The following is a 44,240-nucleotide window of genomic DNA, read 5'->3' as shown; positions in this document are numbered from 1 at the left end:
AGGCCCCCCTTTTTCCAGGCGCCGGTCGCCAAACCCGCCCAGCCCGTATTCCATACCGCTCATCGACCTCTCCGCCTGCTACCCTCCAGACAGAGAATCGAGCTTCACAACACCCCGCAACAAAGATGTGTGAATGCGACAGCCATTCAGCTGGGGAGGTGTCGGCGTCTTACGCCGACGGAGGGGTCATAGGCCCCACCGAGCGCGTGGCTCCTGACCCCTCCGTCGCGGATAGGGCACTTTCGCGCTTCGCACGAAAGTGCCGACGCGCCCACCCCCCATATGAAGGGGGAGGATTGCCATTCTAAGATGCAGAGCGATGACCAAGGACACGTCCCTCGGCCCCGTGCCGACCATGTCGCTGTTGGCCTTCACCTCGGGCTTCGTCGATTCGCTGAGCTTCATCGCGCTGTTCGGCCTGTTCGCCGCGCACGTCACCGGCAACATGATCCAGGTGATCGTCGACATGGTCGACATCGTGCAGGGCCACGGTCCTCTCGAGGCCAAGCGCGCCCGTCTGAAGCGGCTGGGGCCGATGCTGCTCGCCTTCATCGCCGGAACGCTGATGGGTGCCGTGGGCTACATCGCCGTCGGCTTCTACAGCCTGCTCGTCCCGATCGTCGCCGTTGTCGGCTTGGCGATGCGCGTCCGGCCGCATACCGTGCCTGCCTGATGACAACCCTTCTCCTCACCCACCCCGCCTGCCTCGGCCACGAGCCCGGTCCGCACCATCCGGAGCGGCCCGAGCGCCTCGCCGCGATCCTGGCGGCGCTGCAGGACGAGGAGTTCGCGGGCCTCGCCCGCGCCGAGGCGCCGCTCGCCACGTCTGAGCAGCTGACCCGCGTGCATCCCGCGAACTACGTGCAGGCGATGCTGGGCGCCCGACCCCAGCCCGGCGAATACGCCATGATCGACGGCGACACGATCCTGAGCCACGGCAGCATCGAGGCGGCGCTGCGCGCGGCCGGCGCCGTCGTCGCCGGCGTCGATGCGGTGATGGGCGGCACGGCGGACACCGCCTTCGCCGCGGTGCGCCCGCCCGGCCATCACGCCACGCCCGACATCCCCGGGGGCTTCTGCATCTTCAACAACGTGGCGATCGGCGCGCGCCACGCCCAGGCGCGGCACGGCGTCGGCCGGGTCGCGATCCTCGACTTCGACGTCCACCACGGCCAGGGCACCCAGGCGGTTGTCGAGACCGACCCGTCGCTGTTCTACGGCTCGACCCACCAGTATCCGCTCTATCCCGGCACCGGCCATTCCAACGAGCGCGGCATCGACCGGAACGTCGCCAACGTGCCGCTCAGACCCAACAGCGGCGGCGCGCAGTTCCGCCATGCCTGGGGCGAGATCATCCTGCCGCAGCTCGACCGCTTCGCGCCCGAGCTGGTGATCGTCTCGGCCGGCTTCGACGCCCACAAGGCCGACCCGCTGGCCCAGCTCAGCCTCGACACCGCCGACTTCGAATGGATCAGCGAGGAATTGCTGGCGATCGCCGACCGCCATGCCGAGGGCCGTTTGGTGTCGGCCCTGGAAGGCGGCTACGACCTCGATGCTCTGGCCGACGCGACCGCAGCGCATGTGCGGGTGCTCATGAGATAGTGCAACACCACTGTCTCATTCGTTCGGCATGAATGACTTCTTGCTGCGCCTCGCCACGGTCCGCTGCTAGCGGGGGCGGTAGTCGCCGGCAGCCTGTTGCTACTCGGGGGCGGTAATTCCGGCCCTTACCCGACCCGGCGGTCCCGGAGGGCCATCCCCGGTCGCTGAACTCGGTGGCGGCGGGCTGAGCGACGGAAGGCCCGACGCGCTGAACGGCAGGCCGCCCTGGAACGAGTAGCCGCCCTTGACGCCCGAGTCGAAGCTCGACGACGCCCCGCGATTGCCGCTGGTGGCGCTGTTGACGTCGATGCCAGAGGACGAGCCCGTGTCGGCCTTGCCCTGGGCCAGGGCCGAGCCCGCGACGGCACTGGCGATCAGTCCGGCCAGCAACAGATGATGTGTACGCATGATGATGCTCCTCCGCCCAACAGGAACATTAATGACGGGCAGGCAAATCCGTTGCCCGGTCGCGAAATGGTCATTTCTCAAGCTCGTGCGCAAGCGGAACCGCGCGGGCCCTGCGGTTCGGCCTGCGGCCGACCGGCGCGACGGGGCGCGCCTACCGCTACGGGCCCGCCGGCGCGACGCGAAGCGTCGCGCCTATTCCATCCCCAGGTATATGCGCTGTACGTCCGGATTGTCCGCCATCTGCTTGGCCGGACCCTCGAGCACCGTGCGGCCAACCTGCAGGACATAGGCATGATCGGCAGCCTCGAGAGCGAGGTCGACCGACTGCTCGGCGAGCAGGATGGTCAGCCCCTCCTTGTGGAGCGCGGCGAAGGAATCGTACATCGTGTCGACGATCGCCGGCGCCAGCCCGAGGCTCGGCTCGTCGAGCATCAGCAGTTGCGGCTCGCTCATCAGCGCGCGGCCGACCGCCAGCATCTGGCGCTCGCCGCCCGACATGGTGCCGGCACGCTGGTGCCGCCGCTCGGCGAGCCGCGGGAACACCGCATAGACCCGCTCGAGCAGGCGCGGGATGCGGGTACGATCGGGCAAAGGCGTGGCGCCCAGCAGCAGGTTGTTCTCGACGCTCTGCTGGGTGAACAGCCGCCAGCCCTCGGGCGACAGCGCCAGCCCCTTGCGCACGATGGCGTAGGCCGGCTGGCCGCCGATGTTGCTGCCGTCGAACACGACGCTGCCCTTCGAGACCGGCACGATGCCGGCGATGGCGTTGAGCGTCGTGGTCTTGCCGGCGCCGTTGGAGCCGAGCAGCGCCACCACCGAGCCCTTGGGCACCTCGAGCGAGACGTCGGCGACGCCGATCAGGTCGCCGTACTTGACCTCGAGATGCTCGATCTTGAGCAGCGCGGGCATCAGTGACGCACCTTGCGGCGGCCGAGATAGGCCTCGATCACCCTGGCATCGCTGGTGACCTCGCGCGGCGTGCCGCGCGCGATCTCGCGGCCCTGGTGGAACACCACGACGCGGCGCGTGAGCTGGGTTATCACCTCCATGATGTGCTCGACGATCACGATGGTGATGCCGCTCTCGTGGATGCGGCGCACCAGCGCGATCGCGTCCTGGATTTCGGTCGGCGTCAGGCCGGCCATCGCCTCGTCGAGCAGCAGCACTTTGGGCTCGGACGCGAGCGCCCGGGCGATCTCCAGCCGCTTACGGCCGGGCGTGCCGAGGCTGCGCGCCGGGGCGTCGATGACATGGCCCAGGCCGACACGCTGCAGCACATCGCGCGCCCTGGCCCGCGCCTCGCGCGCATTGTGGTGGCGCAGCAGCGCGCCGATGGTGGCGTTGTCGAGCACCGACATCGATTCGAAGGTCAGCGGCACCTGGAAGGTGCGCGCGAGCCCGAGTCGCGCCCGCTCCTCCGGCGGCTCCCTGGTGACGTCCCGCCCGGCAAAGGCGACCGTGCCGGCGGTCACCGGCAGATCGCCGGTCAGGCAGTTGAAGAAGGTCGACTTGCCCGCGCCGTTGGGGCCGATCAAGCCGAGGATGTCGCCCTGCTCGACCGACACCGACGCATCGTCGACCGCCTTGAAGGCGCCGAACGCCTTGGTGACGTTGCGCGCCTCAATCAGCACGGGTCACCTTGCGGCGTTCGAGCAGCGACAAGAGCCCGCTCGGCAGGAAGCGGGCGATGATCACGATGATCGCGCCGTAGACGACGAAGGTGAGGCCCGCGCCCTGGCCGCCGAGCAGGCTGTTCGACAGCTCCTCGAGCGGCACCAGGATCAGCGCGCCGACCAGCGGGCCGAAGAGCTGGCCGGCGCCGCCCAGCGCCGCCATCACCACTATCTTGACGGAGATCAGGATGCCGAAGCCCGATTCGGGGTCGACGAAGCCGAACATGCAGAGATAGAGCGAGCCCGCCAGCGAGGCGAAGGCGCCGCTCAGCATGTAGGCGTAGAGCTTGTACTGACCCGCCGAGACGCCGAGCGAGCGGGCGGCCCGCTCGCTGTCCTTGATGGCGCGCAGGTAGAAGCCCATGCGGCTGCGCTCGATCCACCAGGTCAGCCCGAGCAGCAGCGTCAGCACGGCGAGGAAGATGTAATAGAACGGCGCCGCCGAGATGAACGACAGGTCGAACACGCTGCGCGGCATCGCCGGGCCGCCGAGGCCCTGCGCCCCGCCCAGGAAGTCGCTGGTCGAGGACAGCACCCGCACCAGCTCGCCGACCGCGATCGTCGCCATGCTGAAGTAATGCCCGGCGAGCCGCAGAGTCGGCACGCCGATCGCCGCGGCGACCAGCATCGACAGGATCATGCCGATCGGCGCGCCGGCGATCGGCGGCCACTGCAAGTGCGTGTAGACCACGACCGCCGAATAGGCGCCGAAGCCGAAGAACACGGCATGGCCGACCGAGACCTGGCCGGCATAGCCGCCGACGATGTTCCAGGCCGAGGCGCCGATCGCCGCCAGCAGCACCAGCGCGCCCAGCCGCTGCCAGACGGCCGAGCCCTCGGTCAGCAGCGGGTAGGCGAGCACCAGCGCGCCCAGCACGCCCCAGAGGAGCCAGCGCTTCATGCCTTGCCCATCATGTCTTGCCCATGAGGCCCTGCGGCCGGAACCACAGCACCAGCACGAACAGGACGTAGACGACCACGTCCTTGTAGACCGGGCCGATGTAGAAGGCCGACAGCGATTCGACCACGCCGATGATCAGGCCGGCGACCAGCGCGCCCAGGACGCTGCCGAAGCCGCCGAACGACACGGTGACGAAGGCGATGATGGCGAGCGTCTCGCCGACCGTCGGCGAGGTGTAGAAGAAATTGGCGATCAGGGCGCCGGCGATGCCGGTCGAGGCTCCCGCCATCGCCCAGGCCAGCGCCTGCATGCGCTGCGGCCGGATGCCCATGAGCTGCGCCGCCGTCGCATCCTCCGACACCGCCAGCATGCGGCTGCCGATCGCGGTGCGGGTCAGGACGACGTGCAGCAGCAGCGTGATCGCGAGCCCCATGACGCCGGCCAGCACGCGCGCGCCCTCGAAGCGGATGCCGAGCAGGCTGAAGGAGCCGCCGACCAGCGTATCGGGCAGCGTCTTGAAGTTGGCGCCGAAGTACCAGAAGGCAGCGTAGCGCAGGAACAGCGCCAGGCCGAAGGTGCCGAGGATCTGCGCCAGCATCGGCCCGCGCATGATGTGGCGCACCAGCAGGAAGTAGGACGCGACGCCGAGCGTCGCGATCGCCATCGCCGCGATCGGGGCGGCAGCGAACGGGCCGAGGCCCAGCGCCGTCCAGACCATGACGGCCGAGTACATGCCGAGCATGACGAACTCGCCGTGTGCGAAGTTCACCACGTTCATCATGCCCCAGATCAGGGTCAGGCCGGACGAGAACAGGGCATAGACCGCGCCGAGCAACAGTCCCGACACGATCACCTGCACCAGCGTGAGCGACACCCCGTCGGCTCCGCGCTACTTGCGAGAAACGCTTGCCAGCCCCAAGTCACCAGCCCTTGTAGGGCAGGATCACCTCGGCGGTGGCGCGCTCCTTGGGCGCGATGGTGACGTACTTGCCGCCGCGCATCTGGGTGACGACGCTGGCGGCCTTCACGTTCTGGCCCTTGTCGTCGAACTTCACGCCGTCGTAGCCGGCGACCATCTGCGACGCCGGCAGGTCGGTGGCCTTGAGCGCCGCCTGGATCTTGGCGGGCTCGGTCGAGCCGGCGCGGTTCAGCGCATCGGCCAGCACCATGAAGGCCTGCAGGCCGCGCACCGAGACGTCGTCGAGCTCGTCGCCGCCGGTCTTCTTCGTATAGATCTTGTTGAACAGGTCGGGGACGCTGCCTGCCTTGCCGGCCGAGAAGGCCGAGCGGTTGATCAGGCCCTCGACCTGGGAGCCGAGGCTCTTCACGAAGGCCGGGTCGTTGAAGCCCGCATTGTCGGCGATCATGATGCCGGGCTTCCAGTTCAGCTCCTTCATCGTCTTGGTGTAGAGGATCGCGTCCGACGTGTAGGAGATGAAGATCAGCACGTCGGGGTTCTTCTCCTTGAGCTGCAGCACCTGCGGCTGCACGTCCGAGGAGTTGGCCGAGTAGGCGATCTTGGTGCCGACGGCGAAGCCGTCCTTCTTGAACTGGTCGACGATGACGCTGCCGACCGAGTTGCCGTACTCGGTGTTCTCGTGCACCAGCGCGATGTTGTCGGTCTTGCGGCCCGCCGCCTTCTGCACCTTGAGGAAGTCCGAGTAGGCGCGCGCGAAATCGAGCGCCACCGGGGTCACGCGGAAGAACCACTTGAAGCCGCGCTCGGTCAGGTTGGCCGCCACCGACTCGCCGTTGACGAACGGGATGCCGTGGCGCTCGGCGATCGCCGAGGCGGTCAGGGTGACGCCCGACTGGTAGGCACCGATCAGGGCCGCGACCTTCTCCTCGGTGATCAGCCGCAGCGCCTGGTTCTGGCCGGCCGCCGGCGTGCCCTGGTTGTCGGCGAAGACGAGCTGGATCTTGGCGTTCTTCAGGCCCGGCAGGCCGCCGCCCTTGGCCAGCGGGATCAGCTTGGCGAGATCGGCGTTGCCGTTGTTGACCACGTCGGCGCCGACCTCGAGGGCCATCTTGGAGTAGTTGCCGGCGGTCGCGGAATTGCCGCTCAGCGGATAGATGACGCCGATCTTGACCGCGCCGTCCTGCGCCATGGCCGGACGGATCAGGCCCGCCGCCAAGGCGGCAGCACCGGTCATCGTCATACGACGCGTTGTCTTGGCCATCCGTGGTTCCCCCTTCAACACCCGTGTTTTCGGCTCGTCGCGAAAGATTGGCACGGGGCCGCGGCGTTTAGCAAACCCGATAGCGGTCGACCGCCGCCGGATCGAGCTCGATGCCGAGCCCCGGCCCCTCGGGCAGCAGGATGTGGCCGGCTTCGAGGGTGAGCGGCCGCTTCAGCAACTGCGTGCGCAGCGCGTTGTCGCTCATGTCGTACTCGAGCATCTGCGGCCACGGCGGATGGGCGGTGTGCGGGCCGGGCGGCAGTGCCGCGATCAAATGACACGCCGTCGCCAGCCCGACCGCGCCGCCCCAGACATGCGGCGCGATCCGCAGGTTGGCCGCCTGGGCGAGCGTGGCGATGCGCCTGGCCTCGGTCAGGCCGCCGACGCCCGGCACCGACGGCTGCACGATGTCGACGCAGCGGCCGTCGATCAGGGCGCGGAAGTCCCGCACCGTGTGATGCGCCTCGCCGGCGGCGATCGGGATCGGCGAGCGGGCGCGCAGCTCGGCGTAGCCGCGCAGGTCGCCCGGCGGCAATGGCTCCTCGATCCAGTGGATGCCGAACGGCTCGATCGCGCGGGCGCAGTCGAGCGCCACGTCGGGCGTGTAGGCGCCGTTGATGTCGACCAGCAGCAGCTTGTCCGGCCCTAGCGCCTCGCGGCTCTGGCGCACCCGCTCGACGTCGCTCCTGAGGCCGCGGCCGATCTTGATCTTGGCGCCGGCATAAGGATGCGCCGCCGCCTCGGCCAGCATGTGGGCGAACGAGCGGTCGGGATCGTCTGTGAAGAATCCCGTCGAGGCGTAGGCCGGGATGCGGGTGGTGCCGCAGCCGCCGATCAGATCGCAGACCCGCACGCCGAAGCCGCGAGCGATCGCGTCGAACAGCGCGACGTTGATCGCGGCCAGGCACGCGGTGAGCTGGTTGCCGACGCCGAGGTGATACATCGAATTGCGGATGCGGGCCTCGATATGCTCGAAGTCGAACACGCTCTTGCCGACGAACATCGGCTCGATCATGCGGAAGTATTCCCGCGTGACGAACGGATTGCCGAACGCCTCGCCGATGCCGGTCACGCCCTGGTCGGTCTCGACCTCGACCAGGCCGCCGTTGCGGCGATTGCCGCCGCCACGCGACATGCCATAGGCCTTGTCGGCTGCGAACACGTACTCGAGGCCGATGAAGCTCAAACGACGGATGCTGGGCATGGCGGCATCTTGAAGTAGGATGCACGCAGGGGGAAGGTCGATGATCCCGATCGCCGACGAGCGCGCTTCGCTCAGGACGACGGAGGCAGTCTCGCGCTATGGTCCTCCAAAGAGAACCGGAGCGGATGTCCATGTCCACGATCCCCAAATCCTATCGCCGCGTCGTGCTGGTCCGCCGCCCGCCCGGTGAGCCGGCCGAATCGGACTTCCGCGTCGAGGAAGTACCGATGCCCGAGCCGAAGCACGGCGAGGTGCTGGTCAAGGTGGCGTATCTGTCGCTCGATCCCTACCAGCGCGGCCGCATGCGCGACGCCGCCTCCTACGCCGCGCCGGTCGGGCTGGGCGAGGTGATGACCGGCGGCGGCGTCGGCGAGGTCGTGAAGTCCAACGGCGCGCGCTTCGCGGTCGGCGATAGCGTCGAGGATCGTCTCGGCTGGCAGGAGTACGCGATCGGCGGCGCGGCGACGATGCGCAAGGTCGATCCCTCGCTGGCGCCGATCTCGACCGCCAACGGCGTGCTCGGCATGCCGGGCATGACCGCCTATTTCGGCCTGCTCGAGGTCGGCCAGCCCAAGCCGGGCGAGACCGTCGTCGTGTCGGCCGCCTCCGGCGCGGTCGGCCAGGTGGTGGGCCAGATCGGCAAGATCATGGGCTGCCGTGTGGTCGGCATCGCGGGCGGTGCTGCGAAGTGCGCCTTCGTGACGGGCGAGCTCGGCTTCGATGCCTGCGTCGACTACAAGGCCGGCAACGACCTCGACGCGGCGCTGCGCGCGGTCTGCCCCAGCGGCATCGACGTCTATTTCGACAATGTCGGCGGCGAGGTCTCCGACGCCGTGCTGCGCAACATCAACTTCTTCGGCCGGGTCGCGCTGTGCGGCTCGATCTCGCAGTACAACGCCACCACGCCGCCGATCGGCCCGCGCCTGCTCGGCACCTTCGTCGGCAAGCGGGTGCGGGCACAGGGCTTCATCGTCACCGACTTCGCCGGCAAGTACGAGCCGGCGCTGCGCCAGATGGGCGAGTGGATCAAGAGCGGCAAGCTCAAGTACCGCGAGGACGTGGTGCAGGGCATCGACAAGGCGCCGCGCGCCTTCATCGGCATGCTGCGCGGCGAGAACTTCGGCAAGATGCTGGTGAAGATGTAAGGTGATGACGTGAGCTACGACGCGCCCTTTGCCGGGCTGAAGGTCGTCGACCTCAGCCAGGGAATCGCCGGGCCTTATTGCGCCATGCTGCTCGCCCAGCACGGCGCCGACGTGATCAAGGTCGAGGGCCTGGGCGACGGCGACTGGGCGCGCACGCTCGGCGTGCGCTACGCCAGCCATTCGGCTTTCTCGATCATCGGCAATCTCGGCAAGCGCAGCCTCGCCGTCGACCTCAAGACCGAGGCCGGCAAGGAGATCGTGTGGCGGCTGCTGAAGGGCGCCGATGTGTTCCTCGAAGGCTTCCGGCCCCAGGTCATCCATCGCCTCGGCTTCGACTACGAAAAGGTCGCGGCGCGCGAGCCGCGCCTGCTCTATGTCGCGATCTCGGGCTTCGGCCAGAGCGGGCCGCTCGCCGAGCGGCCGGCGATGGATCCGGTGCTGCAGGCCTATACCGGGCTGATGGCGGAGAACCGCGGCGCCGACGGCATCCCGCACCGCGTGCCGGTGATCGTGGTCGACATGTCGACCGCGCTCTATGCCTTCCAGGCGCTGTCGGCGGCGCTCTACGCGCGGCGCGACGAGACGCGCGGCCGCTACATCGACATCAGCCTGATGCAATCGGCCACCGCGCTGCAGTCGATCCGGCTGATGGCGACCCATCTCGAGGGCGGCCCGATGAAGCCCGGCGGCCAACCGGCCGGCGTGTTCCAGACCGCCGACGGCTGGATGACGGTGCTCGCCATCAACGACCGCGACTGGAAGGCGCTGTGCGCGGCGATGGAGCTGCCGGTGTTGGCCGACGATCCGCGCTTTGCGACGGCGCAGCTGCGGCTCGCCAACGACGTGCCGCTCTACGCCGTCATGCGGCCGGCGCTCGCGGCGCGGCCGTCGGACGAATGGGGCCGGCGCTTCACCGCGGCCAAGCTGATGCACGAGCGGCTCAACAGCTACGCCGATTTCCTCGAGCAGCCGCAGGTGAAGGAGAGCGGCCTGATCCAGTGGCTGGCCCAGGCCGGCCTCAACCGGCCGGTCCCGGTCCCCGCCCTGCCCGGCATGCAGCCGCAGCGCGACGGCACGCCGCGCGGCACCGCGCCGGTCACAGGCCAGCACACCGACGAGATCCTGCAGCAGCACGGCTACAGCCGCGCCGAGATCGAGTCGCTCGTCACCAAGGGCGTCGTCGCCTCGGCATGATCACGCTGCTCGATCCCGCCGGCTACCGCCGCACGCCGTGGAAGAACGGCGGCGGCATCACCATCGACATCGCCGAGCAGGACGCCTGGCGCTTCGGCCGCACGCCGATCACGACGCCCGGTCCCTTCTCCGACTACACGGGCTTCGACCGCGTGCAGGTCCTGGTCTCCGGCCGCGGCCTGGTGCTGCAGACGCCCGACGGCGAGATCGACGTGCGCACGCCGTTCAAGCCGGTGGCCTTCGCCGGCGAGACGCCGATCGCGAGCCGCCTCGAAGCGGGCGCCGTCGAGGTCGTGAACCTGATCGGCGACCGCACCCGCGTGCGGATCGACCTGCAGGTGCTGCACGCCGGCGCCACGCTCGGCCGCAGCGCCGGCACGCACCTCGTCTATGCCGTCGACCGACCGGCCTCGTTGCAAATCGATGGCGATCCGCAGCGGCTTGCGGCGGATCACACCTTGCGTGTCGACGTGGCCAGCCCGACCATGGTCGCCTGCACGGAAGGCCTTGTTCTGGTGGGGAGCATCCTATGCGTATAGCGGTGGTGGGAGCCGGCGGTGTCGGCGGCGCCTTCGGCGCGGCCCTGGCGAAAGCGGGCGCCGACGTGACCTTCATCGCCCGCGGCGCGCATCTCGCGGCGATGAGGAGCAAGGGCCTGCGCATCGAAGGCGGCCGCGGCGAGACGCACCTCATGCCGACCCAGGCGACCGACGATCCCCGGACCGTCGGCCCGGTCGACTACGTGCTGTTCTGCGTCAAGCTGTGGGACGTCGAGAGCGCCGGCGAGCACATCAAGCCGCTGGTCGGGCCGAACACCGCGGTGATCCCGCTGCAGAACGGCATCGACGCGCCGGAGCGGCTGCTGCCGGTTCTCGGGTCGACGGCAGTGATGGGCGGCGTGGCGCAGATTAGCGCCTCGATCGTCGAGCCCGGCGTGGTCCGCCAGGTCGGCACCTTCATGCGCATGCTGTTCGGCGAGCTCGACGGCGCCAGGAGCGCGCGCGGCGAGGCGCTGTTCGGGATGTGCAAGAAGGCCGGCTTCGACGTCGTGCTCAGCGACCAGATCGTCACCGAGCTGTGGCTGAAGTTCATCCTGCTCGCCACCAACGCCAGCGTCATGGCCCTGGTCCGCCAGCCGATCGGCAAACTGCGCGACGATCCCGACATGCGGCCGCAATTCGTCGCCGCCTACGAGGAGGTGATCGCCGTCGGCAAGGCGCGCGGCGTCAAGCTGCCGGCCGACACGCTCGACCGCATGCTCGCCTTCAACGCCGGCGCGCCGCCGACCATGAAGCCGTCGATGGCGCTCGACCTCGAGCGCGGCAACCGCATCGAGCTGCCATGGCTCGGCGGCAAGGTCGTCGAGCTCGGCCGCCAGCTCGGCGTGCCGACGCCAACCCACACATTCATGTATGCCGCGCTGAAACCCTACGTGATGGGAACGCCGACATGATCCGCCTGCTGCTGATCCCATTGCTGCTCGCCGCCTTCCCGGCCGCGGCCGACACGATCAAGGTGCTGACCGGCGGCGCCTTCAAGCCGGTGGTGATGGACATGCTGGCCGACTTCGAGCAGCAGACCGGCCACAAGGTCGCCGTCCAGAACGACACCGCCGGCGCGCTCAGCCAGCGGGTGCGCAGCGGCGAGGCGTTCGACGTCGTGATCCTGCCGACCGCCAACCTCGATGCGCTGGCGGCCGAGGGCAAGGTGGCCGACGATTCGATCACGCCGTTCGGCAAGGTCGGCGTCGGCGTCGCCGTGGCGCTGTCGGCGCCGCAGCCCAACATCGCCAGCACCGAGGGCCTGCGCCGCACCCTGCTCGACGCGCGCTCGGTCGCCTACATCGATCCGGTCTCGGGCGGCACCAGCGGCATCTATGTCGCCAGGCTGTTCCAGCAGCTCGGCATCGCCTCGCAGATGCAAGCCAAGAGTGTGCTGGTCCGCGGCGGCCTCGCCGCCGAGCGCGTGGCGCGCGGCGAGGCCGAGATGGCCCTGCAGCAGGCGAGCGAGCTGCGCCTGGTGCCGTCGGTCAAGTTCGCCGGCATGCTGCCGGCGGCGGTGCAGAACTACACGGTCTATGCCGGTGCGCTCAGCCCCGCCTCGCGCACCAAGGACGCCGCGCTGACCCTGATGTCGGTGCTGAGCGATCCCGGACTCGAGCCGATTTTGAAGAGACGCGGGCTCGAGACCCCTTAGGCCTGCAGCAGCCCGACCTTTTTCGGCGTGAAGCGCGGGAAAGCCGCGGCCACCGCGCCGGGCGTGGCGAGCGGCCCGGTCATCAGCTCGGCCAGGATGCTGCGGATGTCGGTCGTCAGCGCAAGGTCGACCGCATTGTCGAGCTTCGCCGAGGCGAGCCCCGGCCAGTCGCCATGGATGCGGCCGCCGGACAGCCGCGGAGCGGAGACAAAGGTCAGCCCGGCATGCCCGTGGTCGGTGCCGTTGCTCTTGTTCGAGCGCAGGCGGCGGCCGAACTCGCTCATGCCCACCAGCACGATGTGGTCGAGCCTGTCGTGCAGGTCGGTGTGGAACGCCGCGAGGGCGCGCGCCAACTGGCCGGCGAGGTTGGCGAGCCGCGGCGGCTGGTTCTCGTGGGTGTCCCAGCCGCCCATGTCGACGGCGAAGGCGCGGATGCCGAGCTCCATGCGGATCACGCGCGCGACCGAAGCGAGGCCGCGGCCGATCTCGGTGTCCTCGTAGCTCGCGCCGCCGGCCGGCCGATAGGGCACGACCTTGCCGTCGGGCTGGCGCAGCGGCGCATCGATCAGGGCGATGCCCTGCAAGGTGCGCCGCGCCGCGACATCGACCGCGCCGTTGCTGCCGTAGAGATGCTTCAGCACCGCCTCCGCCTGCTTGCCACCCGGCAAATTCATGCCGCCGCGCAGGTCGGCGGCGCAGATCGTGTCGGCATGCTCGGCCAGCTCTTCCGGCACGCCAGGGACGGCGGCGAAGGCCGGCGTCTTGGCGCCGCCGGTCGCCGCCAGCCAGCGCGTCATCCAGCCGCCACGCACTTGGGTGATCTCGTCGGGATTGGCGAGGCCGCGTTCGATCAGCTCCTGCGCGCCGAAATGGCTGCGCGTGCCGTTGGCCAGGCCCGAGGCGTGGATCAGCGCGAGCCGCTTGTCGGCGTAGAGGTCGAGCAGCGGCTTCATCTCCGGATGCAGGCGGAAGTCGTGGCCGGCCGGGCCGCCGTCGAGCCGCAGCGCCGGCTTGTCGCCATCGGCCAGCAGCCGCAGCTCCGACGGGCGATCGGCGACGTAATCGGGATCGTCGACTGGCGCCACGATGCCGAGCGAATCCATGCCGCCGCGCAGGAACAGGCTGACCAGGATCGGTCCACCGGCTCTGCGGTCATCGGGCATGGCGAAGGCGCGCGCGCCGTGCTCCAGCGGCAGCGCGGCAGAGGCGGCAAGCAGGTGGCGACGGGTCAGCATGGCGATCACCGGGTCTGGAAGTCTGACGTCATGGCGCAATAGGCGAGCATCCGGCGCGCCAGCGGCAGCGCGTCTTTGCGCGTGTCGAAGGCGGTGCCGGGCTTGAGGCCGAGGCCGGCGACGATCGCCAGCGCGGTCTTCGCCGGCGCCTCGGCGCCGAGCAGCCGGCGATGCGCGGCATTGACTGCGGCTTCCGGCGTGGCAGCCTGTGCGACCGCGAGCGCCGCGGAAGGCGAGCCTGCCTTCCAGGCGTCGTCGGCGAGGCCCAGCAGCAGCGACCAGCGGCGGCGCATCATGTTGGAGCTCAGCCAGTAGTCGTTCTCGTCGGGATGGCCGGTCGGCGGCCCCCAGCCGAACAGGCGCTGACCGCTGCCATCGAGCTCGCCGAGCAGGCCGGGCGTAGGCGCGACCGAAATCTCCGCAGCGCGCGCGAACGAGGCGTAGAGCTCGAGCGGCCGCTTGACCTTGGCGCCGGACGAACGGCGGAAGGCATCGGAGCGCACGATCGCCTCGACCGTATGCGCGATCTGGTCGGGCTGGCGCCGTGCCTCGCTCCAGGCCTTGACCGCGGCGGCGACCAGCGCCGCATCCGGGGTGTCGGACACCAGGCGGCGGCAGAGCTTCCCGCAGACATACTTGGCGGTCGCCGGATGGTCGGCGACGAGATCGAGCACGCGGCGGCCGTCGGCAAGCGGCGACTGATAGGGATCGAACTCGGTCGCCAGCACGCGCTTCTGATAGTTGTCGTGCCAGCCTTCGACATAAGTGAACTTGCCGGTGAGCGGCAGCTTGCGGCCGGCGCCGATACCCGTGCCGTCCTCGATCGTCCAGCCGGTGAAGGCGCGCGCGGCCTCGTAGACATCCTGGTCGATGTAGCCCGCCGGCCGGCCGTCGATCGCGCCGGGCACGTCGCGCCAGCGATTGTAGAGCGCGTTGAGATAGGCCGGGCGGCCGAGCGTATGCAGCTCGAACAGCTCGCGAGCATAGTTCTCGTTGGCCGCGCCGCCGCGCGAAGAGCGGTTGTTGAGGTAGACCTGCATCGCCGCGCTAGTCGCCACCGCCTCGAGCAGCTCGCGGAAATTTCCGAGCGCGTGGCGGCGGATCACGTCGCGGTCGTAAGTCGGCAGCGCCACCGCGACCAGCGGCTCGCCGACGGCGTTGACATTGAAATGGTTGTGCCAGAAGTCGGCCATGACCTCGCGCAACTGCCAGCGGCTGTGCACGGCGCGGACCAGCGTCGCGGCGGTGACGGCGGTACGCAGGAAGGCGCGCTCCTGGTTCGGCACGCTCTTGTCGACGGTCTGCCAGTGCTGCTCGAGCGGCTCGGCGAGCACGGCGAGCGCACGGTCCTCGTCGACCGTGGCCTCGGGAACCTTGCTGACGTACTTGAGATGCAGATGCGCCGCGGCAACGCGCCCGGCGCAATCGTCTTCGGCCGACGGCTTGAGCTGATGGGCGAGCCAGCTGTCGGCGCCGCCCTTGGCGATGTCGCGCAACTCGACGGCGCTCGGCCCGAAAGCCAGCTTGTTCAGCAGCACGCGCGGATCGACGTCGAGGGTCATGCGAATCCTACGAGGGTTCACGCAGTATCGTTCCCACGTTTGTCGACAATAGGGCTTACAACTCCCTGACATACGATGGATGCGCACGCGTCCCGGCGCGTAGCTTGGATTAGCATCGACCGCTTCGGTCGATGCCTTCGATACGATCGAGGAGAAACCCCCATGCTCATCCTTCGCAAGAGCGCCCTGCTCGCGCTGAGCAGCCTGCTCATCGTCGGCGCGGCCGCGCCCGCCTTCGCCGAGAGCGTCTGGGATCGCCATCACCCGCGACGCGACCAGGTCAACGACCGCATCGCCTACCAGGAGCGCCGCATCACCCAGGAGCGCCGCGAGGGCGAGCTCTCGCGCGGTCAGGCGCGGGCGATGCGCGAGCAACTGCGCGGCGTGCGCACCGAGGAGCGTGCCGATGCCCGCCTGCATGGCGGCCACATCACCCGCCTCCAGCAGGCCCAGCTCAACCGCGACCTGAATGCGACGAGCTGGGAGATCGGCCGCTAGAGCACATTCCGTCCGGCTGGAATCAGCCGGACGGAATGTGCCTCCTGCAACGACCATCACCCGTGCGCGCATTTCCGGTTAGATGGAACCGCGCGCGGTTCCATCTAACCGGAAATCGCTCTAGGCGACGAGACCCTGGATCAGGCCGTGAGCAGCTTCACGGCCTCGGTCCAGGCGCCGATCGTGTGGTCGATGTCGGCGCGGTCGTGGGCGAGGCTGACGTAGTACTTGCTCTCGCCCTTCATGAGGCCGCGCTCGCGCAAGAGCTTGTTGAACTTCGCAGCGATCGCCTTGTCGCCCTTCAGCGTGTCGCGATAGTCCTTCACCGGCTGGTCGGTGAAGAGGACGTCGAACAGCGGCGGCTCGCCGATCACCCGCGCCGGGATGCCGGCCTTCTTCAGGAGGCCATCGAGCGCCGCTATCAGCTCGCGGCCGGTGGCGAAGACCTGCTCGTAGGCGCCGGGCCGCTTCAGCACCTCGAGGGTGGCGAGGCCCGCGATCGAGGCGATCGGATTGCCCGACAGCGTGCCGACCTGGAACAGGAAATCCTCGTCGGCCATCGCCAGCCGATCGAAGTGCGCCATGATGTCGGCACGACCGGCGATCGCGGCCAGCGCATAGCCGCCGCCGACGATCTTGCCCAGGGTGCAGAGATCGGGCGTGACGCCGTAGTACTCCTGCGCCCCGCCATAGGCGAAGCGGAAGCCGGTCACGACCTCGTCGAAGATCAGCGGGATGCCGTGCTCCTGGGTGACCTTCCGCAGGCCCTGCAGGAAGCCGGGCTGCGGCGGCAGCAGGCGCTGGAACGGCTCGACGATCACGCCGGCGAGCTCGCCCTTGTGCTCCCTGATCAGACTTTCGGCCATCTCGAGGTCGTTGAACGCCGCGATCAGCATCTCGTCCTGAACGCTCTTGGGGATGCCAGCCGAATCGGGAATCGCCCGCGGGAAGTTGCCCGGGTTCTTGGGCGCCATCGACATCAGCGCATAGTCGCTCATGCCGTGATAGCCGCCCTCGAACTTCAGGATCTTGTCGCGCCGGCGGAAGGCGCGCGCCGCCCGCATCGCATAGAGATCGGCCTCGGTGCCGGTGCAGACGAAGCGCACTTGCTCGGCGCAGGGCACGGCGTCGACGATCGCCTTGGCGAGCGCGATGCCGTGTCGGTTGTTGCCGAAGTAGGTCGAGCCGTGCGGCAGCTGGCTCTGCACCGCGGCCGTCACCTCGGGATGGCCGTGGCCGATGAACATCGGGCCGGAGCCGAGCAGGAAGTCGACATACTCCTTGCCGTGCTCGTCCCAGATGCGGCCGCCCTTGCCGGCGCGCAGCACCACCTCGGCCGGCATGTTGCCGAAGCTGCCGCCGGGCAGCACCCGCCTGGCTTCGTCGATCAGGTCGGCGACGGGATCTAACGCGGTCTGGACGGCCATGGTTTACTCCTTACTCGATGGCTCTATTCAATGGGGACGAAGATCGAACGGCGCATCTTGCCTTCGACCGCCTTGGAGAAATGGCCCTTGCCGTGGGTGTCCTCGACCAGGAACACCTCGCCCGGGCCGATGATGCGCTTCTCGCCGTCGCTGGCAGTGATCTCGACGGCGCCGTCGAGGTTGATGATGTATTGCCGCCGCGGCGCCGGATGCCACGAGTAGTCGTAGCTGCCGGGCGTCTCGCGGAAGATGATGCCGGTCGCGGCGAACGTCGCCGACGTCTTGCCGCCCGGCCCCTCGTTCTTCCATTCGACCTCGATGTCACGAAAATGAGTTTCGCCCTTGTCGTCGACATATAAGTTATGGATGCGCATGATTTTTTCTCCCGCTGTTCGTTTCTGTCCGCGAGCTTAGAACGAAACCATGTTCGAGGAACCCGTTGAGGCCGTCATTTTCGACATGGACGGCACGCTGATCGACAGCGAGACCGTCTACATCGCCGGCATGCAGGAAGCGGCTCAGACGCTGGGCCTGGCGCTGCCGCTCGATCTTTGCCACGCCATGGTCGGCGTGCCGCGCGACGGCTGCAACGTTCTGCTGCTGGAGCACTACGGACAGGACTTCGACCTCACGGTCTTCCGGGGCCACTATTCGAACAGCGTGGAGCGCCAGATGAGCGAGCGCGTGCCGGTGAAGCCGGGCGTCGTCGAGCTGCTGGACTTCCTCCGCGACCAGGACCTGCCGCTGGCCGTCGCCACCTCGGCCTTGCGCGCCACCGCCGAGCGCAATCTCGGCCGCGCCGGCCTGCTCGACCGGTTCAAGGCCCTGACGGCGCGCGACGACGTCCAGCACCCCAAGCCCGCCCCCGACCTCTATCTCGAAGCCGCGCGCCGGCTTGGCGTGGCGCCGGGCGCTTGCGTCGCCTTCGAGGATTCGAGCATCGGCGTCGTCGCCGCCCACGCCGCCGGCATGCGGACGGTCATGGTGATCGACATCCTGCCGCCGACCGACGAGGCGCGTGCCAAGTCCTTTCACATCGCCCAGGACCTGCACGAGGTGCTGCGACTGCTGCGTCATTAGCGCGTCGCCAGCCCGGCATTCAGCGCGTTGCGCCCGTCGACCGGCTTGCACGCCCCGCTTTCGCAGAGCTCGGCCCTGCCGTTGTAGAAGTACATCATCCACTTGTTGGACGGCAGGCGGATCCATTGCTCCATCAGCGCCTTGTCGACGTTGGGCGCGTAGTGCGGGATCCAGGTCCGCAGCCTCTGCCCGGCATCGGCCGCGATGCCGCCGCCGTCGTTGTAGTTGCCGTGCAGGCCGACGCGGGAGCTCGGGCCGTCCAGCGTCCGCTCGACGCCGCCCAGCCACATGCGCGAGCACGAGGACGCGCAGCGGCCGCGGATCGTCGTCGGCAAGCCGCGCTCGCGGATCAGCGCGCCGATGCAATAGCCGGAATAGGCATTGCCGCCGCCCGAATTGGTGAGCACGACGAGCCCGGCGGACGTCTTGCCCAGCAGGTCGGTCAGCACCTCGCAGTCGGCTTTCACGACCTGTCCCGACAGGATCACCGACTGGCCGTCGACATGCATATCCATCGCCCTCGCCGGGAACGCGGCGAGCGCGAGCAGCGCGATCAGAAGTTTTCGACCCACGGCCGCACCTCGATCTCCCAGCTCCAGGCGCTGCGATGCTGCTGCAGCACCGCCCAGTAGGTCTCGGCGATGGCATCGGGATCGAGCAGGCTGTCGGGGTTGTTGTCCGGCACCGGTCGGCCGGCGCTGCGGATGCCGCCGTCGATGACGAAATGGGCGACGTGGATGCCCTTGGGGCTGAGCTCGCGCGCCATCGATTGGGCGAGGCCGCGCAGGGCGAACTTGCCCATGGCGAAGGACGAGGAGAGCGCAAAGCCCTTCACGCCGGCGGTCGCGCCGGTCAGGAAGATCGCACCGTGGCTGTTCGGCAGCATGCGCCGCGCCGCCTGCTGCGACACCAGGAAGGCGCCGAAGGCCGAGACCTCGATCGCCTTGCGCACATCCTCCGGCGGCAGATCGATCAACGGCCCCCGCACGCGGCCGCTGGCGTTGTAGACCACGACATCGGGCGTGCCGCCCTTCGCCGCGACCGTTTCGAACAGCGCGGCAACGTCGTTCGGATCGGCGGCGTTGCATTTGTGAACGGCCGCACCCGTCTCCTTCGCGAGTGCAGCAAGCTTGTCGGTCTGACGCGCGGCGACCGCAACCGCGAGGCCATTCTTCGCGAACAGCCGCGCGAGCGAGGCGCTGAGCCCCGGACCGGTACCGACAATCAGCGCAGAGCGATATTTGGGCGTGTTCATGGGGCTCATCTTGTTGCTCGGTATATGCGGTGGGTATAGGCTAACCCGCATAAGTAAAAAGGACTATGGCCATGGCCACCGTTGCTGCCGCCGGACGCGTCGATGTCATCTCGGATGTCATCTGCCCGTGGTGCTACATCGGTAAACGCCATCTCGAGCGGGCGCTCGAGATCCTGGAGAACGACCACAAGCTCCGCTTCACCGTCGCCTGGCATCCCTTCCAGCTCAACCCCGACATGCCGGTCGAAGGCGCCGACCGCGCCCAGTACCGGCTGGCCAAGTTCGGCAGCGCCGAGCGCAGCCGGCAGATGGACGAGCGCATCACCGAAGTCGCCGCCGGTGTCGGCATCCAGTTCCATCTCGACAAGCTCACCCGCACGCCCAACACCTTGAAGGCGCACCGCCTGATCCGCCTCGCCGGCCAGAAGGGCGTGCAGGACGGCGTCGTCGAGGCGCTGTTCGACGGCTACTTCTGCAACGGCGCCGATCTCGGCGACGACAAGGTGCTGGCCGACATCGGCCATCGTGGCGGCCTCGACTACGACGCCGCGCTCACGCTGCTGCAAAGCGACGAGGGCCAGCGCGAGGTGTTCACGGCCGACCAGATGGCGCGCAACTGCGGCATCCAGGGCGTGCCGAGCTTCGCCCTGCAGGGCCACGTGCTGTTCTCCGGCGCCGTGCCGGCCGAGGAGATGGTCGCGAGCTTCCGCCACGCCTGGGATCTGCTGAAGGACAAGGCGGCCTAGGCGTTTTCGCACCGTTCCCGATCGTGTTCGCCGCTTTTGCGCAGACTCGCCTTTCTGCCGGTCACCCCAGCACGAAACGCCGGCGCGCGACGGGTTGAACTCCGTCAGTCGGGCCGACCTGCGCGCCCGGGACAGCGGGAGTCCACAAGAGGCCACTCGGGCGTGGACTGGTTCGATGCCGATGGCATCGGCATTTCCGGCCCGGAGTCCACGAATCCACCGACACCGGGGGGCCCGGAAAAAACACTCAGTTCGCAGTCCCGGAAGGACCGGACGCAGGCAGCGGGCGATCCCTTCGAGAATGATCGTAACGTGGCGCATCATCACGCGGGCCACTCTGCCTCAGGGCTCGCTCGAACACCTATTATGGGCAATGGACTGAGCGAATCCTTAAGTAAACGCAGGCGAATCGGCCGTTCCATTGCCCATAAAGGCCAACGCGAAACGGAGTTATCCCCACCTACTGGTAGCTGTCGTCCTGAGCCGAAGGCGAAGGATCTAGCGGTTCGACCAACGACTCTGCTGAAGCGCTAGATCCTTCGCTACGCTCAGGATGACAGAATGCGCCACCGGAGTGGACATCAACTGCCGAGCTCGTAGCGCCGCACCAGGCGATAGAGCAGCGCGACGGGGATCAAGGTGACCACGATCAGCGTCGAGGCTGCGGCCGTGGCGATGCCGGCGCCGCCGCCTTCGAGCGCCTGGAACATCACCACGGTCATGGTCCGCCACGGGCCGCTGTAGAGCACGACGGTGGCGCTAAGCTCCGACGCCACGGTGACCCAGGTCAGCACCACGCCGCTCACGATGCCGCCCAGCATCAGCGGCACGACGATCCGGAGGAAGGTCTGCAGCGGCGAGCGGCCGAGGCTGATCGAGGCCTCCTCCAGCGACGGGTCGATCTGGTGCACGATGGCGCCGGCCGAGCGCACGGCGAACGGGATCTTCCGGACGGTGTAGGCGAGCACCAGGATCAGCGGCCCGCCGGTCAGGATGACGGGCCCCGCATTGAACGACACCACGAAGCCGATCGCGAGCACCGTGCCGGCGACCGCGAACGGCAGGGTCGCCACCACGTCGAGCAGCGTGGCGACGCCGGTGCGCCAGCGGGTCACCACGTAGCCGATCGGCACGCCGATCAGGCCGGTGCACAGCGCCGCCGCCGAGGCGAACATCAGGGTGTTGGCGAGCGGACGCATGTCGCGCGCGAACAGGGTCGCGAAGTTGTCGAGGCTGAATCGGCCGTGCAGCACGGGCCCGCGGAACTCGAGGAAGGACAGCACGACGATGGCGAAGAACGGCACCAGGGCGAGCAGCACGATCGTCCAGCAGTAGACCGTCGCGACGATGCGCACGCCAGGGCCGACCTTGAGGATCGGCGGCGTCTGGCGGGCGTTGGTGGCGAAGCGCCGGCTCGACAGGAAATGGCGCTGGATCAGCAGCACCAGCACGGTGGTCAGGATCAGCAGCGTCGCCAGCACGCCGGCCGAGGCGGGGTTGGGCGCGGTCTCGCCGATGAACAGCTTGAAGGCCTCGACGGCGAAGATCGGCAGGTCCTCGGCGAGCACGAACGGCACGCCGAAATTCTCCAGCGTCTCGATGAAAACCAGGAGCGCGCCGGCCAATATGGCCGGCAGCACGATCGGCAGGATCACCGTACGCACGGTGCGGGCGGGCGACGAGCCGAGGTTTTGCGCCGCCTCCTCCATCGACACGTCGACCGCCTTGAAGGCCGCGACCGTCGGCAGCAGCACATAGGGATAGAGCGTCAGCGTGTAGACCAGCACGATGCCGCTGGCGCCGTAGATCGAGCCGATGTCGAGGCCGATGCCCTTGAGCCACACCGTGAGTAAGCCCGAGTTGCCGAGCAGCAGCACGATCGCGTAGGCGCTGACGAAGGACGGCAGCACCAGCGGCATGGCGGCCAGCGCCAGGATCGCGGCCTTGCCCGGGATCGGCAGGCGGGCGAGCGAAAAGGCCAGCGGCACGGCGAGCACGGTGGTGATCACCGTCGCCGCCGCGCCGATGCCGAGCGTGTTGACGATGGCGGCGCGATAGAACGGCCGGCCCAACATCTTGACGTAGTTGGCGAGGGTGAAGGACTGGCCTTCCGAATCGAGCACCGAGGCGCCGAACACATTGACCAGCGGCCAGACCAGGAACACGCCGAGGAACAACAGGCCCAGCGCCGCGATGGTGAGCGGCAGGCGTTGCTGATGCCCGATCACGGCACGACCGTCAGGCGGGCGTGCTCGTAGGCCAGGGTGACCGCGTCGCCGACCGCGACGGCGCGATGCGGCGCATCGAGGGTGGCCATCCGGATGACGGTGCCGCTGCCGAGCGTGACATCGATGCGAGTCAAAGGCCCGAGTAGCTCGACGCGAGCGACGATCCCCTGAAGCCGCGGCCAATCTGCCGGCGCTTCGTCGGCGAAGCGCAGGGCTTCCGGCCGCAGCGACACCCAGACCGGCGCGGCGAGGCCGAGCTGGCGGGCCTCGAGCAGGTTGGTCGTGCCCATGAACTCGGCAGCGAAGCGCGAGGCCGGCTTGCGGTAGATGTCGGCCGGCACGCCGACCTGCTCGAGCTTGCCGGCGTTCATCAGCGCGATGCGGTCGGAGACCGACATCGCCTCCTCCTGGTCGTGGGTGACGTAGATCGCGGTGATGCCGAGCGACTTCTGCAGGGCGCGGATCTCACCGCGCATGCTGACCCGCAGCCGCGCATCGAGGTTGCTGAGCGGCTCGTCGAACAGCAGCACCTGCGGGCGGATCACCAGCGCGCGGGCGATCGCCACGCGCTGGAGCTGGCCGCCGGAGAGCTGGTGCGGCTTGCGCTCGCCGAAGCCCGAAAGCTGGACCAACGCCAGCGCCTCCTCGACCCGGCGCGCCGATTCGTCGGCCGGCACGCGGCGTGCCATCAGGCCATAGGCGACGTTGCCCGCGACGGTGAGGTTGGGGAACACCGCATAGTTCTGGAACACCATGCCGATGTTGCGGACGTGCGCCGACAGCCGGTCGATGCGCGTGTCGCCGAACAGGATCTCGCCGCTGTCGAGCTCGCAGAAGCCTGCGATCATGCGCAACAGGGTGGTCTTGCCGCAGCCCGACGGCCCGAGCAGGGTGAAGAACTCGCCCCCCTCGACCGTGAGGTCGACATGATCGACCGCCTGGACCGAGCCGAACCGCCGGCTCGCGTCCTTGATGACGATGCCACTCATGTCCTGTTCCTCCCCAGCTTCGCTGGGGAGGTGCCCCCGTAAACGGGGGCGGAGGGGTCAGAGGCAACACGACGGGTGCTCATGACCCCTCCGCCCGCGAAGACGCGGGCACCTCCCCTTCGCGGCCTCCGCGAAGGGGAGGAATCACTGATCGCCTTCATCGACTACCGGCTGTCCTGGATCGCGTCCTTGATCTGCTCCATCGTCTTGGTGCGCTTCTCGGTCCAGCCCTCCTCGTCGTACTTGATGAGCTTGACCTCGGACAGCGGCGGCATGTTGCCGGGGAGCTTGGTGAGATCGACATCGGCGCGGGTCGGGCGACGGAAGGTCGCCTTGAGGATCGTCTCGCGCACGTCCTTGCGGTTGATGTAGTCGACGAAGGCCTTGGCCTGGTCGGTGTTCGACCCGCCCTTGACGATGCCGACGCCCTCCATCGAGAAGGTCGTGCCGTCGGACGGATAGACCACCTTCACCGGCGCGCCGCCCGCCGCCCATAGCGGGCCGGCATATTCCAGCGAGATGCCGAGCGGGTATTCGCCGTTGCCGACGCCCTGGAAAACCAGCGACGAGCGATTCAGCACCTTGAGGTTCTTGAACAGCGCGCCGACCTTCTTCCAGCCGGCATCGCCGCCGCCCCACAGATCGACCAGCATGGTGACGGTGGCGTAGGCCGAGCCCGAGTTGGCCGGATCGGTGAAGGCGATTTTGCCCTTCCACTTGGGATCGAGTAGGTCGGCCCAGCTCTTCGGCCCCCGGTCGGCCGGCACCAGCTTGGTGTTCTGCAGGATCACCAGAAGATGCAGGTTGTTGCCGATCCAGAGGTCGTCGGGATCGCGGTACTCGGCCGGCGTCGCGTCCTTGTTCTTGGAGACATAGGGCTCGAACAGCGCCTTGTTGGTCTGCAGCAGCGAGCGGCTGACGCCCCAGATGATGTCGCCCAGCGGCCGCGCCTTCTCGGCCTGCAGGCGGCGCACCAGCACGCCGGAGCCCGCGGCCACCGGCTCGACCTCGATGCCGGTCTCCTTCTTGAAGGCGCTGAACACCAGGTCGTTCAGGGTGCTCTCGTTGGCGGTGTAGACGACCAGCTTCTTCTGCGCCCAGGCATTGCCGGCGCCCAGAACCAGCAGTGACGCGACCGTCACCAGCCAGCGGACCGTCGACCCTCTCATTTTTCGGACTCCCCGTTTGCGATGCGGACGCGATTTGAGCCTGTCGGGCCCCGACGAGCAATGTACAATGTCGCCGCAACGACGTCGCGACACCGCTCGGCGGGAGACACGCGACGCGTCTGGGAAGGAAAACAGTATGCGTCCAATCGTTTTGGGGGGCGTCGTCGCGGCGTTCCTCGTCGGCTTCAGCGGTCTTGCGTTCGCCCAGAAGAGCGGCGGCATCCTCAAGATGTACCACCGCGACAATCCGCCGACCCTGTCGATCCACGAATCGTCGACCAACTCGACCGTCATCCCGATGATGCCGTTGTTCAACAACCTGATCGTCTACGACCAGACGAAGGCGCAGAACAGCCCGCAATCGATCGTGCCCGACCTCGCCAAGTCGTGGAGCTGGAGCGCCGACAACAAGGCGCTGACCTTCAAGCTTCAGGAAGGCGTGAAGTGGCACGACGGCAAGCCCTTCACCGCCAAGGACGTCGTCTGCACCTTCGATCTGCTCACGGGCAAGGCGGGAGACGACAACAAGCTGCGCACCAACCCGCGCAAGACCTGGTACAGCAACCTCGAGAGCGTCACCGCCAACGGCGACTACGAGGCGACGATCCACCTCAAGCATCCGCAGCCGTCGCTGCCGTCGCTGCTCGCCTCGGGCTACTCGCCGATGTATCCCTGCCACGTGCCGGCGGCGCAGATGCGCACCAAGCCGGTCGGCACCGGCCCGTTCAGGTTCGTCTCGTTCAAGCAGAACGAGGGCATCAAGATCGAGCGCAATCCCGACTACTGGAAGAAGGGCAAGCCTTATCTCGACGGCATCGAGTTCACCATCGTGCCCAACCGCGGCACCGCGATGCTGAGCTTCGTGTCGGGCCGGTTCGACATCGTCTTCCCGTGGGAGGTGACGATCCCGATCTTGAAGGACATCAAGACCCAGCTGCCGGCGGCGCAGTGCCAGGTCACGTCGATGAACAACAGCACCAACCTGATCCTGAACCGCGACGCGCCGCCGTTCGACAATCCGGACCTGCGCCAGGCCGTCAACCTCGGCATGGACCGCAAGGCGTTCGTCGACATCCTGAACCAGGGCGACGCGGAGCTCGGCGGCGTCATGCAGCCGCCGAGCGACGGCGTCTGGGGCATGCCCAAGGCGATGTTCGAGGCGGTGCCCGGCTACGGCCCCGACGTCGCCAAGAACCGCGAGCAGGCGCGCGAGCTGATGAAGAAGGCGGGCTACGGTCCCGACAAGCATCTGCAGCTCAAGGTCCAGACGCGCGGCATCTCGCTCTACAAGGACCCGGCGGTGATCCTGGCCGGCCAGCTCAAGGATATCTGGATCGACGCCGAGGTCGAGATCGTCGAGACCGCGCAGTGGTTCACCCGGGTCGGCCGCAAGCAGTACCAGGTCGGGCTCAACACCACCGGCAACGGCGTCGACGACCCCGACCAGAACTACTTCGAGAACTTCTCCTGCAAGTCGGAGCGCAACTACACCGGCTACTGCAATCCCGAGATCGAGAAGCTGATGGAGAAGCAGTCGCAGATGACCGACGTCGAGGCGCGCAAGAAGCTCGTCTGGGAGATCGACAGGAAGCTGCTCGAGGACAATGCGCGGCCGATCGTGATGTGGAACCGCGCCGCGATCTGCATGCAGCCCTACGTGAAGGGCTACGTGGCCAACGTGAACAGCGTCTACAACGGGTTCCGCTACGAGGACATCTGGCTGGATCGTTAGCGCCGCTAACGATCGGCGGGCGGCAGCGTTTGTAGTCAAGCGCGAGAGCCCGCGCGGTGCAGAATCGACAAGAACGTCGGAACCTGCGGCTCATGATCCCTTGTGTATTCGGCTTGTGAGATGATGAGCGAACGGGCGGCTGTCGCCGCTGCCGCCCGGCGCGCGAAGGGCGCGATGAGCCGGATCGGCTTGGTCGGCCAGGCCTGCGCCCAGGCCGGGAGCGCAAGCGCACACAACGCGACGGCGAACGCCACCGCTCTCATCATCTCGCCCTTCCCCCTCATCCGATCTTTTGGCGTCTGATCTTCTGGATGGCCTCGTCGAGCGCCGAGAGGAACCGCGAGCGATCGCGCGGCGCCATCGGCTTGGGCCCGCCCGTCACCTCGCCCATGGCGCGCAGGTTGGACAGCAGCTCGCGGTTGGCCATCGCCAAGCCGATCGAGGCCGTGGTGAACGGCACGCCGGTGTTGCCGATCACCGTGGCGCCGGCCTTGAGGCTGCGGTCGGCGAGCGGGATGTCGGCGGTGATCACGATGTCGCCCGGCCCGGCCCGCTCGGCGATCCAGTTGTCGGCGGCGTCGAAGCTGTCGCTCACCACGACCAGTGAGAGGCGCGGGTCGCGCGGCACGTTGAGATACGAATTGCTGACGACGAACACCTTGAGGCCGTAGCGCTCGGCCACCCGGTAGATCTCGTTCTTCACCGGGCAGGCGTCGGCATCGACGTAGATCTCGGTCAGCTCAGCACCGCGATCTTCTTGCGCTCGATCAGCTTGAAGTCGATCGCCGCACCGAGGCCCGGCGCGTTGGGCACGTGCACCATGCCGTCGCGCCCGACCACGATGTCCTTCTCCAGGCCGTACTTCTGCGCGCCGTCGGGCAGCAGCACCTCGAAGAAGGTGGTGTTGCGGATCGAGGCGATGACGTGGAGGTTGGCGACGTTGTTCAGCGAGTTGCCGCCGTGATGGACCTCGTAGCTCATGCGGAAGGCTTCGGCGAGGTGCGCGGTCTTCACCAGCGTCGTGATGCCGCCCTTGACGGCAACATCACCGCGCAAAAAATCGGTCGCCTGCAGCATGATCCACGGCTGGTAGGATTCGAAGCCGGCGATCGGGTACTCGGTGGCGAGGATCGGGATCGAGAGCTGCTGCTTCAGCTTGACGTAGTTGTAGATATCCTGGTCGTGCAGCGGATCCTCGTACCAGTAGTAGCCCATCTCCTCGACCGCGCGGCCGACCCGCACCGCTGCCGGGTAATCGTAGGACCAGGTCGAATCGAGCATGATGGTGTAGTCGCCGACCGCCCTGCGCACCGCCTCGCAGACCTTGATGTCTTCCTGCCAGCGGGTCGGCGGATGGATCTTGTAGGCGGCCCAGCCGTACTCCTTGTATTCGAGCGCCTGCTCGGCATATTCCTGCGCCGAGCCGAGCACCGCCGAGCTGGCATAGGCCGGCACCGATTCGCGGAAGGTGCCGAGCAGCCGATGGATCGGCTGGCCCATGATCTTGCCGCAGAGGTCCCACAGCGCTACGTCGGCCGCGCCGATCGCGCGTACGCCTGACGCACGCTGCTTGCGCCACAGCTCGGCGACGATGGCCTCGCGATGCAACGGGTCCTTGCCCATCAGCACCGGCTTGAGGTGCGTGATCAGCCCCTGGCCGTCGGTCGTTGCGGAATTGGATGCCGACCCGAGAAACGCGTGGCCCTCGACGCCGTCGTCGGTGCGGATGCGCAGCAAGCCGAGCGCACTGGAGCCGGAGAAGCGGCTGTGCAGGCCGTACTGGGTCGGCGGGATGTCGTCCCAGGCGAACAGGGTCAGCGAGACATCGGTGATCTTCATTCGGTCTTCCCCCCAATGGCGTCCCGTGTCATCCCGAGCGCAGCGAGGGATCCATGCTCGTGGCCCTCTAGATCCTTCGCTACGCTCGGGATGACACGGACTGCCGGAAGTATAGACTGCCAGCATGTCCGACAAAGCCCGAGCCGAGCTCGCTCCCACTGGCGTTCTGCGCGCCGGAATCAACCTCTCCAACTTCCTGCTGGTCACCGGCCGCAGCGCCAGTTCGGAGCCCGAAGGCGTGGCGCCCGACGTGGCGGCCGCGATCGCCAAGTCGCTGGGCGTGCCGATCCACTACGTCACCTTCAAGAGCCCGGGCGAGCTGGCCGACCAGGCCGGCAAGAACATCTGGGACATCGGCCTGATCGGCGCCGAGCCGCAGCGCGCGGCGGTGATGACCTTCAGCGCCGCCTACGTCGAGATCGAGGCGACCTACATGGTGCCGCCGGGCTCAGCCATCACCTCGATCGACCAGGTCGACAGGAAGGGCGTGAAGGTCGTGACCTCGGCCCGCTCGGCCTACGGCCTGTGGCTGGAGAACAACATCAAGAATGCCGAGCTGATCCAGATTGCCGGCCTCGACGGCGCCTTCAACAAGTTCAAGGACGACAAGATCGACGTCCTTGCCGGGCTGCGGCCGGGCCTGCTGAAGGACATCGAGAAGATGCCGGGCGCGACCATCCTGCCGGGCAAGTTCAGTGCAGTGCAGCAGGCGGTGGGCTGCAACAAGCCGGCGGCCGAGGGCGCCCGCTACATCGCCGAGTTCATTGAAAACGCCAAAAAGTCCGGTCTGGTGGCGAACTTGATCGAAAAGCACAAGGTCAAGGGATTGTCGGTCGCGCCATTGACCAACCGCTAGATATTCTATCCTCGATATAAATTGTATCGCCCGCGCAACCGGCTTTCGCGGCGGGCGTTGAATTCGCTTACGGGGCGGAGTGCGAGCTGGCGGGGGCAGTCCCTGGACGGCGTGCGTAAATCCTGTGGCCGTATAGTGGAAGTTTCGGGGGTTTCCAGAAATGAGCATCGACACGGTTTCGCCGGCCAAGGGTTCATCTCTCCCCCCGGCGTCGCGAGGCGGTGCCCAACAGAATGCCGATCTCCGCGACCTGCTGCGCGCCCTGGAAAGCGTCCGCGGCGGCGACTTCTCGGTCCGCCTGACCCGCGAGCGCGAAGGCCACATGGGCCGCATCGCGGTGCTGTTCAACGAGATCGTCGCGGCCAACCAGAACATGGCCCAGCAGCTCGAGCGCATCGGCAAGGCGGTCGGCGAGCAGGGCCGCACCCGCCAGCGCGTGAAGTTCGGCATCGCCGGCGGCTCGTGGGGCGAGATGGAGACCTCGGTCAACAGCCTGATCGACGACCTGGTCTGGCCGACTACCGAAGTGACCCGCGTGATCTCCGCCGTGGCGCAGGGCGACCTGCTGCAGACGGTGCGGCTCGACGTCGACGGCCGGCCGCTCAAAGGCGAGTTCCTGCGCTCGGCCAACATCGTCAACACCATGATCAAGCAGCTCTCGGTGTTCACCTCCGAGGTGACCCGCGTGGCGCGCGAGGTCGGCACCGAGGGCAAGCTTGGCGGCCAGGCCAAGGTGTCCGAGGTGACCGGCGTGTGGCGCGAGCTGACCGAGTCGGTCAACTCGATGGCCAACAACCTGACGGCGCAGGTCCGCAACATCTCCGACGTGACCATCGCGGTGGCCAACGGCGACCTGTCGCGCAAAATCACCGTCGACGTGCGCGGCGAGATCCTGCAGCTCAAGGAAGCCATCAACACCATGGTGGACCAGCTGCGCTCCTTCGCCTCGGAAGTGACGCGCGTGGCCCGCGAGGTCGGCACCGACGGCAAGCTGGGCGGCCAGGCGATCGTGCCCGGCGTCGCCGGCACCTGGAAGGATTTGACCGACTCGGTCAACGCGATGTGCGGCAACCTGACCGATCAAGTGCGCAACATCGCCGAGGTGACCACCGCCGTGGCGCGCGGCGACCTGTCGAAGAAGATCACCGTGAACGTGTCGGGCGAGATCCTGCAGCTCAAGGAAACCATCAACGTGATGGTCGACCAGCTCAACGGCTTCGCCGGCGAGGTGACCCGCGTCGCCCGCGAGGTCGGCACCGAGGGCAAGCTGGGCGGCCAGGCGCGCGTGCCCGGCGTCGCCGGCACCTGGAAGGACCTCACCGACAACGTCAACTCGATGGCGACCAACCTGACCGGTCAGGTGCGTAACATCGCCGAGGTGACGACCGCCGTGGCCAACGGCGACCTATCGAAGAAGATCACCGTCGACGTGCGCGGCGAGATCCTGCAGCTGAAAGAGACCATCAACACCATGGTGGACCAGCTCAACGGCTTCGCGGGCGAAGTGACCCGCGTGGCCCGCGAGGTCGGCACCGAAGGCAAGCTCGGCGGCCAGGCGCAGGTGCCGGGCGTCGCCGGCGTCTGGAAGGACCTGACCGACAACGTCAACCTCTTGGCCGCGAACCTGACGACCCAGGTGCGCAACATCGCCGACGTGACGACCGCGGTGGCGACCGGCGATCTGTCGAAGAAGATCACCGTCGATGCCTCGGGCGAGATCCTGCGCCTGAAGGAAACCATCAACACCATGGTGGACCAGCTCAACGGCTTCGCGGGCGAAGTGACCCGCGTGGCCCGCGAGGTCGGTACCGAAGGCAAGCTGGGCGGTCAGGCGCAGGTGCCCGGCGTCGCCGGTACCTGGAAGGATCTGACCGACAACGTGAACTTCATGGCGGCGAACCTGACCACGCAGGTCCGAAACATCGCCGAAGTCACCACCGCCGTGGCCAACGGCGACCTGTCGAAGAAGATCACCGTCGACGTGCGCGGCGAAATCCTGCAGCTCAAGGAAACCATCAACGTGATGGTCGATCAGCTGAACGGCTTCGCCGGCGAAGTGACCCGCGTGGCGCGCGAGGTCGGTACCGAGGGCAAGCTCGGCGGCCAGGCGCAGGTGCCGGGCGTCGCCGGCGTGTGGAAGGACCTGACCGACAACGTCAACCTCCTGGCCGCGAACCTGACGACCCAGGTGCGCAACATCGCCGAAGTGACGACCGCCGTGGCGACCGGCGACTTGTCGAAGAAGATCACCGTCGATGTGCGCGGCGAGATCCTTCAGTTGAAAGAGACCATCAACGTGATGGTCGATCAGCTCAACGGCTTCGCGGGCGAAGTGACGCGTATGGCGCGCGAGGTCGGCACCGAAGGCAAGCTCGGCGGCCAGGCGCAGGTGCCGGGCGTCGCGGGCGTGTGGAAGGACCTGACCGACAACGTCAACCTCTTGGCCGCGAACCTGACGACCCAGGTGCGCAACATCGCCGAAGTCACCACCGCCGTGGCGAACGGCGACTTGTCGAAGAAGATCACCGTCGACGTGCGCGGCGAGATCCTTCAGCTCAAGGAAACCATCAACACCATGGTCGATCAGCTCAACGGCTTTGCCGGCGAGGTGACCCGCATGGCGCGCGAGGTCGGCACCGAGGGCAAGCTCGGCGGCCAGGCGCAGGTGCCGGGCGTCGCCGGCACCTGGAAGGACCTGACCGGCAACGTCAACATGCTGGCGGCTAACCTGACGACCCAGGTGCGCGCCATCGCCGAGGTGGCGACCGCGGTGACCAAGGGCGACCTGACGCGATCGATCCAGGTCGATGCCTACGGCGAAGTGGCGGAGCTGAAGGACAAGCTCAACACCATGATCGACAACCTCCGCCTGACGACGGAGCGCAACACCGAGCAGGACTGGCTGAAGACCAACCTCGCCAAGTTCACCAACATGCTGCAGGGCCAGCGTGACCTCAGCACCGTCGGCCGACTGATGCTGTCGGAGCTGACGCCGCTGGTCGCCGCCCACCAGGCGGTGATCTACCGGCTGCACGGCGAGGATGACACCATCCTGCGCCTGCTCTCGGCCTATGCCGACACCGGTGGCGATGCGCATCCCGTGGAGATCCGCATCGGCGAGGGTCTGATCGGCCAGTGCGCCGCCGACAAGCGGCAGATCCTGATCAGCGACATGCCGGCCGACGCGCGGCCGATCACGTCGGGCCTGTTCAAGGCCTCGCCCAAGAACATCGTCGTCCTGCCGGTCCTGTTCGAAGGCCAGGTCAAGGCGGTGATCGAGCTCGCCTCCTTGAGCCACTTCACCGAGCTGCAGATCGCCTTCCTCGAGCAGCTCACCGCCTCGATCGGCATCGTGCTGAACTCGATCGAAGCCACCATGCAGACCGAGGACCTGCTGCAGCAGTCCCAGAAGCTCGCCGGTGAGCTGCAGAGCCAGCAGGGCGAATTGCAGCAGACCAACGAGCAGCTCGAGCAGAAGGCCCAGCAGCTCGCCGAGCGCAACACCGAGGTCGAGCGCAAGAACCAGGAGATCGAGCAGGCCCGGCGCGCGGTGGAAGAGAAGGCGACCGAGCTGGCGCTGACCTCGCGCTACAAGTCGGAGTTCCTGGCCAACATGAGCCATGAGCTGCGCACGCCGCTCAACTCGATCCTGATCCTGGGCCAGCAGCTCGCCGACAACCCCGACGGCAACCTCAGGCCCAAGCAGGTCGAGTTCGCCCGCACCATCCACGGCGCCGGCACCGACCTGTTGAACCTGATCTCCGACATCCTCGACCTCTCCAAGATCGAATCCGGCACCGTCACCGTCGATGCCGAGGAGATCTTCTTCACCAACGTGCTCGAGACCGTGGCTCGGCCGTTCCGCCATCAGGCCGAATCGCAGGGCCTCAGCTTCGACGTCCAGGTCGATCCGTCGCTGCAGCGCAGCCTTGTCACGGACTCCAAGCGCCTGCAGCAGATCCTCAAGAACCTGCTCAGCAACGCGCTGAAGTTCACCGCCCAGGGCGGCGTGCGGCTGCGCGTGGTGCCGGTGAAGGTGGGCTGGCGGCCGGACAACACCAGCCTCAACCAGGCGTCGTCGGTCGTGGCCTTCGAGGTCACCGACACCGGTGTCGGCATTCCGGTCGAGAAGCAGAAGATCGTGTTCGAGGCCTTCCAGCAGGCCGACGCCTCGACCAGCCGCAAGTACGGCGGCACGGGCCTCGGCCTCGCGATCTCCCGCGAGCTGGCACAGCTCCTGGGCGGCGAGCTGACGCTGCGCTCGACGCCGGGCATGGGCTCGACCTTCACCCTGTTCCTGCCGACCATGTACACCGGCCCGCGCACCGCAGTGCGCCAGCCGGTGCCGGGCGCCGCGCCGGTGCTGCAGGCCGCCCTGCCCGAGCATCTCGCCGACCAGTTCCCCGACGACCGCCACAACCTGCAACCCGGCGAGCCGACGCTGCTGATCGTCGAGGACGATCCAAACTACGCCGGCATCCTGGTCGATGCCGCGCACGCCGCCGGCCTCAAGGCGCTGGTCACCGCGCGCGGCGCCGAGGCGCTCGATCTCGCGCTCGAGTACCGGCCGGTCGCCATGTCGCTCGACATCTTCCTGCCCGACATGCTGGGCTGGAACGTGCTCAGCCAGTTCAAGCGCACGCTGGAGACGCGCCACATCCCGGTCCAGATCCTGTCGATGGACGAGGACCGCCAGCAGGGCCTGGCGCGCGGCGCCTTCTCCTACATGAACAAGCCGACCACGACCGAGGGGCTGAGCGCGGCCCTGAACCGGATCAGCGAATACGTGAAGCCGCGCCGCAAGCGGCTGCTGATCGCCGAGGACAACGAGGCCGAGCGCATGAGCGTGAGCGAGCTGCTGTCGCATCCCGACATCGAGATCGACATCGCCGACACCGGTCAGGGCGCGCTCGACAAGCTGCGCGAGAACCGCTTCGACTGCATGGTCCTCGACCTGCGCCTGCCCGACATGTCGGGCTTCGAGGTGCTGGAGCAGATGCAGGCCGACGAGGTGCTCGCCGACCTGCCGGTCGTGGTCTTCACCGGCCGCGACCTCAGCTCCGAAGAGGATGCGCGGCTGCACACCATGGCCCGCTCGATCGTGGTCAAGGGCGCGGCCTCGCCCGAGCGGCTGTTCGACGAGACCGCCCTCTTCCTGCACCAGGTCGCCGCCGACCTGCCGGCCGACAAGCAGAAGCTGCTGGAGCGCCTGCACGCCTCCGACGAGATGCTGGCCGGCCGCACCGTGCTGGTGGTCGACGACGACACCCGCAACATCTTCGCTCTCTCGAGCGCGCTCGAGCGGCGCAACATGAACGTGCTGACCGCCACCACCGGCCAGGAGGCGATCTCGATCCTCGAGAAGTCGCCCGAGGTCGCGATCGTGCTGATGGACATCATGATGCCCGAGATGGACGGCTACCAGACGATCGCGCTGATCCGCAGCAATTCGGCGCTGCGCCGGCTGCCGATCATCGCGCTGACCGCCAAGGCGATGAAGGGCGACCGCGAGAAGTGCCTGGAGGCCGGCGCCTCCGACTACCTCGCCAAGCCGGTCAACACCGAGCAGCTGTTCAGCGCGCTGCGGCTCTGGCTGCACCGCTAGAAGACATCAAGGACCAGCCGCACACCGCGTCATGGACAAGGTCAACATCCTCCTGGTGGACGACCAGCCAGCCAAGCTCCTGAGCTACGAGGTCATCCTCGAGGAGCTTGGCGAGAACCTGATCAAGGCCAACTCGCCGCACGAGGCGCTCGGCATCCTGCTCAAGACCGACATCGCCGTCGTGCTGATCGACGTGGTGATGCCGCAGATCGACGGCTTCCAGCTCGCGGCGATGATCCGCGAGCATCCACGCTTCCAGAAGCTCGCCATGATCTTCGTCTCGGGCGTGCAGATCGCCGAGACCGACCATCTGCGCGGCTACGAGATCGGCGCGGTCGACTACGTCACCGTGCCGGTGGTGCCCGAGGTGCTGCGCGCCAAGGTCCGGGTGTTCACCGAGCTCTACCGCAAGACCCGCCAGCTCGAGACGCTGAATGCCGAGCTCGAGCAGCGCGTCGCCGCGCGCACCGCCGAGCTCGAGGCGCAGACCGAGAAGCTGCGCCAGAGCGAGGAACGGCGCTCGATCGCGCTGTCGGCGGGCGACATGGGCTCGTGGGAGGTCGACCTCGCCACCGGCCACATCGAATGGGACGACGGCCCTTACCGCATCTTCGGCGTCGATCCGGCGGCCTTCCAGCCGACCGTCGAGCACATCGAGGCGATGATGCATCCCGAGGACCGCGAGCGAAGCTCGGTGGCGGGGCTGGTCGCCGAGGGCGGGTCGCGCTTCCAGGTCGAGTTCCGTATCGTCCGGCCGAGCGGCGAGGTGCGCTGGTGCTACGGCGCCGGCATCATCAGCCGCGAGCCCGACGGCAAGCCGCTGCGCATGACCGGCGTCACCGTCGACGTCACCGACCGCAAGCGCGCCGAGGAGCGCCAGCTGCTGCTCGCCCGCGAGGTCGACCATCGCGCCAAGAACATGCTGGCCGTGGTGCTGTCGGTCCTCAGGCTGACCAAGGCCCAGACCACGGCCGACTTCATCTCGACGGTTGAGGGCCGCATCCACGCGCTGGCTGCCACGCACAACCTCCTGTCGGCGACGCGCTGGCAGGGCGCCAACCTGCGCCAGATCGTCGACGAGGAGATGGCGCCCTATCGCGCCGACGATCGCGAGCGCGTCGCGGCCGAGGGCTCGCCGGCGATGCTGCTGCCGGCCACCGCCCAGGCCGTGGCGCTCGCCCTGCACGAGCTCGCAACCAACGCCGCGAAGTACGGCGCGCTGTCGACCGACACCGGCAAGCTCAAGGTCACCTGGTCGATCGGCTCCGATGCGCTCGAGCTCGAATGGGAGGAGACCGGCGGGCCGCCGGCCAAGCCGCCCTCGTCGCTGGGCTTCGGCCTGTCGATTGTGCGGTCGTCGATCGAGGCGCAGTTCCGCGGCGGCGTCGACTACGACTGGCGCCCCGAGGGCCTGCGCTGCCGCCTGATGATCCCGCGGGCGCAGATCGTCACGCCCGACCCGATGCCGCAGAATCCGACGACGCCGTCGAAGGCCGGGGCCCAGTCGCTGCCGCGCGGCCTGTCGGGCAAGCGCCTGCTGATGGTCGAGGACGAGTTCCTGGTCGGCATGATGGCCAAGAAGCTGCTCGAAAGCCTGGGCGCGATCGTGATCGGCCCCTACGCCCGGCTGGCCGACGGCCTGGCCGCCGCCAAGGTCGAGCGCTTCGACGGCGCGCTGCTCGACTTCAACCTGGCGGGCGAGCTGGCCGAGCCGCTGGCCGACTTCCTGACCGCGCACGGCGTGCCGTTCGTGTTTCTGACCGGCTACCAGCGCGACAGCATCGACCGGCGCTACGCCAACGTGCCGCTGCTGCAGAAGCCGATCGAGCCGGAATCGCTCGAACGCGTGCTGGTCTCGCTGCTCGACACCCCGGTGCCCTTGCGGGCCGCCGAAGCCGACTGAAAATCATCCGGACCGCGGTCCGGGTGAATTCTACGCCCTTACCCGGTCCCACCAGTCGCGGGTGCGGTACCAGGCGCCGACGAACGGCAGCACCCATTCGGGATTGCCGCTGTAGAACGGCACGGTCGGGAAGGGCTGGCCGTCGAAGGCGTTCACCGGCGCGTTCGTGCCGCCGACGATCTTGCGCGCGGTCTGGTAGCCGAGATAGCTCATCATCGCCACGCCCGAGCCGTTGCAGGCCATCAGGTAGTGCATGCCCTGCTCCATGCCCATGTGCGGCAGGAAGTCGAAGGCGAAGGCGACGTTGCCGGTCCAGGCGTGGGTGACTTTCACGCCCTTGAGCTGCGGCCAGCGTTCCAGCATGTAGCCGTGCAGCACCGGCGCGCTGACCTCGGGCGTCACCTGGGTGAAGCGCGCCCGGCCGCCGAAGATCACGCGCTTGAAGTCGGGCGACTGGCGGTAATAGCAGAGCACCCGCTTGGTATCGCTGACCACGCGATTCTTGGGGATCAGGCTGCGGACCAGGTCCTCGGGCAGTTCCTCGGTCGCGATGATGTGGCTGGCCACCGGCACCAGCTTGCGCCGGAGCGTCGGCGTCAGCTCGGTGGTGTAGCCGTTGGTCGCGATCACGACCTCTTTCGCCTCGATCGGGCCCTTGCTGGTGAGCACGCGAAAACCGCCGGACTTGCGCTCGATCTGCTCGGCATTGCACTGCGCGCACAGCTTGGCGCCGGCGCGATGCGTGGCCGCGAGCAGGCCGCCGTAATAGAGCGCCGGGTTAAGCTGGCCCGTGCGCTCCACCACCATGCCGCCGTAGTAATAGTCCGACGCGATCTCCTCGCGCTGTTTTTCACGCGGGATCATGTACGTTCCGAGCCCGGCGCTCGCATTGTAGGTGCCGACCTTGGCCGCCTGCTCCTGGAAGTGGCGCGGCGTGTAGGCGCCGCTGAAGCGGCCGTTCATGCGCCAGTGGCATTCGATGCCCTCGCGGCGGATCACCGTCTCGACCTGGCTGAGCGAATCGGCGGCGTCGGCCAGCATGCGCTGCATGATCTGCTTCCAGGCCTCGGCATCGCCGCCGACGCCCTTGCCGGAGAAGCCCTTGCCCATGGTGGTGCCGCCGCTCACCCCGCCGCCGTTGCGAGTCGAGGCGCCGACGCCGAAATCGCCGCGCTCCAGCACCGTCACGTCGACGCCGGAGCGGCCGAGCTCCAGCGCGGTCGACAGGCCGCCATAGCCCGCGCCGACCACCAGCACGTCGGTCTTGAGCGGCGGGTCTTGCGACAGGTCGTTGTTGGGATGCCACCATTCCCACCACCACGGCATCGCCTTGAAGTCCTTGTGGAACACGGTGTCAGCCATGGCTACTCCTTCTAGCGCGCGCTGCCTTGCAGCCCACGCCCGAAACGACCGATCAGGACGAGCACGATCGAGACCAGGACGATCTGCATCACCGACACGGCGGCGATGGTCGGATCGATCTCCATCAGGATGTTGTCGAACATCTTCTTGGGCAAGGTCATGTTCGGGCCGGCGAGGAACAGCGCGACCACCAGCTCGTCGAACGACGAGATGAAGGCGAGCAGGCCGGCCGAGACCAGGCTCGGCCGCAGCAACGGCAGGGTGACGCGGAACAGGGTTTGCAGGCGGCTGGCGCCCAGCCCTTCCGCCGCCTGCTCCAGCGCGCGATCGAAGTCGCGCAGGCCCGCCATCATGACCAGCACCACGAACGGCAGGGCCAGCACGGTGTGGGCCACCACCAGCCCGTACCATTCGCCGATCAGCTTCAGCTTGGCGAACAGGCCGTACAGGCCGACCGACAGGATGATGACCGGCACGATCAGGGGCGCCAGCGCCAGCCGATCGACCGCGATCCGGCCGGCGTAGCGGCCGCGCGCCAGGCTGAAGGCGAGCGGCACGCCGAGCAGCAGCGCCAGCACCGCCGTGGCGCCGCCGACATAGAGCGAGCGCACGGTGGCGTCGATCCATTGCGGATCGTCGAGATAGCGCTCGTACCACTGGGTGCTGAGGCCGGGCGGCGGGAACTGCATGTAGGGCGCGGAGCTCAGCGAGATCGGGAACACCACGACCAGCGGCAGCATCAGGAAGACGTAGATCAGCGTGCAGAGCGCGACGAGCAGGCGGCGGTTCCCGTTCGGCTTCATGGGCGCGCCTCCTGCCGGGTGAAGGCCTGGGCCAGGCTGTAGACCCCGAGGGTCAGCGCCAGCAGCACGGCCGACAGCGCCGCCGCGAACGGCCAGTTCAGGGTCTGGTGGATCTGCTGCTCGATCAGCACCGCCAGCATCATCACCTTGCCGCCGCCCAGCAGCGCCGGCGTGATGAAGAAGCCGAGCGACAGCACGAACACGATGGTCGCGCCGGCAAAGATGCCCGGCAGGGTCAGCGGCAAGTAGATGCGCCAGAAGATCGACCAGCTCGACGCGCCCAGCCCCTCGGCGGCCGCGACCAGCGCCGGATCGAGCCGCCGCACGGCGCCGTAGACCGGCAGCACCATGTAGGGCAGCAGGACATGCACCATGCCGATCAGCACGCCGGTGAAGTTGTTCAGCATCGGTATGGGATCGGCGATCACGCCTGCTTCGATCAGCCAGCGATTGAACACGCCGTTGCGGCCGAGCAGCACCATCCAGGCGTAGGTGCGGACCAGAACCGAGGTCCAGAGCGGCAGCAGCACGAAGATGAAGCCCAAGGTCGCCCAGCCCGGCGTCGTGGTGGCGATCAGGAAGCCCAGCGGATAGCCGACCAACAGGCAGATCACGGTGACGAGCAGGGCGATCTCGAAGGTGTTCCAGAAGACGCGAAGATAGAGCTCCTCGCCCAGTGCCTTGGCGTACCAGTCGAGCGATCCGTCCTCGATGCTGAAGCCCAGCATGCGCACGACCGGGAACAGGAAGAAGGCGAACAGCAGCACCAGCGCCGGCAGCGCGGGGAGTGCGGCTCGCCCCCACCCAGCCCTCCCCCGTCTGACGGGGGAGGGTAAGGGAGGGGGAAGGCCACCCGCCGTCCTAGAAGACATGGATCGACTCGGGCTCGATGCCGACGGAGATCCGGCTGCCAATCGCAGGCAGCGCGCCGGACGGCTGGCGCACGATCAGCTCCATCCCGGCGTCGCAGGCGAGCCTGAGCTTGATCGAGGAGCCGAGATAGACCGCCTCCTTGACCTCGCCGTTGAAGCTGTTGGCGCCGCGGCCGAAGCGCTCGGGCCGCATCAGCACGCCCACCCGGCTGCCGACCGACGCCGGATGGGCGATCAGCAGGCGACGGCCCGAATCGAGCGTCACCGAGCCCACCTCGGTGACGGTGCCGTGGAAGATGTTGCTCTCGCCCACGAAGTCGGCGACGAAATCGTTGGCCGGCCGCTCGTAGATCTCGGTGGTCGAGGCGACCTGCTCGATCGAGCCCTTGTTCATCACCGCGATGCGATCCGACAGGACCAGCGCCTCTTCCTGGTCGTGGGTGATGAAGATGGTCGTGAGGCCGAGCCGCCGCTGCAGCCGGCGCACCTCGAGCTGCATGGTCTCGCGCAGCTTGCGGTCGAGCGCGCCGAACGGCTCGTCGAGCAGCAGGAGCCGTGGATTGAAGACGATGGCGCGGGCGAGAGCGACCCGCTGCTGCTGGCCGCCCGAGAGCTGGCGCGGCAGGCGCCGGCCGTAGCCCTCGAGCTCGACCAGCTCCAGCGCCTCGGCGACGCGGCGCTCGATCTCGGCCTTGCCGACGTTGCGCATCTCCAGCGGGAAGGCGACGTTGCGCGCGACCGTCAGGTGCGGAAACAGCGCATAGTTCTGGAACACCATGCCGATGTCGCGCCGGGCCGGCGGCAGCGTGGTGATGTCGGTGCCATCGACCCTGACGCTGCCCGCATCCGGCGTCTCGAAGCCCGCGACGACCTTGAGTAGCGTGGTCTTGCCGGAGCCGCTGGGGCCCAGGATGGTCAGCAGCTCGCCGGAGGCGATGTCGAGGGACACACCGTCGAGCGCCACGACCTCGCCGAACCGCTTGACCAGGCCCTCGACCCTGAGGTCAGCCGAACGTGACGCCACCCGTTACGCTTTCTTCAGCTTCCAGGCGTTCCACAGCTCCAGCGCCTTGGTGCCGTTGGCGGCGTACCAGGAATCGTCGATCCAGAACTGCTTGTCGATGTACTGCGTCGGCAGGTAGGGCTTCACCTTGGCGTCGACGTAGTTCAGCGCCTCGAGATTGAGGCCGGGATAGCCGAGCTCGGTGGCATAGATCGCCTGCTGCTGCGGCACCGACATCTCGGCCAGCATCTTCTGGCCCCAGTACGCGTTCTTGGCGCCGCGCGGGATGACGAAGCTGCCCTGCTTCAGCGCGCCCTGGTTCCATTCGATCTCGACCGGCCCGCCCTTCTTGATCAGGTCGTAGAAACGGCCGTTCCAGCCGGTCGCCAGCACGACCTCCTTGTCGAGCAGGAGCTGCGCCGGCTGCTGGCCGGTCGCCCACCAGACGTTCACGTGCGGCTTGATCTGGTCGAGCTTCTTGAAGGCGCGGTCGAAGTCGATCGGGTAGATCTTGTCGGGGGTCACGCCGTCGGCGAGCAGCGCGAACTCGAGATTGTCGGTCGGATGGTCGCGCATCGAGCGCGCGCCGGGGAACTTCTTGACGTCCCACCAGTCGGCCCAGCTCTTGGGATGCGTGCCGCCTTTGAACACGTCGGTGCGGTAGCCGATGATCGTGGTGTAGACCGACGAGGCGAAGACGTACGGGCTGCGCGCCTTCTCGGGATACTTCGAGCGATCGACGATCTTGTCGTCGATCTTCTCGACCAGCTTCATCTCGGTGGCGCGGATCGCGTCCTGGCCGCCGATCTCGGTGACGTCCCATTCGACGTTGCCCGATTCGACCATGGCGCGCAGCTTGCCGAAGTCGGCGGGGCTCGTCTCGACCACGCGGATGCCGTACTTCTTCTCGAAGCCGTTGAAGAAGGCCTTGCGCATGGCGCTGCCCATCGCGCCGCCGGAATGGTTGACCACGATGCTCGCAGGCTTCGGCGGCTCCTGGGCGAGCGCACCACGGCTCGCGAGCGCGGCCGCGCTGCCGATCATCATTGCCTCGCGGCGGCCTACGATCTTCCTGGTCATGTCGCCCCCATCTGTTCGCGCAGACTGTAGGAGCGCGTCAGACCAAAGGAAAGGCCCGCCGGTTGGCGGGCCTTCCCGATAGGCGAACGACGATTGGTATTACGGCGTCGTGGTGTGCGGCGAGATCACGTGGCCGCCCGCGTCGATACGGTTGCCGCGGCGATCGTAGCGGAAGCCGTACTCGTCGCGGAACGCCTCGTCGTGCTGGCGCACGCCGCGGTAGGGGGACACCGCGGTCGCCTGCTGGTCCATCGGCTGCAGGCCCGGCGGTTGCTGTGTGTAGTCGCCCGGGCCGGGCTGCGCCGGACCGCCGACGAACGGCCGGCCATAGGGATCGCGCGCCATGTCGTAGCGCTGGTAGGTCTGAGCGTGGGCCGCGCCGGCGGCGCCGACCAGCGCCAGGATGACCAAGGTAGTGCGGATCATCTTTGCCTCCTGAGCTGTGATCTGCGGGGTAACGCAGCGTGCCCGAGAGGCGTTGCCGCAACCTTTCTCGCGCTGGCTAGCGCCAAACCGGACGGCCGAAATCGACCTGTCCGGGCGACGTCAGCACACCGGCACCGGCACCCAGCGCACCGCCCAGCAGCGCGCCGGTCAGCGGCGAGCCCGCGAGTGCGCCCCCCAGTAGACCGACGCCCGCGCCAATGCCGGCGCCGCTCAGCGCGCGGTCGCCGGTGCTCTCACCGCAGGCCGTGAGCCCGAGCAGCGGAACCGCCAGCAGAATCACCATCTGTTTCAACCAGCCCTCCATCGGATATCGTCGTGTTGGGGCTACGAAGCGGTTTGTGATGCATTGCGGCTGAACTGCGCCGATTTCAGGGAAGATGAGCCGATGATCCGCCTGTCCGAGAATTTCCGCGCGTTGTTCTACGCGCCCTTCTATGCCGCGCATGCGACCGGCGCCTTCACCGCAGCGGGCGTCGAGGTCGAGCTGGTCGCCTCGCCCAGCCCGCCGATGACGGTGAGGGCGCTGCGCGCCGGCGAGATCGACGTCATGTGGGGCGGGCCCTTGCGCGTGATGATGACCCGCGACGTCGAGCCCCGGTCGGACCTGGTCTGCTTCTGCGATGTCGTGGCGCGCGATCCGTTCTTCGTCATCGGTCGCGAGCCGCGGCCCGACTTCCGCTTCGCCGATCTCAAGGGCCGGAAGCTCGCGACGGTGTCAGAAGTGCCGACGCCGTGGATCTGCCTGGCCGACGACATCCGCCGCGCCGGCATCGATCCCGACACGCTGGACCGCATCGCCGACCGCTCGATGGCGGAGAACGAGGCCGCGCTGCGGGCCGGCACGGTCGACGCCATCCATGTCTTCCAGCCCTATGCCGAACGGCTGGTCGCCTCCGGCGCGGGCCACGTCTGGTATGAAGCGGCAACGCGCGGCCTCACCGCCTACACCACGCTGGTCACCCGCCGCAGCGTGCTGGAAAAGCGCGAGGACGATCTCCTCAAGATGACCCGCGCCGTGTACCGCACGCTCGGCTGGTTCGCGGCGACGCCGGCGGCGGAGATCGCCGGAAAACTGCAGCGCTATTTCCCCGATGTGCCGACGGACATCTTCGCCGGCGCCATCGACCGCTACCGAAACCTCAACCTGTGGGGGAGCGACCCGGTGATCCGCCGCGAGGGCTATGACCGCCTGCACGCCGCCATGCGCGCATTCGGGGCGCTTTCCAAGGACATCGCCTTCGACGATTGCGTCGATACAAGCCTCGCCAAGCGCGCCATCGCCTGACGTGCTAGGTTGCCGTCGCGCGAAGCGGGGGCTGCGATGATGCGATCTCTTCTGGCCACGATCCTGGCGTGGCTTTTCCTGTCATCGGCGACGATGGCGGAAACCGGGCTCGAGCGCTTCGAGCGCGAGATCAAGCCGCAGATCGAGCTCAAGAGCTTCACCTACAAGGGCGCCGAGGCGCTGGGCGACACCGGCTTCGTGCTGAACGAGGTGGTTGCGGTGATGCCGGCCAACGCCACCACCGGCGACAAGGACAGCACGCTCAAGATCGACAAGGTCACGGTCGAGGCGCTCGACTTCGAGCGCATGAAGAAGCTCAACGACGACGACATGCCCCGCTTCGCCAAAATCAAGCTGGAGGGCATGAGCGGCGACGAGGACATGTTCGCGCTGCTCGAGCCCTACGGCATCCCGCGGGTGCCGATGGACGTGGTGCTCGACTACCGGCTCGACGGCGTCCAGAAGGTGTTCACGCTCAACGCGCTCGAGATCGCGCTGCGCGGCCAGGGCAAGATCGCGCTGACGCTGGTGATCGACGGCGTCAGCGCGAAGTCGAGCGAGATGGCCGGCGCCAAGGACGACGGGAAGCTGCGCACCGCCTCGCTGACGCTCGACGACAAGGGCCTGATCGGCAAGCTGCTGCCGGCGATCGCCAAGGAGCAGGGCCAGTCCGCGGAGGGCTTCGTCGCCTTCGCCCTGGTGTCGATCGCGGCGTTCTGCGAGGGCCAGGGGCCGGCAACCTTGAAGGCGCTCGATGCCGT

General features: G+C 67.8%; 42 protein-coding genes (1 of these 42 only partly in view). 16 read left to right on the top strand and 26 right to left on the bottom strand.

Translation table 11 applies throughout. The features are described from left to right. The first annotated feature begins 319 nt into the window (after positions 1–319). Both J0J01_RS21540 and J0J01_RS21535 read left to right on the top strand, forming a co-directional pair. On the top strand, positions 320–673 hold the full coding sequence (locus J0J01_RS21540) for a DUF1275 family protein (protein ID WP_296384409.1): 354 nt from the start codon (positions 320–322) through the stop codon (positions 671–673). Then, on the top strand, positions 673–1,602 hold the full coding sequence (locus tag J0J01_RS21535) for a histone deacetylase family protein (protein WP_296384408.1): 930 nt from the start codon (positions 673–675) through the stop codon (positions 1,600–1,602). The genes J0J01_RS21540 and J0J01_RS21535 overlap by 1 nt, the downstream gene beginning before the upstream one ends. Positions 1,603–1,701: 99 nt before the next feature. Here J0J01_RS21535 and J0J01_RS21530 read toward each other — a convergent pair whose 3' ends face one another. The 7 genes from J0J01_RS21530 to J0J01_RS21500 form a co-directional block, all read right to left on the bottom strand. After that, positions 1,702–2,010 carry a hypothetical protein gene (locus J0J01_RS21530; protein ID WP_296384407.1) on the bottom strand — a complete coding sequence of 103 codons (309 nt, stop codon included), beginning with the start codon at positions 2,008–2,010 and terminating at the stop codon, positions 1,702–1,704. A 192-nt stretch (positions 2,011–2,202) separates the two neighbouring features. Next, entirely contained in the window at positions 2,203–2,919 is a 717-nt protein-coding gene (locus J0J01_RS21525) for an ABC transporter ATP-binding protein (RefSeq protein WP_296384406.1), read from the bottom strand. Further along, complete coding sequence (locus J0J01_RS21520; RefSeq protein ID WP_296384405.1) at positions 2,919–3,641, bottom strand: ABC transporter ATP-binding protein; 723 nt, start codon at positions 3,639–3,641, stop codon at positions 2,919–2,921. The genes J0J01_RS21525 and J0J01_RS21520 overlap by 1 nt, the downstream gene beginning before the upstream one ends. Further along, the gene (locus J0J01_RS21515; protein ID WP_296384404.1) at positions 3,631–4,584 is read right to left on the bottom strand and encodes a branched-chain amino acid ABC transporter permease; all 954 of its coding nucleotides are present in this window, start codon (positions 4,582–4,584) and stop codon (positions 3,631–3,633) included. Before J0J01_RS21515 ends, J0J01_RS21520 begins: the two co-directional genes overlap by 11 nt. Positions 4,585–4,594: 10 nt before the next feature. Further along, positions 4,595–5,458: a branched-chain amino acid ABC transporter permease gene (locus J0J01_RS21510; protein WP_296384403.1), complete on the bottom strand. Its 864-nt coding sequence runs from the start codon at positions 5,456–5,458 to the stop codon at positions 4,595–4,597. 46 nt (positions 5,459–5,504) lie between these two features. Beyond that, positions 5,505–6,764 (bottom strand): ABC transporter substrate-binding protein, encoded by a 1,260-nt coding sequence (locus tag J0J01_RS21505; protein WP_296384402.1) that lies wholly within the window; start codon positions 6,762–6,764, stop codon positions 5,505–5,507. A gap of 67 nt (positions 6,765–6,831) precedes the next feature. Then, positions 6,832–7,968 carry a mandelate racemase/muconate lactonizing enzyme family protein gene (locus tag J0J01_RS21500; RefSeq protein WP_296384401.1) on the bottom strand — a complete coding sequence of 379 codons (1,137 nt, stop codon included), beginning with the start codon at positions 7,966–7,968 and terminating at the stop codon, positions 6,832–6,834. Between the two features lie 131 nt (positions 7,969–8,099). Between J0J01_RS21500 and J0J01_RS21495 the strand changes: the two genes are divergently transcribed. From J0J01_RS21495 to J0J01_RS21475, 5 genes are read left to right on the top strand one after another with little or no spacing between them, the layout of a single operon-like run. Then, the gene (locus J0J01_RS21495) at positions 8,100–9,113 is read left to right on the top strand and encodes an NADP-dependent oxidoreductase (RefSeq protein WP_296384400.1); all 1,014 of its coding nucleotides are present in this window, start codon (positions 8,100–8,102) and stop codon (positions 9,111–9,113) included. A gap of 9 nt (positions 9,114–9,122) precedes the next feature. Beyond that, positions 9,123–10,307, top strand: coding sequence for a CoA transferase (locus J0J01_RS21490; RefSeq protein ID WP_296384398.1), 1,185 nt, complete (start codon positions 9,123–9,125; stop codon positions 10,305–10,307). Next, entirely contained in the window at positions 10,304–10,846 is a 543-nt protein-coding gene (locus J0J01_RS21485; protein WP_296384396.1) for a HutD family protein, read from the top strand. The genes J0J01_RS21490 and J0J01_RS21485 overlap by 4 nt, the downstream gene beginning before the upstream one ends. Further along, positions 10,837–11,760 (top strand): 2-dehydropantoate 2-reductase, encoded by a 924-nt coding sequence (locus J0J01_RS21480; protein WP_296384394.1) that lies wholly within the window; start codon positions 10,837–10,839, stop codon positions 11,758–11,760. Before J0J01_RS21485 ends, J0J01_RS21480 begins: the two co-directional genes overlap by 10 nt. After that, positions 11,757–12,503, top strand: coding sequence for a substrate-binding domain-containing protein (locus J0J01_RS21475; RefSeq protein WP_296384393.1), 747 nt, complete (start codon positions 11,757–11,759; stop codon positions 12,501–12,503). The genes J0J01_RS21480 and J0J01_RS21475 overlap by 4 nt, the downstream gene beginning before the upstream one ends. Here the strand turns inward: J0J01_RS21475 and J0J01_RS21470 are convergent. Both J0J01_RS21470 and J0J01_RS21465 read right to left on the bottom strand, forming a co-directional pair. Continuing rightward, positions 12,500–13,738 carry a DUF1501 domain-containing protein gene (locus tag J0J01_RS21470; protein WP_296384391.1) on the bottom strand — a complete coding sequence of 413 codons (1,239 nt, stop codon included), beginning with the start codon at positions 13,736–13,738 and terminating at the stop codon, positions 12,500–12,502. The genes J0J01_RS21475 and J0J01_RS21470 overlap by 4 nt on opposite strands. 5 nt (positions 13,739–13,743) lie before the next feature. Next, positions 13,744–15,300, bottom strand: a complete 1,557-nt coding sequence (locus J0J01_RS21465) for a DUF1800 domain-containing protein (protein WP_296384390.1) — start codon at positions 15,298–15,300, stop codon at positions 13,744–13,746. Positions 15,301–15,462: 162 nt separating this feature from the next. Here J0J01_RS21465 and J0J01_RS21460 point away from each other — a divergent pair, with 162 nt between their 5' ends. Next, positions 15,463–15,798 carry a hypothetical protein gene (locus J0J01_RS21460; RefSeq protein WP_296384387.1) on the top strand — a complete coding sequence of 112 codons (336 nt, stop codon included), beginning with the start codon at positions 15,463–15,465 and terminating at the stop codon, positions 15,796–15,798. Between the two features lie 140 nt (positions 15,799–15,938). On the opposite strand, the gene J0J01_RS21455 is transcribed toward J0J01_RS21460, so the two are convergent. After that, positions 15,939–17,225, bottom strand: coding sequence for an aminotransferase class III-fold pyridoxal phosphate-dependent enzyme (locus J0J01_RS21455; RefSeq protein WP_296384385.1), 1,287 nt, complete (start codon positions 17,223–17,225; stop codon positions 15,939–15,941). A 23-nt stretch (positions 17,226–17,248) separates the two neighbouring features. Continuing rightward, positions 17,249–17,599: a hypothetical protein gene (locus J0J01_RS21450; protein ID WP_296384384.1), complete on the bottom strand. Its 351-nt coding sequence runs from the start codon at positions 17,597–17,599 to the stop codon at positions 17,249–17,251. 49 nt (positions 17,600–17,648) lie between these two features. On the opposite strand from J0J01_RS21450, the gene J0J01_RS21445 reads away from it, so the two are divergent. Next, complete coding sequence (locus J0J01_RS21445) at positions 17,649–18,305, top strand: HAD family phosphatase (RefSeq protein WP_296384382.1); 657 nt, start codon at positions 17,649–17,651, stop codon at positions 18,303–18,305. Here J0J01_RS21445 and J0J01_RS21440 read toward each other — a convergent pair. Both J0J01_RS21440 and J0J01_RS21435 read right to left on the bottom strand, forming a co-directional pair. Next, on the bottom strand, positions 18,302–18,877 hold the full coding sequence (locus J0J01_RS21440) for a hypothetical protein (RefSeq protein ID WP_296384380.1): 576 nt from the start codon (positions 18,875–18,877) through the stop codon (positions 18,302–18,304). The genes J0J01_RS21445 and J0J01_RS21440 overlap by 4 nt on opposite strands. Next, positions 18,859–19,560, bottom strand: coding sequence for an SDR family NAD(P)-dependent oxidoreductase (locus J0J01_RS21435; RefSeq protein WP_296384378.1), 702 nt, complete (start codon positions 19,558–19,560; stop codon positions 18,859–18,861). Before J0J01_RS21435 ends, J0J01_RS21440 begins: the two co-directional genes overlap by 19 nt. 71 nt (positions 19,561–19,631) lie before the next feature. On the opposite strand from J0J01_RS21435, the gene J0J01_RS21430 reads away from it, so the two are divergent. Continuing rightward, on the top strand, positions 19,632–20,306 hold the full coding sequence (locus J0J01_RS21430) for a DsbA family oxidoreductase (RefSeq protein ID WP_296384376.1): 675 nt from the start codon (positions 19,632–19,634) through the stop codon (positions 20,304–20,306). A 581-nt stretch (positions 20,307–20,887) separates the two neighbouring features. Here the strand turns inward: J0J01_RS21430 and J0J01_RS21425 are convergent. From J0J01_RS21425 to J0J01_RS21415, 3 genes are all read right to left on the bottom strand, one after another. Further along, positions 20,888–22,534 carry an iron ABC transporter permease gene (locus tag J0J01_RS21425; RefSeq protein ID WP_296384374.1) on the bottom strand — a complete coding sequence of 549 codons (1,647 nt, stop codon included), beginning with the start codon at positions 22,532–22,534 and terminating at the stop codon, positions 20,888–20,890. Further along, a complete protein-coding gene (locus tag J0J01_RS21420) occupies positions 22,531–23,523 on the bottom strand; it encodes an ABC transporter ATP-binding protein (protein ID WP_296384372.1) in 993 nt (330 codons plus the stop codon). Before J0J01_RS21420 ends, J0J01_RS21425 begins: the two co-directional genes overlap by 4 nt. 164 nt (positions 23,524–23,687) lie before the next feature. After that, the gene (locus J0J01_RS21415) at positions 23,688–24,692 is read right to left on the bottom strand and encodes an extracellular solute-binding protein (RefSeq protein ID WP_296384370.1); all 1,005 of its coding nucleotides are present in this window, start codon (positions 24,690–24,692) and stop codon (positions 23,688–23,690) included. A gap of 136 nt (positions 24,693–24,828) precedes the next feature. Here J0J01_RS21415 and J0J01_RS21410 point away from each other — a divergent pair, with 136 nt between their 5' ends. Beyond that, positions 24,829–26,424 (top strand): ABC transporter substrate-binding protein, encoded by a 1,596-nt coding sequence (locus J0J01_RS21410; protein ID WP_296384367.1) that lies wholly within the window; start codon positions 24,829–24,831, stop codon positions 26,422–26,424. Positions 26,425–26,459: 35 nt separating this feature from the next. On the opposite strand, the gene J0J01_RS21405 is transcribed toward J0J01_RS21410, so the two are convergent. From J0J01_RS21405 to J0J01_RS21395, 3 genes are read right to left on the bottom strand one after another with little or no spacing between them, the layout of a single operon-like run. Next, positions 26,460–26,678, bottom strand: coding sequence for a hypothetical protein (locus J0J01_RS21405; RefSeq protein ID WP_296384365.1), 219 nt, complete (start codon positions 26,676–26,678; stop codon positions 26,460–26,462). A 26-nt stretch (positions 26,679–26,704) separates the two neighbouring features. Beyond that, positions 26,705–27,163, bottom strand: a complete 459-nt coding sequence (locus J0J01_RS21400) for a YaiI/YqxD family protein (RefSeq protein ID WP_296384414.1) — start codon at positions 27,161–27,163, stop codon at positions 26,705–26,707. Further along, positions 27,160–28,263: an enolase C-terminal domain-like protein gene (locus J0J01_RS21395; protein WP_296384363.1), complete on the bottom strand. Its 1,104-nt coding sequence runs from the start codon at positions 28,261–28,263 to the stop codon at positions 27,160–27,162. The genes J0J01_RS21400 and J0J01_RS21395 overlap by 4 nt, the downstream gene beginning before the upstream one ends. A gap of 124 nt (positions 28,264–28,387) precedes the next feature. Between J0J01_RS21395 and J0J01_RS21390 the strand changes: the two genes are divergently transcribed. The 3 genes from J0J01_RS21390 (at position 28,388) to J0J01_RS21380 (ending at position 36,627) form a co-directional block, all read left to right on the top strand. After that, positions 28,388–29,119 carry a transporter substrate-binding domain-containing protein gene (locus J0J01_RS21390; protein WP_296384361.1) on the top strand — a complete coding sequence of 244 codons (732 nt, stop codon included), beginning with the start codon at positions 28,388–28,390 and terminating at the stop codon, positions 29,117–29,119. A 160-nt stretch (positions 29,120–29,279) separates the two neighbouring features. Continuing rightward, complete coding sequence (locus tag J0J01_RS21385) at positions 29,280–34,724, top strand: HAMP domain-containing protein (protein ID WP_296384360.1); 5,445 nt, start codon at positions 29,280–29,282, stop codon at positions 34,722–34,724. 31 nt (positions 34,725–34,755) lie between these two features. After that, positions 34,756–36,627 (top strand): HWE histidine kinase domain-containing protein, encoded by a 1,872-nt coding sequence (locus J0J01_RS21380; protein WP_296384358.1) that lies wholly within the window; start codon positions 34,756–34,758, stop codon positions 36,625–36,627. Between the two features lie 30 nt (positions 36,628–36,657). Here the strand turns inward: J0J01_RS21380 and J0J01_RS21375 are convergent, their stop codons facing one another. The 7 genes from J0J01_RS21375 to J0J01_RS21345 all read right to left on the bottom strand — a co-directional run bounded on the left by J0J01_RS21375 (position 36,658) and on the right by J0J01_RS21345 (position 42,486). Next, positions 36,658–37,989 carry an FAD-binding oxidoreductase gene (locus tag J0J01_RS21375; protein WP_296384357.1) on the bottom strand — a complete coding sequence of 444 codons (1,332 nt, stop codon included), beginning with the start codon at positions 37,987–37,989 and terminating at the stop codon, positions 36,658–36,660. 11 nt (positions 37,990–38,000) lie between these two features. After that, positions 38,001–38,792 (bottom strand): ABC transporter permease, encoded by a 792-nt coding sequence (locus J0J01_RS21370; RefSeq protein ID WP_296384355.1) that lies wholly within the window; start codon positions 38,790–38,792, stop codon positions 38,001–38,003. Further along, positions 38,789–39,559 carry an ABC transporter permease gene (locus J0J01_RS21365; RefSeq protein ID WP_296384352.1) on the bottom strand — a complete coding sequence of 257 codons (771 nt, stop codon included), beginning with the start codon at positions 39,557–39,559 and terminating at the stop codon, positions 38,789–38,791. Before J0J01_RS21365 ends, J0J01_RS21370 begins: the two co-directional genes overlap by 4 nt. Positions 39,560–39,653: 94 nt before the next feature. Further along, positions 39,654–40,688, bottom strand: a complete 1,035-nt coding sequence (locus J0J01_RS21360) for an ABC transporter ATP-binding protein (protein ID WP_296384350.1) — start codon at positions 40,686–40,688, stop codon at positions 39,654–39,656. 3 nt (positions 40,689–40,691) lie between these two features. Beyond that, entirely contained in the window at positions 40,692–41,747 is a 1,056-nt protein-coding gene (locus tag J0J01_RS21355) for an ABC transporter substrate-binding protein (protein ID WP_296384348.1), read from the bottom strand. A 99-nt stretch (positions 41,748–41,846) separates the two neighbouring features. After that, positions 41,847–42,173, bottom strand: coding sequence for a hypothetical protein (locus J0J01_RS21350; protein ID WP_296384346.1), 327 nt, complete (start codon positions 42,171–42,173; stop codon positions 41,847–41,849). A 76-nt stretch (positions 42,174–42,249) separates the two neighbouring features. Further along, on the bottom strand, positions 42,250–42,486 hold the full coding sequence (locus J0J01_RS21345) for a hypothetical protein (protein ID WP_296384345.1): 237 nt from the start codon (positions 42,484–42,486) through the stop codon (positions 42,250–42,252). Positions 42,487–42,579: 93 nt separating this feature from the next. On the opposite strand from J0J01_RS21345, the gene J0J01_RS21340 reads away from it, so the two are divergent. Beyond that, positions 42,580–43,479, top strand: coding sequence for an ABC transporter substrate-binding protein (locus J0J01_RS21340; protein WP_296384343.1), 900 nt, complete (start codon positions 42,580–42,582; stop codon positions 43,477–43,479). A 36-nt stretch (positions 43,480–43,515) separates the two neighbouring features. Next, positions 43,516–44,240: the 5' portion of a hypothetical protein gene (locus tag J0J01_RS21335; protein WP_296384341.1), read on the top strand. Its footprint extends 193 nt past the window's final position; 725 of the gene's 918 nt are visible here — the first part of the coding sequence; the start codon lies at positions 43,516–43,518; its stop codon lies beyond the right edge, outside the window.

The organism is Reyranella sp. (assembly GCF_017305915.1).
In the GTDB taxonomy this organism is placed as follows: domain Bacteria; phylum Pseudomonadota; class Alphaproteobacteria; order Reyranellales; family Reyranellaceae; genus Reyranella.
Note: the sequence above shows the minus strand (reverse complement) of the source record. Positions and strands in the feature narration are given on the sequence as shown.

What these genes read in the sequence shown, in the direction of transcription:
- J0J01_RS21540 (WP_296384409.1), top strand. Translation starts at nt 320, where the DNA reads ATGACCAAGGACACGTCCCTCGGCCCCGTGCCGACCATGTCGCTGTTG.
- J0J01_RS21535 (WP_296384408.1), top strand. Translation starts at nt 673, where the DNA reads ATGACAACCCTTCTCCTCACCCACCCCGCCTGCCTCGGCCACGAGCCC.
- J0J01_RS21530 (WP_296384407.1), bottom strand. Translation starts at nt 2,010, where the DNA reads ATGCGTACACATCATCTGTTGCTGGCCGGACTGATCGCCAGTGCCGTC.
- J0J01_RS21525 (WP_296384406.1), bottom strand. Translation starts at nt 2,919, where the DNA reads ATGCCCGCGCTGCTCAAGATCGAGCATCTCGAGGTCAAGTACGGCGAC.
- J0J01_RS21515 (WP_296384404.1), bottom strand. Translation starts at nt 4,584, where the DNA reads ATGAAGCGCTGGCTCCTCTGGGGCGTGCTGGGCGCGCTGGTGCTCGCC.
- J0J01_RS21505 (WP_296384402.1), bottom strand. Translation starts at nt 6,764, where the DNA reads ATGGCCAAGACAACGCGTCGTATGACGATGACCGGTGCTGCCGCCTTG.
- J0J01_RS21500 (WP_296384401.1), bottom strand. Translation starts at nt 7,968, where the DNA reads ATGCCCAGCATCCGTCGTTTGAGCTTCATCGGCCTCGAGTACGTGTTC.
- J0J01_RS21495 (WP_296384400.1), top strand. Translation starts at nt 8,100, where the DNA reads ATGTCCACGATCCCCAAATCCTATCGCCGCGTCGTGCTGGTCCGCCGC.
- J0J01_RS21485 (WP_296384396.1), top strand. Translation starts at nt 10,304, where the DNA reads ATGATCACGCTGCTCGATCCCGCCGGCTACCGCCGCACGCCGTGGAAG.
- J0J01_RS21480 (WP_296384394.1), top strand. Translation starts at nt 10,837, where the DNA reads ATGCGTATAGCGGTGGTGGGAGCCGGCGGTGTCGGCGGCGCCTTCGGC.
- J0J01_RS21475 (WP_296384393.1), top strand. Translation starts at nt 11,757, where the DNA reads ATGATCCGCCTGCTGCTGATCCCATTGCTGCTCGCCGCCTTCCCGGCC.
- J0J01_RS21470 (WP_296384391.1), bottom strand. Translation starts at nt 13,738, where the DNA reads ATGCTGACCCGTCGCCACCTGCTTGCCGCCTCTGCCGCGCTGCCGCTG.
- J0J01_RS21465 (WP_296384390.1), bottom strand. Translation starts at nt 15,300, where the DNA reads ATGACCCTCGACGTCGATCCGCGCGTGCTGCTGAACAAGCTGGCTTTC.
- J0J01_RS21460 (WP_296384387.1), top strand. Translation starts at nt 15,463, where the DNA reads ATGCTCATCCTTCGCAAGAGCGCCCTGCTCGCGCTGAGCAGCCTGCTC.
- J0J01_RS21455 (WP_296384385.1), bottom strand. Translation starts at nt 17,225, where the DNA reads ATGGCCGTCCAGACCGCGTTAGATCCCGTCGCCGACCTGATCGACGAA.
- J0J01_RS21450 (WP_296384384.1), bottom strand. Translation starts at nt 17,599, where the DNA reads ATGCGCATCCATAACTTATATGTCGACGACAAGGGCGAAACTCATTTT.
- J0J01_RS21445 (WP_296384382.1), top strand. Translation starts at nt 17,649, where the DNA reads ATGTTCGAGGAACCCGTTGAGGCCGTCATTTTCGACATGGACGGCACG.
- J0J01_RS21435 (WP_296384378.1), bottom strand. Translation starts at nt 19,560, where the DNA reads ATGAACACGCCCAAATATCGCTCTGCGCTGATTGTCGGTACCGGTCCG.
- J0J01_RS21430 (WP_296384376.1), top strand. Translation starts at nt 19,632, where the DNA reads ATGGCCACCGTTGCTGCCGCCGGACGCGTCGATGTCATCTCGGATGTC.
- J0J01_RS21420 (WP_296384372.1), bottom strand. Translation starts at nt 23,523, where the DNA reads ATGAGTGGCATCGTCATCAAGGACGCGAGCCGGCGGTTCGGCTCGGTC.
- J0J01_RS21415 (WP_296384370.1), bottom strand. Translation starts at nt 24,692, where the DNA reads ATGAGAGGGTCGACGGTCCGCTGGCTGGTGACGGTCGCGTCACTGCTG.
- J0J01_RS21410 (WP_296384367.1), top strand. Translation starts at nt 24,829, where the DNA reads ATGCGTCCAATCGTTTTGGGGGGCGTCGTCGCGGCGTTCCTCGTCGGC.
- J0J01_RS21395 (WP_296384363.1), bottom strand. Translation starts at nt 28,263, where the DNA reads ATGAAGATCACCGATGTCTCGCTGACCCTGTTCGCCTGGGACGACATC.
- J0J01_RS21390 (WP_296384361.1), top strand. Translation starts at nt 28,388, where the DNA reads ATGTCCGACAAAGCCCGAGCCGAGCTCGCTCCCACTGGCGTTCTGCGC.
- J0J01_RS21385 (WP_296384360.1), top strand. Translation starts at nt 29,280, where the DNA reads ATGAGCATCGACACGGTTTCGCCGGCCAAGGGTTCATCTCTCCCCCCG.
- J0J01_RS21380 (WP_296384358.1), top strand. Translation starts at nt 34,756, where the DNA reads ATGGACAAGGTCAACATCCTCCTGGTGGACGACCAGCCAGCCAAGCTC.
- J0J01_RS21375 (WP_296384357.1), bottom strand. Translation starts at nt 37,989, where the DNA reads ATGGCTGACACCGTGTTCCACAAGGACTTCAAGGCGATGCCGTGGTGG.
- J0J01_RS21370 (WP_296384355.1), bottom strand. Translation starts at nt 38,792, where the DNA reads ATGAAGCCGAACGGGAACCGCCGCCTGCTCGTCGCGCTCTGCACGCTG.
- J0J01_RS21355 (WP_296384348.1), bottom strand. Translation starts at nt 41,747, where the DNA reads ATGACCAGGAAGATCGTAGGCCGCCGCGAGGCAATGATGATCGGCAGC.
- J0J01_RS21350 (WP_296384346.1), bottom strand. Translation starts at nt 42,173, where the DNA reads ATGATCCGCACTACCTTGGTCATCCTGGCGCTGGTCGGCGCCGCCGGC.
- J0J01_RS21340 (WP_296384343.1), top strand. Translation starts at nt 42,580, where the DNA reads ATGATCCGCCTGTCCGAGAATTTCCGCGCGTTGTTCTACGCGCCCTTC.